This window comes from Streptomyces sp. NPDC057287, from assembly GCF_042667905.1.
Lineage (GTDB): Bacteria > Actinomycetota > Actinomycetes > Streptomycetales > Streptomycetaceae > Streptomyces.
Genome location: NZ_JBHUYV010000001.1, coordinates 467,453 through 523,797, shown reverse-complemented (window position 1 = coordinate 523,797; position 56,345 = coordinate 467,453). Strand labels below are relative to the sequence as shown.

Genomic DNA, 56,345 nt, shown 5'->3' with positions numbered 1-56,345 from the left:
GCGGGGGACGGAGTTGATCGCGCCGCGCACGATCTCCGACCCGTAGGCCCCGTAGTTCAGCCCGAAGGCGACGACTCCGCAGAGCAGCGGGGTCAGTTCGTACCCGGTCAGCTGCGGCATCGCGTAGTAGAGCCAGAACAGCTGGATGTAGAGGGAGGTGCCGCGGAAGAACTCCACGACGGTCCGGGAGACCCCGCGCACCAGCAGCAGTCGGCTGCCCGCCGCGAGGCCGAGGGCGAACGACAGGAACAGTGCGAGCAGGGATCCCAGGACGGTGGCCTGGATCGTCACCCACAGGCCCGATCCGACCTGGGGGAGCTCGTCGAGGAGAGTGGAGAAGAAGTCGCTCATACGGTGCGGTCCGCCTTCGTCAGCCCTTGCACAGGTCGGCCGTCCTGAGCGTGGCCGGCGGGATCTCCGTCGCGCCGAAGCCGTACGGCTTCAGGAGTTCCACATAGCGGGACCTGTCGGAGACGATCTTCTTGAGCTCGCGGTCGAACGAGTCCCTCAGGTCCTCGTTGCCCTGGCGGAACACCGCGCCGCCCGGGGAGAACTGCTGCTTCCCTTCGAGCTCCGGCACGAAGGCCTCGGTGACCTCGGTGGCCGGGTTCGTCCTGGCGAGCCAGCGCAGCGAGATGCCGGTGAGCAGGAAGGCGTCGATCCGGCCGCCCTTGACCGCGTCCGCCCCGTCCTGCGGCTTCTGCAGCGTCTTGATCTTGTCCTCGGCGATGCCCGCGCCCTTGGCGTACGAGCCCTCCACGGCACCGGACATCACGCCGACGGTGACCCCGGCGGCCTTCGCGGACGCCAGGTCGGTGAGCTTCTCCGGGTTGCCCTTCTTCACCATCAGGGCGGTGGGGGAGATGAACTCCGGCTCGGAGAAGAGGGCGTTGGCGCAGCGCTCGGGGGTGATCGCCATGCCCGCGCTGACCACGTCGTACTTGCCCGCCTGGAGGCCGGGGATGAGGCCGTCCCACTCCGAGAGGGTGGGCTTCAGCTCGTCGACCCCGAGTGCCTTGAATATCTCCCGGTGAAGGGTGGGGGCCTCGCCCTTGAGCTCCTTGCCCTCCATGTAGCCGTACGGGGCCTCGTTGGCGTAGGCGACCCGGACGAAGCCCTGCTTGCGGAGCTTGTCCAGCGCACCCTCACCGTCCGCGGCGCCGGCGTCGGTCTTGCTGCACGCGGAGAGCAGGCCGGGGACGACGAGCAGACCTCCCACGGCCGCGGTTCGATTGAGGAAGCCCCGACGGGACAGGTGAGGGAAGTCAGCCATGGTTCGCAATCTCCTGGAGAAATCGGGGTGTCGAACAGTCCGGACAGGGTGAGCACCTGCCCGATCCCGGACACCTATGCAGGAAGCGCTGTCATGTAACCGAACGGTGGCCGGAGGGTGACCTTCCCGTGTCTCGTCGTGGGCGCAGGGCGACGACCGGTGTGCGGGGCGTGTTCCCGGCGCGGGGACCGTTCATGACTCGCCGTCATTCAGTCCTGTCGGGCGGGGATGTCCGGAGAAGGAATGTAACCGTGCTGTATGTCCACGGTGTTGGGGAGCGGCTCACCCGCCGCCCAGAGTTCGTACATCGACACGAACTGCTCACCCAGCCGGTCCCGCCAGCCGGCGGTGTCCCCGCTCATGTGCGGGGAGACCAGCAGCCCCGGAACGTCCCACAGCGGGCTGGACGGTCCCAGCGGTTCCTCCTGGAACACGTCGAGCGCGGCGCCCGCGATCCAGTGCCTGCGCAGCGCTTCGGCCAGGTCCTCCTCGACGGTCAGCGGGCCGCGCCCCACATTGACGAAGTGGGCGGAGGGCTGGAGCAGTCCGAAGAAGCGGGCGTCGAACATCCCGCGCGTCTCGTCCGTCAGCGGCGCCGCGCAGATCACCCAGTCCGCGCTCGCCGCCAGCCGGTCCAGGTCCTCGACGCCGTGGATCGTGCGGCGCGCCGTACGTCCGACGAGCGCCACCCGGACGCCCAGGCCGTGCAGCAGCCGCATGATCTCCCGGCCGATGGGGCCCGCACCGACGACCACGGCCCGGGTGCCGGCGAGCCCCCGGGTCTCCCGGTGGCGCCACGTGTGCTGCCGCTGGAGTTCCAGCGTGCGGGGGAGGTCCTTCGCGAAGGCGAGCACGAGCCCCGCGACGTACTCGGCGATCGGCAGCTCGAAGACACCGCGGGCGTTGGTGACGACCGTGGGGGAGGCGGCCAGCTCGGGGCAGAGCAGCCGGTCCACCCCAGCGCTCGCCGTGTGCACCCAGCGGGGTCGCGGCCCGTCGCCCGGCCAGGCTGCCCGGACGGCGCCGGAGGTGAAGTCCCAGACCAGCAGGACATCCGCGCCGGGCAGCTGCGCGGCCAGCGTCCGCTCGTCGGCGTACCGGACGGTGGCCCGGCCGGTGAGCCGGCCCAGGCGCGGTGACGGGTCGGTGTCCAGGACGAGGATCACGGGAGTGGTCATCAGGGACGACGCTCGCACCGGGGGGCACGCCCGTCAACCGGGCGTCGGCCCCACGGAAGAAACCGCTGGTCACGCCCGTTGCGGGCGACGATACGGGGCCATAAGGGGAATACTTGTCACAGGCAGGGGCACCGGTGACAGGAGTGCCGGCAGGGCATCCGGACCCACGGGAAGGATGGACATGACGACCGTAGGACTTCTTTACCCGGGCCACGCCGCGGAGGACGACTTCCCGCGGATCGAGGTCAAGCTCGACAGCGACATCAGACTGCCGCTCTTCCACACCGACATCGACGAGGACGCCCGGAGGGCGGAGAACCTCCGCGCGGCGGGCACGCCCGAGCGGCTGGCCGCCGGGGTCGAGGAACTGCGGATGGCCGGCGCCGAATCGCTGGTCTGGGCCTGTTCCGGCGGCAGTTTCGCCTATGGCTGGGACGGGGCGCACGAGCAGGCGGCGGAGCTGGCCAGGGCCGCCGGGCTTCCCGCGTCCAGCACGTCCATCGCCTTCGTCCACGCGGTGCGCGAGCTGGGTGCCTCGCGGGTCGCGGTCGCCGCGAGCTACTCCGAGGACATCGCCGCGCTGTTCGCCGGCTTCCTGGAGGCCGGGGGTGTCGAGGTGGCCGCCACCCGCGGCGGCGGCATCATCTCGGCGTCCGACGCGGCCGCGGCCGACGTGGAGCTCGTGAAGGAGCTGGCCGTGGCCGGGGACCATCCCGACGCCGAGGTCGTACTGCTCCCCGACAACGCCCTCCACACCGCCGCGTACGTCCCCGAGCTGGAGGAACTCCTCGGGAAGCCGGTCCTCACGGCCAACCAGGTAGCTGTCTGGGAAGGGCTCCGCCTCGCCGAACGCCGGATCTGGGCACCCACGCTCGGAACGCTGTTCGCGACCCGCGAGCCCCCGCTCGGCGCAACCGAGCCCAAGGGCATCGAAGTGCGGGAGTAGGCGTCCGGGGCGGCTCCGCGCGGGCCGCCGGGGCAGCCGTACGGGAATAAGCGGAGCCATCCTCCTGTTTGCACCCTCCGGTACACAGACGCAGCACCGGAGAGGCCGAACACGTGGACGAGAACCGAGGCGACGAGATTCGCGGCACGGCGAGCGGGACGGCTTCCGTCCCCTTGTCCGTGCTCGACCTGGTGACCGTGGGCCAGGGGCGCACCGCGACCCAGGCCCTGCGCACCAGCGTGGACATCGCCAAGCTCGCCGAGAGCCGCGGTTTCCACCGCTTCTGGGTCGCCGAGCACCACTCCATGCCCGGCGTGGCCTCCTCGTCCCCCGCCGTGATCCTGGCGCACCTGGCCGCACACACCGAGCGCATCAGGCTCGGCTCGGGTGGCGTGATGCTGCCCAACCACGCCCCGCTGGTGATCGCCGAGCAGTTCGGCACCCTGGAGGCCATGGCCCCCGGCCGGGTCGACCTCGGCCTCGGCCGGGCCCCCGGCACGGACGGCGCCACCGCGGCCGCCCTACGGCGTACCGACCGGCTGAACGAGGGCGCGGACGACTTCCCGCAGCAGCTGGCCGAGCTGACCCGCTTCCTGGACGACGACTTCCCGGACGGGCACCCCTACGCCCGTATCCACGCCGTCCCCGGACCCGTGCAGGCCACCTCGCCCGGCGGCGTCCAGTCGCCCGGACGGCCGCCCGTCTGGCTGCTGGGCTCCTCCGGCTTCAGCGCCCGGCTCGCCGGCGTCCTCGGACTGCCCTTCGCGTTCGCCCACCACTTCTCGTCGCGCAACACCGTCCCGGCCCTGGACCTGTACCGGGAGTCCTTCAAGCCCTCCGCGGTGCTCGACGCCCCCTACGCCCTGATCGGGGTCGCGGCGCTGGCGGCCGACGACGAGCGCGAGGCGCGGCGCCAGGTGCTCACCGGCGCCCTGTCCATGGTCCGGCTGCGCACCGGACGCCCGGGCCTCGTGCCGACCCCCGAGGAGGCGGAGGCGCACGACTTCAGCCCCATGGAGCGCGAATTCGTCGACGGCTGGCTGAAGGACATCGTCCACGGCACGGCGGACGAGGTCCGCAGCGGACTGGACGACCTGGCCAAGCGGACCGGTGCCGACGAGCTGATGATCACGGCGAACGCGCACGGCGGCGAGGCCAGGCTGCGCTCGTACGAACTGATCGCGGACGCGTACGGGCTGCCCCGGGCGGTCTGACCACCCACGTCCGGACCGCCGGAGGGCAGTTCGGCCCTCCGACGGCCCGGGCCTGGCCAGCCTCCGGCTCGATCAGCCCTCCGGCGGCCTCGTGCCGATCAGTTCGGCGATCCGCTCCGGGGCGACCGCCCGCGAGTACAGCCACCCCTGCCCCGTGTCACAGCCGATCCGGCGCAGCCGCTCCGCCTGGCCCGAGGTCTCCACGCACTCCGCGGTGACCGTCAGGCCCAGGCGGTGCGCCAGCTGCACCATGGCCTCGACGATCGTCTCGTCGGCCGGGCTGGGGTGCGCGCCGTCCTCGTAGCGGAAGCCGCGCACGAAGGAGCCGTCCAGCTTCAGCACGGAGACGGGGAGCCGGCTCAGGTAGGCGAGGTTGGAGTAGCCCGTGCCGAAGTCGTCGATCGCGATACGGACGCCCATGTCGCTGAGCGCCTGAAGGACCCGCAGCGGCCGGCCCGACGATCCCATCACCGCCGATTCGGTCAGCTCCAGTTGCAGCAGGCCGGGTTCGAGCCCGGTCTCGGCGAGGATCTCCGCCACGTCGGCGACCAGGTCGGCGTCCCGGACCTGCCGCACGGCGACGTTGACGCTGATGAACAGCGGTGGCTCGTCCGGGTGTTCCAGCTGCCAGCGCCGGGCCTGGCGGCAGGCCGTGCGCAGCACCCACCGGCCGAGCTGGACGATCGTGCCGTCCTCCTCGGCGATCGGGACGAACCGGCTCGGCGCCAGCAGCCCGAACCGCGGGTGATTCCACCGCACCAGGGCTTCCACGCCCCGTACGACCTCGTCCGCCATGCCGACCAGCGGCTGGTACTCCAGCGTGAACTCCCCGCGCTCGACGGCCGGGCGGAGCGTGGAGGAGAGCGCCTGCCTGGTCATCCGGTGCGCGTTGCGCTCGGGATCGAAGAGGGTCCACCGGGCACGGCCGTCGGCCTTGGCCCAGTACAGCGTGGTGTCCGCCGCCTGCATGAGGGCGGTGGCCGAGGTGCCGGCCGACGAGCGCTCCACCACCCCGATCGACGCGGAGACCGACAGCCGGTGCCCGGCCACCTCGAACGGCTGCTGGAGGGCGGTGAGAATCGAGCGGGCGAGCTCGGTGAGCTGGTGCGTACCGGCGGAGTCGTCCACCAGGATCGCGAACTCGTCCCCTCCGAGGCGTGCCACGAGATGGCCGCCGGTGCGGTGGTCGTCCGCCTCGGCGCAGTCGGTGAGCCGTCCGGCGACGGCGGCGAGCAGCCGGTCGCCGGTGCGGTGCCCCAAGGTGTCGTTGACCGCCTTGAAGCCGTCGATGTCCAGGTAGCAGAGACCGATCCGGCCCTGGCGGGGAGACGAACCGTCCTGGAGGGACGAACCGTCCCGAGGCTGCGAACCGTCCCTGAGCGGCGAACCGTCCCGGGGCGGCGTGCTCTCCAGGGCGGCGGCGAGCCGCTCGAAGAACAGCGTGCGGTTGGGCAGCCGGGTCACGGGATCGTGCATCCGCAGGTGGCGCAGCCGCTCCAGCAGCTCGCGCCGGTCGCTGACGTCGGCGACGGTCAGCAGCACACGGCCCGCACCGGCCGCCTGGTCGCCCATCGGCGCGACCGTGACCTCCGCCCACAGCGGCCGTCCGTCGCTGTGCTTGAGCCGCCGGGTGCAGCGGAGCCGGGGGCGGGTGCCGCGCAGGACCTCGGTGTACGCCTGCCAGGTGGGACTGTCCGAGGTGAGACCGACGAGCTCCGCCGCGAGCCCGCCGGTCAGGGACGCGGGGTCGGCGCCGAGCAGCCCGCCCAGTGCGTCGTTCGGCCTGACGATCCGGCCGAGGTGGTCGACGACGGCCATGGGGAGTGCGGCGGCGGCGAACGCCGCCCGGTATTCGCGCAGCTCGGAGAGGTCCGACCCCGGATGATCACGTTGCGTGACGTCCGGTGGCCCGGCGCCGGGGGACGCGCCCGTCCGGGACGTCGGCCCTTCGGAGGTTCCGCTCACCGCTCGCTCCCGCTGTGCAGATCGTCAAGAACAGGTGTGGCCGGGCAGGGGCGTGGAGTGGAGCGCCGCGCCGGAGGCGGGAACCACGCAGGAAAACGAGGTGAAGCATAGAGGGTGGCGCACCGGCCGTACCAACGCGCCCGCCGTTTCGGACACGCGGCACGCGCATGGCCCACGTCTTTTCCGACGCCTGTCCGGCAGAGAGCTCCCTCATGCATTTTGACCATAGATGATTAGTTTTGAGCTGATCTGGTGCTTTCGGGATTTCGGGTGAGCGAATGTGACTTTCCGTGAGGCTGATCATCGCGCCTCGGATGATCGGTCCTGACCCGGCTGACCCGTGTGGGGCAGCACAACAGGGCGTGCGCAGCCGAACCGGCACAGGGTGAGGGGGAAGTCCCGCATTCGCCACCCGGAGGTAGATGTGCCGCGTCAGCACAGATCCGGGGGAGTGGGGAGGCCGAGTCTGCGCAGTGCGGCGGCCGCTCTCACCTCCCTCCTGGCGCTCGCCGCGACCGGGCTCGTGGCCGGCCCCGCCGTGGCGGCCTCGCGTGACGCGGGACCGTGCGCCCTGCCCAGGACGGGGGCGCACCACTCGCTCGGCCTCGACACCTGGAACGACGCCTACCCGCGCCCCGGCCGGGGCCTCGACGCGGTCATGGTCTTCCTCTCGTTCACCGACTCCGAGCCCGTCGTGTCCCCCGCGGTGCTGGCCGCCGACTACTTCCCCTCGACCACCCGCTTCTTCCAGCGTGCCTCGTACGGGAAGTTCACCCTGCGCGCCCACCCGCAGCGGCAGTGGACCCACATGCCGCACCCGTCCACCTGGTACGGCATACAGCGCGACTGGGGCTCGGAGCGCCGCAGCGCCTACCTGCGCGACGCGATCGAGGCCGCCGACGAGCAGACCGACTTCTCCGCGTACGACATCGTCTACCTCGTCGCCGACCCCGACGCGCCCGGAGTCGACTCCGACGCCACCAAGGTCGTCAACTTCGACCGGCCGGTGCGCGCCGACGGGACGGACATCAGGCGCGTCGTCACCGTCTTCGAGGAGCACCCGCCGGACCGGAACGTCCTCGCGCACGAGACCGGACACGTCTTCGACCTGGCGGACCTCTACCACCGGCCGGAGGACGGCAAGGGCGACTGGGACACCTACGTCGGCGACTGGGACGTGATGGGAAGCCAGTTCGGTCTGTCCCCGGACCTGTTCGGCTGGCACAAGTGGAAGCTCGGCTGGCTGGAGGGCGAGGAGGTCGTCTGCGTGCAGGGGGCAGCGGACCTCACCCTGGAGCCCATGGCGGAGGTGCCCGTGCCGGGCGCGTCCATCGGGACCCGGCTCGCGGTCGTCAGGACCGGTGCGGACAGCGCGCTGGCCATCGAGGCCCGCAGCGCCACGGGCAACGACCGGACGACCTGCACCGAGGGCGTGCTCGTCTACCGCATCCGCAACGCGACCCCGTCCGGCGGCGGCCCGGTCGAGGTCCTGGACACCCACCCCGAGTCCGACGCCTGCTGGGACCGGTCGGTCTACCCGCCCCTCGCGGACGCCCCGCTCCGGGAGGGGGAGCGCTTCACCGTGCCGGGCGAACGCATCCGTATCGACGTCGTCGACCGGACGCGGTCGGGAGCCTGGACCGTCCGGGTCACCACAGGCGCCTGACGTCCCGGGCGGGAACACGAAGAAGCCCCTCGCTTCCGCGAGGGGCTTCTTCCGTCTGTGCGCCGTCAGGGACTCGAACCCCGGACCCGCTGATTAAGAGTCAGCTGCTCTAACCAACTGAGCTAACGGCGCCTGGTGACGTCGTAGACATTAGCACCCGGATCGGCGGGAGGAAAAATCGAATTCCCGGTGGTCGACGGGGCCGCCGACCTGCCCACTCTCACGCAGGCCCACAGCAGTACGTCCGGGCCCGGCAGCCAGGGGTTCCGGGTGTCCGGGGCGACCACCCAGCGGGGCCCGCCGGCGCCCGCCCCGCCGGTCAGTGGCGGGACGGTGACCGCGTCACCCGTGCCGTGGCAGAGCACCGGCGGCAGGGCGCCCTGGTGCCCGCGCGCACCGTCGGCGGAGCCCGTGCCCCACTCCTCCCAGGCCAGCAGGGACGGCAGGCGCTGGGCTGTGCCCGGGGAGGCGAACAGCAGCATCCTGCCCCGGTGCGTGGCGACCGGGCCGGACCCGGGGCCCTCCGCCCAGAGCCGCTCCAGCATGCGCCTGCCGAACAGGGCGGGCACGTTCACGACGTCGAACGAGGAGCCGCAGGGCAGCACCCCCGGGGAGGTGGGCCGCGTCTCCCACTGCGAGAGCGTGCTGCGCGGGTAGGGCGAGGCGCCCGCCAGCCAGGCCGCTCCGGACGCGGTTACCTGGGCGGCCCCGTCGTCGGCCCGGTGGTCGGCGCGGTCCCGCAGCAGGGCGAAGATGTCGACGCCGTGGTGCGGGGCGGCATCGGCCCGCAGAGTCGTTTCGTCGTTCAGCCATGCGCTCATGACGTCATGTCTACCGGCAGTTACGCTGCTGTCCCTCAGAGTTGCCGAAAGTCGGACAAGGCGTGGGCCGGCGGGGTATCTTGCCCGACGGCATATGCCACAGGTGTACCCGCAGTGACGGACGCGGGAGCGGCGGCGGAGGCCTCCGTCCCGCCTGAGGTCAGGGCGCGGGGTCGTTCAGCAGGGACCGGCCGAACTCGATCATCTTCTTGGCGTAGTCCTCGGTCCACTCCGCCCGCGCGGCTATGTCCGCGGCCGTGAGCCGGTCGAACCGGCGTGGGTCCGCGAGCTGGGCGGCGGCCACGGCCTGGAACTCCACGGCCCGGTCGGTCGCCGCCCGGAAGGCGAGCGTCAGCTCCGTCGCGCGGGCCAGCAGCTCCTTCGGGTCCTCCATCGACTCCAGGTCGAAGAAGTGCTCCGGATCCGCTGCCGCCTCCGACGGCTCGAAGAGCAGCGGTGCCGGACGCAGCCTCTGCCGCTCGTTCCGCTCGGGCTGTGCCATGTGGTGTTCCTCCCTCGTACGGCCGGACGGCCACCTTCCATTGTCCAGCCCGGCGCAAGAGCGCTTCCCAGGATCAGGGCGTCCAATGCACGCGGTGCTCGGCGAGGTGGGCCAGCACCGCGTGGTTCGCCTCCCACCCGTCGGGGAACTTCACCGTCACACCCAGCTGGACCGGCTCCGTCGACGGGTGCTCGTCCAGCAGGTCGGCGACGCCCGCGCGGCACACCACGACGCACGCGTGCCGGTGCCGTGAGGCCAGCACGCACAGCCGTCCCGTCTCCAGGTGGAACGCCGTGGCGTCCGGCCGGCCCGACAACGGGTGCAGCACCACGGTCACGTCGAACTCGCGGCCCTGGAGGCGGTTCGCCGTGTCCACCGCCACGCCCGTCACACCCAGCTCCGCGAGAGCCGCCCGCACCGCGGCGGCCTGGTCGCGGTGGGCCGTGCCGACCGCGACCCGCTCCGCCGTCACCGGGACAGGGCCGGAAGCCCGCTCGCTCGTCGCCGCGCCGCCCCGGTCCAGCAGCCTCCGGACCACCTGGGCCACGGCCCGGACCGCCTCCGGGTCCGTGCGCGGGGTGTGCCGGGCCGGCAGCTCCAGCAGTCCCCAGCCGGACTCCGCGGCCTCGTCCAGCACCCGGTCAGGGCCCGAACCGTCCGAGGGCACACCGAACGACAGGTGCCGGTCGCCGTGGTCCGTACCGCTGCGGAACGGGGTGTACGGGTAGAAGGCGTCCGAGACCAGCGGCGCCGCCGACGCGGGCAGCCGCCACGACACCGGCAGCCGGTGCTGCGGCAGCTCCGGATTGTGCGCGAGCAGGGTCGAGACGGCGCTCGCCGAAGGGTCGTACGAGAGGCCCGCCCACTGGTCGGCGCCCACGATCGAGAAGGGGTCCAGCTGACCCGGGTCCCCGACGAACAGCGCCCGCTCGAACAGCCCGGCCACGGCCAGCAGGGCGTCCGACCGCATCTGGTACGCCTCGTCGACGATCGCGTGCCCCCACGGCTCCACGTTCTTCACGTGGCCCCACTTCGCGGCCGTGGAGATGACGATGTCCAGCCCTGCCAGATCCGCCGCCTTCGCCGACTTCCGTACGTTGTCCAGGCCGTCCAGGACCTTGTCGTACGGGTCGGAGTCGCTGCTGTGCAGACGGCCCACCGGCAGCTCGGGAGCCTTCTCGGCCAGCCGCACCACCAGGTCGTCGACCTGGGCGTTGGTCTGCGCCACCACCATCAGCGGGCGGCCCGCCGCGGCCAGCTCCAGGGCGGCCCGCACCACCAGCGTCGACTTCCCCGCGCCCGGCGGCGAGTCCACCACGATGCCGCGCGCCGAACCGCGCAGGGTGTCGGCGAGGATCGCGTCGGTGGCCCGGGCCGCCGCGGCACCCGGGTCGAGAACGGATGTCACAGGAGGTCCTCCGCGGTCACGGGGTCGGGCCGTTCGGCAGGTCCGCCGCCGGCGCCCGCGCCCGGCGGGCCGCCGTGGGTCCACGGGGTGTCCTCCGGGTCGGGCAGCTTCGGACCGCCGCGCTGGTCGTGCTCGAAGAGGGTCCAGGCGATGCGGTCGCCGGGCTCGGGCACCGAACCGGGGGCGGGCTCCTTGCTCCGGCCCATCCGGTCCGTGATCCGCAGGACCAGGTGCACCGGGCCGACCTCCTCGGCGTCCGTGGAGGCCTCGGAGTCCGCCACCGCGTACCGGACGAACTCCGCCGTCTGGGGCTTGCCGTCCAGCGAGCGGTAGACCTTGGTCCGCTCGCCCAGGTGCGGGCGCTCGTCGGTCCGCACCGTAACCAGGGGGCGCGGGGAGGGCCGCTTCGACTCGCTGTACGCCATCTCCACCTCCGTCACCTCCGCGACGAACGCCTCGCCCGCCAGCCGGCGCCCAGCCAGCACCAGCGGATCGTCGAGCGCCTCCTGGGCGTCCAGCTGTGCCTGGGCCGTCTCCCGCGAGGCCAGCTTCTGCGCCGCCGTCACCGCGTCGTCCCGGCGCGGCTGCGGGGGCTCGCCCGCCCGCACCCGGTCCCGGTGCGCCGTGAACGACCACCGGTCCCTCGTCCAGCGGTCCTCGGAGCGCGAACCCCCGGGCAGCTCCCCCAGCAGGTCGAGCCCCCGCCACACCGCGTCCCAGGTGGGCAGCAGCACCCCCGCGAGCAGCGATCTGATCTCCCGCTCGGCACTCGTCAGCTCGCCGAGCCGGGTGTCGGCGTCGAGGCCGTCCTCCGCGGCGGCGTGCGCGGTGCGTGCCCGGTCGTACCGCTCGATCGCGGGCGCCAGCAGCCTGTTGTCGAAGGCCGGATCCGTCGCCGGTCCGGCGGGCGGGCAGACCAGCTGACCCGCGCGGTCCCGCTCCAGCTCCGCCCGGAGCGCCGCCTCCGCACCCGACCCGCCGTCCGGCGGGTCGACCCAGGCGAGCAGCGCCCCGAGGTGCTGGTCCTCCAGGCTGCTCTGCCCCGTCGCCCAGTGGCGGTTCAGCAGATCGGTCGCGGCCAGCAGCAGCGAGGAACCGGGCACCCTGGCCCGCTCCCCGTAGTGCGTCAGCCAGCGGCCGAGCAGCGGCACGCGGGCGGGAGCCGGGTAGGGGGTGTCAGGGTCGTCCTCGGCCGTACGCCGGAAGCGCATGGACCGCCCGAGCAGCCGTACGAAGTCGATGCCGGCCCTGCTGGGCACGATCAGCTGGGCCGCGTCCGCGCACAGCTCGACCTCGACCTTGACCTTCTTGCCGGTCGCGGGATCGATCTCGCTGCGCTCGGCGGGCTCGACGACGTCGGCGTACTCCTCGATGTGCGGCAGCACCGCCTCGGCCAGCTCGGCGAGGAACGCGAACCGCAGGTCGCGGTCGCGCGGCTGGGCAACCGCCAGCAGCCGGGGCGCCGCGCGGTCCGTGCCCACGAGCGCGCCGAGCGGGGCGCCCGCCTCGCCGGCGGTCGTCAGCGGCACCAGCACGAGCGGGCGTGAGGTCAGGTGGCGGTGGCGCACGGTGGCCAGCGGCTGGGCCCGCCCGCTGTCGACCGCCTCGAGCCGGGCGAGGGTGCTGATCAGTGACATGGAACGCCGCCGTCCACGCCGGCCAGGGCCTCGGCCCGCAGGGCGGCGGCCCTGCGCAGGGCCGCCACCGTCGGGTCCGCCGGGTCGCCCTCCTTGCCGGCCGCGGCGGCGAGGACCCCGGCGACCGTCGTCAGGCCCCCGAGCTCGCCCCGCACGCTCCGGCCCAGCGACTCCACCGCACCCTCCGCGCGGGCCTTCGCCCGGCAGTGGAAGGCCAGCTCGCACGCGGCCAGGCACTCGGGGGCGTACGCGGCGGGCACCGCTTCGACGGCGCTGCCGAGCTCCTCGGGAGAGCGGCCCGGGTCGAAGGTGGCGCCCTCGGGCAGGGCCGCAGCGATGTCCTCGACGCGGGTCAGCCTGGTCAGCTGGCGGCTGGTGACGGCGCGCTGCTTGCGGACGTCCACGACCGAGGCGGTCGGCAGGTTGGAGAAGTCCTTCGGGCAGACCAGCAGGACCCGGTGCCCGACCTCGGCCCCCTCGGTCACCGAGGCGATCCGCTCCAGCGCCAGGACGTAGACGGCGGACTGCCGGGCCGCCGCACCGACCTTCGCGGCGTCCGCGGAGCTGTCGATCATGGGGAAGGACTTGATCTCGACGACCGTCCAGGTGCCGTCGGGGTGCACCACCACGGCGTCCGGCTCCAGGTAGGCGGGCGATCCCGCGACCTCCAGGGCCAGCATCGGATGGTCGAGCAGCGCCCAGCCGCCCGCCGCCGTGGCCTCGCGCAGCGCCAGCGCCGTACGCGCGGCGCGGCCCTCGGGGCCGGCGGCCGTCAGATCGGGGACCGTGGCCTCGGCCGGTGCTTCGGCACCGCCGCCGAGCTGTTCGAACAGGAGGCGCAGCAGCTCCGTACCGCCGTCGGCCTTGACCTTCGCCTCGAAGGCGTTGCCCCGCACGAACGCGAACTGGGACTGGCCGAACGCCGCGGGGGAGCCCAGAGCGGTGGCCAGCACGGCCTTGTCGACGCCCGCGCCGTCGAGCAGGGCGCGCCGCTTGCATCCCGGGTTCGCGGCGAGCGCGGCCAGCGCGCGTGCGTCGAGCGGATGCGGTGCGACGGACGGGCCGCGCAGCTCAGCGAGCCGCTGCCGGAGCGTCGTCGTCGGCTTCGGCCGCGGACCGGGGGCGCGCGTCGCTGGAATCTGCGGAGGCGGTCCGCCGGCCGGGTATTCGCTCACCCGCGGAAGTCTTGCATCCGTCACTGACAATCGTGGAGTCCGCGGGGGTGAGCGATGCGGGCGCCTGTGCGAACATCGCCCGGACCCGGTCCTTGACCCGGTCCGCGATCCGCATGATCGGCCTGGTCAGCAGGGCGCCGACGGCCATCACGGCGGCACCGGCCACGGCGTCGAGGAAATAGTGATTCGCCGTGCCCATGACCACGAGCACGGTCACCAGCGGATAGGCGACGCCCGCGGCCCGGACGAGCGGGTGGCGACCGTGGCGCCACAGCAGGACGCCGCACCACACGGCCCAGCCCACGTGCAGACTCGGCATCGCCGCGTACTGGTTGGTCATCCCGCTGAGTCCGCGCGGGGCGCTCGCGCCGGCGCCCCACCAGCCGTACGAGCTGTACTGCGCCATCGTGTCGACGAAACCGTGGTGGGCGTCGAGGAGCCGGGGCGGACAGGTCGGCATCAGCGTGAAGCCGATCAGCCCGAGGAAGGTGGAGGTCATCAGCCAGGTACGGGCCGCCCGGTAGGCGGCGGTACGGCGCCGGAGGATCCAGACCAGGATCGCCGGGGTGACCAGGTAGTGCAGCGACGCGTACGCGAAGTCGGCCGGTATCCCGAGCGAGGGGTGGTCGGTCAGCAGCCGGTTGAGCGGGTGCTCGGCGTTGAGGTGCAGCGCCTTCTCCAGGCGGAGTATCGCGAGGCCGTGCTCCACGGCCGCGGGTATGTCCTCCCGGACCAGCAGCCGGCCCATCGAGTAGAGCCCGTACACCACCGCGATCAGCGGCAGCTCCGTCCACCAGCGGGGCCTGTGACCCGGGGGCGGTGTCACGGCGATGGTGTGCGGCATCCGGTAGCTCTCCCCATGTTCATGCGGTCGACGGCGGGCGTTCAACCGTACGGCGGTCGTATGCCCTGATTTCCCTCGGGTCCACGTCCCTGGCGGACCGGCCCCGGTCATGCGCTGGAAGGGACGCGGGCGTCGCCCCGCGGGTTGCCCGTGGACCCTGTGCGGGATGATGGGACCGGGGTCTCCGCCCGCACCGGTCCCCAGCCGGCCGCCCGCGTCCGCCACCCCGTCGCCGTCCCGGACACCGCTGTCCCGGACCCACCAGATCCTAGGGTCCCCGGATCTTCGGATCTCAGTATTTTCAGGGAGAGCCGTCATGGCACCGCGAATCCTGCTCGCCCGGCACGGCCAGACACAGTGGTCGGTCCAGGGCAATCACACCGGCAGGACCGACATCCCCCTCCTCGACACCGGCCGCGAGGGCGCCAAGCTCCTCGGCGAGCGGCTGCACAGGCAGCCCTGGGGCGGCCTGCCCGGCGTGGAGGTGCGGACCAGCCCGCTCGTCCGGGCCGCCGAGACCTGCGCGATCGCCGGCTTCGGCGACCGGGCCCAGCCGTGGGACGCGCTGATGGAGTGGGACTACGGGGACTACGAGGGCCTGACCCCCGCGCAGATCAAGGCGGACCGGCCCGACTGGCTCATCTGGCGGGACGGGGTCCCCGGGGGCGAGACCCTGGCGGAGCTGACGGCCCGGGCGGACGAGGTCGTCGCGTGGGCGCGGTCGGCCGAGCGTGACGTGCTGGTCTTCGCCCACGGGCACATCCTGCGGGCGATCGGCGCGCGGTGGCTGGGCGAGGACGTCTCCTTCGCGGCGCGGATCCGCCTGGAGCCGACCTCGCTGTCGGTGCTGGGCTGGGCGTACGGCATGCCGGCGCTGGAACGGTGGAACGACACGGGCCACCTGGACCGCTGAGGGCCGTCCGCCATGGATCCGGACCGCTGAGGCTGTCCCGCCAGGGATGACGGGACAGCCGCGGAGCCCCGGTCCGGAGCGGCCGGGGCTGATCCTGCGGGCACGGTCCGGGGCCGCCTCCGCGGGCACGGGCGGGAGCGGAGGAGCCGGCCGGGCCCGTCAGGTGACGGGCGGGAGTTCCTCGTAGCGGGCCAGCAGCGCGGCCACCTCCGGACCGCCCTGCGGCCGGAGCACCCGGACGGCGCTCGACAACATGCCCCGGATCCGCGAGGACTGCACCCGGTCCAGCAGGTCCAGCACCTCGTGGCCCGCCGCGGACGCCTCGTCGGCCGTGCCCGCCCGCGCCAGGTCGCCGGCGAGCTGCGCGCGGTACAGCGCCAGATTGCGGGTGAAGTGCGGATCCTGGAGCCGGGTCGCCCGCCGGCCGTGCCGCGCCGCCCGCGGCCAGTCACCCAGCGCAGACCAGCACTGCGCCTCCAGCAGCTCCAGCTCCGCCTCCCGGAAGAAGCTCATCCACTCCGGGTCCGCCTCGCTCGGTCCGCGTCCGAAGGCCGTGTGCGCCCGCACGATCGCCTGCTCGCACCCCGTACGGTCGCCTAGCCACGCCCTGGCCCCCGCCTCCCGGAGCGCCAGCAGGGCCAGCAGCCGCGGTGAGCCGAGCGGGCGGGCCGCCCGCTGGCCGGCCTCGGCGGCACGGACCGCCTCGCGGGCCCGTCCCGTGTCGCGCGCGAGGAAGGACGCGTTGCAGAACGCGTGTGCCTCCAGCGCGGCGTCCCCGGCCAGCCGCGCCGTCGCCAGCGCCTCCGCGTAGTGGGAGCGCGCGTCGTCGAAGCGCCCCGAGTCGTGGGCCAGCCAGCCGACCGAGATCGCCAGCTCACCGGCGCCGGCGTGCAGCCGGTCGGCCGTGCTGCGCCGGGTCGTGGTCCCGGCGTCGAGCAGGGCGTACGCCGCCCGGAGAGGCTGGGAGGCCCGCCGGTAGAGGCCGTCCGCGCCGTGCCGGTCGTCGAGCAGCCGGATCTGGCGCACCGCCTTCTCCACGGCGCTCACCTCGGCCTCGCCGACGCGGCGTTGCGGGGGGACGCCGAGGGGGCCCGCGGCGGCCGGCCGGCCGGCCAGGCCCAGGGACGCGGCTGCCACCGTGGTGGTGCCGCTGGTCATGAACACGCGACGCAGCACGTCGCTCTCCTCGTGGATGTCGCTGTCGAGCGCGGGGGGTGTGTGGGGAGGGGGGCCGGGTGCGGTGCGGGCCCCCCGGCCGCGCACGCTCTCGCGGGCCGAGAAGCCCAGGTCCTCGAGGCTCGCCCCGGGGAACATGTGCAGGAACACCCGTTCGTACGCGTAGTTGGGACAACGGATCTCGCCGGACTCCACGCGCCCGACGTACCGGGCGTCGCACGCGACCTGTTCACCGATCTCGCGGGCGGCCCTGCGGACCGCGGCCGCGAACTCTCCGGCGGAGCGCTGTCCGCGCAGCCGCCGGAAGGCGAGGTTGGGAACTGCCCGTGTCGACACCATGGCGGGGCCCTCTCTGGTGCAGCCGGGCTCCTGCTTCCGGTGTCCCGGCGGAGCAAGAACGTACCTGCTGTGACAGGACGCACACGCAGCGTTTACCTATAAACCAGACATCTCGCCCGTGATCCGCCATGAACTGCCACCCTTTGCGGCGGCGTGCCGCCGTAGCCCTTGACGCCGTCGGCGCGTTGGTCCATGCGAAGACGGGCGTGGTCCTGTCTCGTCGAGACGAGAGGAGGGGTTCCCTTGCCTCACATGGGTCCGGAAACCACACCGTGCGATCTGGTGACCGTCCCGGCGCGTCAGGGCCTGGAGGCCGTGGACATCCTGCGCAGGGGATCGGACAACGACCCCGTCGGCCCGGTCCTGCACGACGGGGCCTGCGCCGTCCTCGGCTTCCTGGTGCCGCCCGGCACGGCGGAGGCGTGGGACGTGCCCGGCAGCGCCTGTACGCGGACGGACGGCCGTGGGCTCCGCCTCCCCGCCGAGCCGCCCGCCATCGGAGGAGGCTGGCTCCTGCCGCCCGCCGCGGAGAACCCGGTCACCGACCCGGCCGTCCTCCGGGCGGCCCTCGACCAGGCGGCCCGGCTCATCGAGGCGGCCGACAACTGCCGCTGAGTCCATAATGGCCGGGTGGGCGGAGTTGCCGCCGTCGCCGGTTCTCGCAGGTGGCCGGCCCGAACCGGTGAGTGAGGACCAGCGCGTGGCACGTCGAGGAGCGACCCGGGGCGCGAGCGACAAGAAGCGGTCCGAGCGCCGGCAGGAGCCCCTCTCGGAGACGGTCGACGGCGGGGTCGCGGAGCTGGTGCCCGACCGTGAACGCCCGCGCGCCTGGACCCTGCTGCTGGACGGCGCACCGCAGTCCCACGTCGACCTCGACGATCCCTCGTACCTCTCGTTCGAGTACCAGCGCAGGCTCGGCCACGTCATCGATCTCGCCGCTCCTCCGGGCAGGCCCCTCCAGGCGGTCCACCTCGGCGGCGGGGCCTTCACACTGGCCCGGTACATCGCGGCGAGCCGCCCCCGCTCCACCCAGCAGATCGTGGAGATCGACGCGCCGCTCGTCCAACTCGTCCGCAGGGAACTGCCCCTGGATCCGCAGGCCCGGATACGGGTGCGCTCGGCGGACGCCCGTGCAGGGCTCGGCAAGGTCCAGGACGGCTGGGCGGACCTCGTCATCGCCGACGTCTTCAGCGGTGCCCGCACCCCCGCGCACCTCACCTCCGCCGAATTCCTCGCCGAGGTGCGCCGGGTGCTGAGGCCCGGTGGCCAGTACGCCGCCAACCTCGCCGACGGTCCGCCGCTCGCGCACCTGCGCGGACAGATCGCCACGGCCGCCTCGCTCTTCCCCGAGCTGGCCCTGGCCGCCGATCCGACCGTCTGGCGCGGCCGCCGCTTCGGCAACGCGATCCTGGTCGCCTCCGACCTGCCGGTCGCGGTCGCCGAACTGACCCGGCGGGTCGCGAGCGACCCGCACCCCGGCCGCGTCGAACACGGCCGTGCGCTCGCCGACTTCACCGGTGGCGCCGCCGTCGTCACCGACGCGGACGCCGGCCCGTCCCCGGCCCCGCCGCCCGGCGCCTTCTCGTAGCCGCTCCACCGGCCGGGGTCCACCGGTCGCGGTCTACTGGTCGACGGTCTCCACGACCGGCGGATGGCCGTTCCAGGTGCAGAACACCGAGACCGTCGCACCGGCCCCGTCGCTGAAGTCCACCCGGATCCACTCCGGCTCCGTCCACACCTGCATCGACCAGTTCGGCTCCGGTGTCGCCGAGACCAGCTTCGCCGCGTGGTCCGCCAGCTCCAGGACGACCCTGCCGCCGCGCGTCGGGTAGCTCTTCACCTCCCCCGCGGGCTTCGTGGGCTCCGCGGGGCGAGGGCTCGTGGCCGGCGGGCGGGAGGACGGCGTCCGGGAGGGCCGGGGGGAGGCCGGGGGCGTGGCACGGGAGGCGGTGGCGCTCGGCGAGGGTGAGGGCAGCGCGCGGTGCGTGGAGGACGACACCGGCTCGTCCGTCGCCTGCGCGCCCCGCGCCCCCACCGAGATCGGGACGGCACGCGGAGGGTCGTACGCCGTCCCCGACATGACGGTGTGCACGCCCCACCACGACAGGGTGACCGCGGCACCCGTGGCGAGCGACCACGCGATCGCGTGTACGAGTCCTCGTTGCATCGGGCACATCCTGCACCACCCGCACCGGCCCTGTCCTGGAGGGGACCCCGTTACTCCGGATGGGCTACGGTGCGGCGCATGCCTAGTGTGCTCGTGGTCGAGGACGACCAGTTCGTACGTTCCGCCCTCATCCGGCACCTGACCGAGGCCTCGCACACGGTGCGGAGCGTCGGCACCGCGCTCGAAGCGCTGCGCGAGGTCGCGCACTTCCGCTTCGACGTCGTCGTCCTCGACCTCGGGCTGCCCGACCTCGACGGCGCCGAGGCGCTGAAGATGCTGCGCTCCATCACCGACGTACCCGTGATCATCGCGACCGCGCGGGACGACGAGGCCGAGATCGTCAGGCTGCTCAACGACGGTGCCGACGACTACCTGACCAAACCGTTCTCGGTGGAGCACCTCTCCGCCCGCATCGCGGCCGTGCTGCGGCGCACCCGCGGAGCCGGTGCCCAGGCGCCGCCCCCGCGCGTCCTCCAGGTCGGCGGCCTCTCCATCGACCCGCTGCGACGCCAGGCGGAACTGGACGGCACGGCCCTCGACCTGACCCGCCGCGAATTCGACCTGCTGGCCTTCCTCGCCGGCCGCCCCGGCGTCGTCGTCCCGCGTCGTGAGCTGCTGGCCGAGGTCTGGCAGCAGTCCTACGGGGACGACCAGACCATCGACGTCCACCTCTCATGGCTGCGGCGCAAACTGGGCGAGACGGCCGCCCGGCCGCGCTACCTGCACACCTTGCGCGGAGTCGGCGTCAAGCTCGAACCGCCGGCGGCGGCACCGGGCCGGCCCGCATGAGATGGGCCCTGGTCAAGGTCTGCCTGGCCGTCACCGCGATGGTCGTGATCGCGTTCGCCGTACCGCTCGGACTCGTCATCAAGGAGATGGCACGCGACCGCGCGTTCTCCGACGCCGAGCGGCAGGCCGCCACCATCGGCCCCACGCTCACCATCACCACCGACCCCGCCGAGCTCACCAAGGCCGCCCTGTCCACCGAGCCCGGCGGCCGGGGACGCCTCGCGGTGCACGTCCCCGCCACCGAACCGGGCGGCTCCCGCCTGGAGATCGGCACCCGGCGCGCCACCCGCGAGGACGTCGAGACCGTACGGAAGTCCGGACGCGCCTCCATCGCCGAGGTGCCCGGCGGTTCCACCCTCCTCCAGCCCACCGCGCTCGGATCGGGGGGCATCGCCGTCATCGAGGTGTTCGTGCCCGAGGGCGAGGTCTCCAACGGGGTCGGCACGGCCTGGCTGGTCCTCGCCGGAGTCGGCATCGCCCTGATCGTCGGCTCCGTGGCCGTGGCCGACCGGCTCGGCGTGCGGATGGTGGAGCCGGCCCAGCGGCTCGCGGGCGCCGCCCAGGACCTGGGGGAGGGCCGGCTGGGGACCAGGGTGCCGGAGGAGGGCCCCACCGAACTCCGCTCCGCGGCCGTCGCGTTCAACTCCATGGCCGACCAGGTCGTCCAGCTCCTGGCCAACGAACGGGAACTCGCCGCCGACCTCTCGCACCGGCTCCGCACCCCGCTGACCGTGCTCCGTCTCAACGCCGCCTCCCTGGGCGAGGGCCCCGCCGCCGAGCAGACCAGGGCCGCCGTCGAACAACTGGAGCGCGAGGTCGACACGATCATCCGTACGGCGCGGGAACAGCGCCCGCAGACCCAGGGCGGGCCGCCCGGCGCCGGCGCCGGGTGCGACGTCTCCGAGGTCGTCAGGGAACGCATGGTGTTCTGGTCGGCGCTGGCCGAGGACGAGGGGCGCACGGTGCGCCTGGCCGGTGTGGACCGCACCGTACGCATCCCGGTCGCCCGGCCCGAACTGGCGGCCGCCCTGGACGCGTTGCTCGGCAACGTCTTCCGGCACACCCCGGAGGGCACCGCCTTCGCCGTCGACGTGCACCACAGCGGCGACGCCGTACTCGTGCTGGTCTCGGACGCCGGACCGGGGATACCCGATCCGGAATCCGCCCTGGCCCGGGGCGCCAGCGGACGGCGGGGCGTGACGGGTGCGGTGGGGTCGACCGGCCTCGGACTCGACATCGTCCGCAGGGTCGCCGAATCCACCGGTGGTGACCTGCGGATCGGGCGTTCGGTGCTCGGCGGCACGGAGGTGCGCATCTGGATAGGGCTCGACGGCGGCCCGGCCGAGCGTGCGCGCCGGGGGCACCGGGTGGGCCGGCGGAGCGGAAGGCGGGGAGCGCGGGGGCCGAAGGCGCGGAGCGCGGAGTTCCGCGGGACCCCGGGAAACGGGCCGCACCTTTAACCGGTGCCGATGCCCCCCTTAAGCAAACCCTAAGAACATCAACTCATGTCCCGATAATGCCTTTTGCCCGGATCGCGGCGGCTAGCGTGCAGACCGCAATCACCACCCCCCGGCAGGACAGAGGCAGGAACGCGATGGGCACCAGCACGCACCGCCGTACGACGAGCACCCGCACGAAGGCGGTCGGCGCCCTCGTCGCCGCGGCGGTCGTCGGCGGCACGGTCCTCATGCTCACCGGCACGGCGCAGGCGGCGGCCGTCGGCGCCACGTACACCAGGGCCAGCGGCTGGGCCGGGGGATACACCGGGCAGTACGTCGTCTCGAACGACACCGGGACGGTCCAGTCCGGGTGGACACTCGAATTCGACCTGCCCGCCGGCACGAGGATCGACTCGCTCTGGAACGGCGAGCACACCGTCAGCGGCAACCACGTCACCGTGAAGCCCGCGAGCTGGAACAAGGACATCGCTCCGGGCGCGTCCGTGACGGTCGGCTTCGTCACCACCTCCACGGGAACGGCCGCCGATCCCGAGGACTGCCTCATCAACGACGCCGCGTGCTCGGCGGACGGCGGCGCCACACCGGAACCCAGCGGGCGCCCCACCGGAACCCCGACGCCCACGGCCACGCCCACAGCCGTGCCCACGTCGGCACCGACGCCCGCCGAGAGCGCCACGGCCGAGCCGACACCGACGGCCGAGCCGTCCGGGACCCCCGGCGGGACGGCCGGTGGAGCAGGCTTCGCCCCCTACGTCGACACGTCGCTCTACCCGTCCTACGACCTCCTGGACACCGCCTCCAGGACGGGCGTCAAGGAGTTCAACCTGGCGTTCATCACGTCGGGCGGCAGCTGCGCCCCGCTGTGGGGCGGCGTCACCGGTCTCGCCGACGACAAGGTGGCCGCCCAGATCGACGCACTGCGGGCCGAGGGCGGCGACGTACGGGTCTCCTTCGGCGGAGCGGCCGGTGCCGAACTCGCGCTGCACTGCTCCTCGGCGGCCGAGCTCGCCACGGCGTACGGCAAGGTCATCGACGCCTACGGGCTGACCAAGGTGGACTTCGACATCGAGGGCGGGGCGCTGCCCGACACCGCCGCCAACTCCCGCCGCTCGCAGGCCATCGCCCAGCTCCAGAAGGCGCACCCGGGCCTGGACGTCTCCTTCACCCTGCCCGTGATGCCGGAGGGCCTGACCCAGCCGGGTGTGGACCTGATCGCGGACGCGAAGAAGAACGGCGTCACGATCGACGCGGTCAACGTCATGGCCATGGACTACGGCGCCTCCTACAGCGGGGACATGGGCGACTACGCGGCCCAGGCGGCTACCGCCACACAGGCCCAGATCAAGGGCGTGCTGGGGCTCTCGGACGCGGCGGCCTGGAAGGCGGTCGCGGTCACCCCGATGATCGGCGTGAACGACGTCGCCACCGAGATCTTCACCGTCGAGGACGCCGGCCAGCTGGTGAAGTTCGCTCAGGAGAAGGGCATCGGCCGGCTGGCGATGTGGTCGGGCACGCGGGACGCGCAGTGCGCGGGCGGCGCGAAGCCGACCGCGGACGCGGTCTGCAGCTCGATCCTCCAGGAGCCGCTGGCCTTCACCAAGGCGTTCGGCGCCTTCGGGTAGTCCGGCGCCCCTTTCGACCATCTCCTCGACGCGCGCGCCCCGGCCGGCCCCACATCCCCCCACATCCGGCCGGGGCGCGCGCCCCCATGTGCGCACCCCGGAGGCCCTCTCCGCCGTACAAGCGGAACCCCCGGGCGTCGCGGTGGAGTTCGGGGAAAGAACACGGAAGTGCGCCGTGGCCCCCCTCCACGCCCCCACGGGGCCTCGCCCCGTTCATTTTTCGGCGGGCGTCTTCCGGCCCGCCCCACCCGTCCCCACCGTCCCGAACACGGCACGGGAATCGGCCCCGGATGCCGGTCGTCCCGGGGCCCGGCGGGTCAGAATCTCCGTCCAACACCCCCTCACCTGCGGTGATTCGAACTGCCGCAGATGACGCATGCAGGGCGCGCTCGTTAACGCAAGACCTCTGCCGGACACGGTCGCGTGACTTGCAGGACACACTCGGGCAACGGAAGCGTCTTCAACTCTTGACACCCACCCCCTAGAGGCAGCAATCTTCCGGCATCAGCGCATGGGAGCGCTCCCATATCGAACGAGGTTTTTCGCTCGTACGGGGACGGCACCGCCCATGTCCTCTCCGTAGCACTGGCACCCGCACCCACCAGTGCGTATGCCGAGCAGATCGAACGCCAGTCCCACCCTGGAACAAGGAGTAGTGGAATGCGCATCACCCGCACCGTCGCAGGTCGAAGCCGCAGAACCGCCGTCATGGTCACCACGGGCCTCTCGGCCACCGCCCTGCTGCTGACCGGCTGCAGCGACTCGGGCTCGGACGAGGCCGACGCGAACGGGAACATCACCCTGACCGTGGCCGACTTCGGCCAGTTCGGCTACAAGGAGGCGGGGCTCTTCGCGAAGTACCACGAGCTCCACCCGAACATCACGGTCAAGGAAAACGTCACGGCCGACGAGAAGGTCTACTACCCCAAGCTGCTCCAGCAGCTCAACACGGGCAGCGGCCTGGCGGATGTGCAGGGCATCGAGGTCGGCCGTACCAAGGAGCTCGTCGACACCAAGGCGGACGCCTTCGTCGACCTGGCCAAGGTCATCGACACCGACCAGTGGGTGAACTGGAAGGCGCTGCAGGCGAGCACCGACGAGGGCAAGGTCATCGGCGCCGGCACCGACATCGGCCCGATGTCGATCTGCTACCGCCGCGACCTGTTCGAGCAGGCGGGTCTGCCGGCCGACCGTGAGGCAGTCGCGGCGAAGTTCGCCGGCGGCTGGGAGGACTACCTCAAGCTCGGTGAGGCGTACAAGGCGAAGGCGCCCAAGGGCACCTTCTTCATGGACTCCGCCAGCGCCATGTACAACGGCGTGGTCAGCTCCGACTCGGAGCAGTACTACTCCAAGGACGGCGAGCCGATCTACAAGGAGAGCGCCGGCGTCAAGGCGGGCTGGAAGCTCGCCACCGAGGCCGTCGACAAGAAGCTGACCCAGGGCCTTGCCCAGTTCAGCCCGCCGTGGCAGGCGGCCCTGCGCAAGGGCAGCATCGCCACCGTCGCCTGCCCCGCCTGGATGGCCGCCCAGATCTCCACCTACTCCGGTGACGAGTTCAAGGGCAAGTGGGACATCGCCCGCACTCCCGGTGAGACCGCTGCCAACTGGGGCGGTTCCTTCCTCTCCGTGCCCGCCAAGGGCAAGCACGTCAAGGAGGCCGGTGAGCTCGTCAAGTGGCTGACCGCCCCCGAGCAGCAGGCCGCGGTCTTCAAGGCCGTCGGTGTCTTCCCGTCGAACAAGGGCGCCTACGAGCTCCCCGACGTGAAGAACGCCAAGCTCCCCTACTTCAACAACGCCCCGATCGGTGAGATCTACGCCGAAGAGGCGCAGGTCATCCCGGCGGCCGTGCTCGGCCCGAAGGACGGCGTCATCAAGGACACCATCTCCACCCAGATCAACAACATGGAGCAGCGGGGCACCGACCCGGACAAGGCCTGGGACGACGCCACCGAGGCCATCGACAAGGTGATCGGCTGATCCTCGCCGGTGCGGGTGGCCGGGACGCCTTCGCGTCCCGGCCGGCCCGCACCGGTGCCGGTTCCCCCATCGGCACCGCGCACCTTCTCCGACACCTCCGCCGGACCTGACCAGAGGTCCGGCCTGCCCCTGCGGTGTCGGCACACCCCAGGGAAGGACTCCCACCTGTGGCAACCACCACCCCCACCCGGGGCGCACACGGCTCCCGGACCAGCCGTCGCGCTCCGAAGCCCATGACTCCCAGACGTCAGGCCTGGCGCCGCCGGCTGTGGCGATTCGACGACAAGGCGTCGCCGTACGCCTACATCGCGCCCTTCTTCCTCGTCTTCGGCGCCTTCGGGCTCTACCCGCTGATCTACACCGGCTGGATCGCCCTCCACCGGGTGGAGATGACCGGCCTCGACCAGATGGAATGGGTCGGCTGGGAGAACTTCAGCAACATCCTCCAGGACGACGAGTTCTGGACCGCGGTCACCAACACCTTCGTCATCGGCGTCATCTCGACCGTGCCGCAGCTGATGATGGCGCTCGGCCTGGCCCACCTGCTGAACTACAAGCTGAGGGCCAGCACCTTCTGGCGCACCGTGATCCTCACTCCCTACGCCACCTCGGTCGCCTCGGCGGCCCTCGTCTTCGCCCTGGTGTTCCGGGCCGACGGCGGCCTGCTGAACTGGGTGCTCGGCTTCTTCGGCGTCGGTGAGACGAACTGGGCGAACGGCCACTGGACCTCGAACATCGCCATCGCCGTGATCGTGATCTGGCGCTGGACGGGCTACAACACGCTGATCTACCTGGCCGCGATGCAAGCGGTCCCGTCCGACCTCTACGAGGCGGCCTCGCTCGACGGAGCCTCGCGCTGGCAGCAGTTCCGCAACGTGACGATCCCCGCGCTCCGGCCCACGATCCTCTTCACGATCGTCATCTCGACCATCGGATCCATGCAGCTGTTCGGTGAGCCGCTGCTGCTCGAAGGCGGCCAGATCGGAGCGCAGGGCGGCACCGAGAACCAGTACGAGACGCTCAGCATCTACCTCTACAACTACGGCTGGAACCTCGGACACCTCGGTCCGGCCGCCGCGGTCGCCTGGGCCATGCTCGTCCTGCTGCTGCTCATTGCCGCGATCAACTGGCTCGTCGGGCGCCTCGCGCGCAAGACCGCGGCCTGACGGGGAGCGATATCCATGACCACCACAAGCACCGTCACCGCTCCGGACCACCGCCGCGTCACCAAGGCGGCCGTCCGCGACGAACCGCCGCGCCGCCGCCTCTTCAAGCCCGGCGCAGGACGCCAGCACCACGCCGGCCCCTTCGCCTACTTCGCCCTCGCCGTCGTCGGCCTCGGCTCGCTGTTCCCGCTCTACTGGACGCTCGTCGCCGCGTCCCGCACCCAGGACGAGGTGCTGGACACCACGCCGCCGCTCCTGCCGGGCGGCAACCTGTTCAACAACCTCCAGGCGGCCTGGGAGCAGGCCAGCCTCGGCAAGGCCATCGTCAACACGGTGATCGTGTCCGCCAGCATCACCGTGGCGACGCTGTTCTTCTGCACCCTGGCCGGCTACGCCTTCGCGAAGATGCGCTTCAAGGGCCGCGGTGCGCTGATGACCATGGTCATCGCGACGCTGACGATCCCCCCGCAGCTCAGCGTCGTACCGCTGTTCATGATGATGTCGGACATCGGCTGGGGCGGTCAGCTGGAGTCGGTGATCTTCCCGACCCTGGTCAGCGCGTTCGGTGTGTTCTTCATGCGCCAGTACCTCCTGGAGGCACTGCCGTACGAGCTCATCGAGGCGGGCAGGATGGACGGTGCGAACAACCTCCGCATCGTGTGGAGCATCGTGCTGCCGGTCGCCCGTCCGGCGATGATGGTGCTCGGCATGCTCACCTTCGTCCAGGCCTGGAACGACTTCTTCTGGCCCTACCTCGCACTGAACCAGCAGGACCCCACGCTCCAGGTGGCCCTCGGCCAGCTGAGTGCGTCCTACGTGCCCGACCAGAGCATCGTCATGGCGGGCGCGCTGATCAGCACCCTGCCGCTGCTCGTCGTCTTCGTGATCTTCGGCAAGCAGATCGTCGGGGGCATCATGTCCGGCGCCGTCAAGGGCTGACCCCGGCCCGCCGCACCACCCGGTCCGAACCCGGGCCCGCGGTTCTCCCCGGTCCTACCCCGGCCCGCTGCTCCGTCCCCGGTCCGGCTCCGGCCGTTCCGTACGGTCTGTGCCCGACCACAGACCGTACGGGGCCGGGGCCCCCGCACTTCCTGTCCTTGTCCCTCCACCCATGGGAGCGCTCCCGCATGACTGCCGTACGACCCGACATCACCCCGAAGCATGCGCCCGGGACACAGTTCCCCACGGGCTTCATCTGGGGCGCGGCGACCGCCTCCTACCAGGTCGAGGGCGCTGCCGCCGAGGACGGCCGCACGCCGTCCATCTGGGACACCTTCAGCCGTACTCCCGGCAAGGTCCGCAACGGCGACACCGGCGACATCGCCGCCGACCACTACCACCGCTACCGCGACGACGTCGCCCTCATGAAGCAGCTCGGACTGAAGGCGTACCGCTTCTCCGTCTCCTGGTCACGGGTCCAGCCCACCGGTCGCGGCCCGGCCGTCGAGCGCGGCCTGGACTTCTACCGCAAGCTCGTCGACGAACTGCTGGACGCCGGCATCATGCCCGTCGCCACCCTCTACCACTGGGACCTTCCCCAGGAGCTCGAGGACGCCGGCGGCTGGCCCGAGCGCGTGACCGCCGACCGGTTCGCCGACTACGCCGCGATCGTCTCCGGCGCCCTGGGTGACCGCGTCGGCATGTGGACCACCCTCAACGAGCCGTGGTGCTCGGCCTACCTCGGTTACGGATCCGGCGTGCACGCCCCCGGCCGCACCGAGCCCGCAGCCGCGCTGCAGGCGGCCCATCACCTCAACCTCGCCCATGGCCGGGCGATCGAGGTTCTGCGCGCCCAACTCCCCGCTGCTGCGCAGACCTCGGTCACCCTCAATCTCCACCAGGTCCGCCCGCTGACCGACAGCGAGGCCGACGCGGACGCCGCACGGCGCATCGACGCGGTCGGCAACCGTGTCTTCACCGGTCCGATGCTGCGCGGTGAGTACCCCGAGGACCTCATCACCGACACCTCGCACCTGGTGGACTGGTCGAAGCTCGTCAAGGACGGCGACCTCGCCACCATCTCCCGCCCGGTCGACGCCCTCGGCATCAACTACTACACGCCGACCCTGGTCTCCACCCCCGTGGAGGGGGCCAGCTACGCGCGCAGCGACGCCCACGGCGCGAGCGCCCACTCGCCGTGGCCCGGCTCCGAGCACGTCGCCTTCCACCTCGCCGAGGGGAAGGAGCGCACCGCGATGGACTGGTCGATCGACCCCAACGGGCTCTACAGCCTGCTCATGGACGTCTCCAGGGACCACCCCGGCCTCCCGCTGATGGTCACCGAGAACGGCGCCGCCTTCGACGACTACGTCTCGCCCGAGGGCAAGGTGGAGGACCCCGAGCGGGTCGCCTACCTCCACGGCCACCTCGACGCCGTGCAGCGGGCCGTCGCCGACGGCGCCGATGTCCGCGGCTACTTCCTCTGGTCGCTGATGGACAACTTCGAGTGGGCGTACGGCTATTCGAAGCGCTTCGGTGCGGTGTACGTCGACTACGCCTCGCAGCGCCGCATCCCCAAGGCGAGCGCCCACTGGTACTCCGACGTGATCCGCCGCCACGCACTGCCCCCGGTCGGCTCCGTCTGACCCCGACCAGGACGAACAGCGGGACCCGGCACACCGCCGGGTCCCGCTTTTCTCTGCCCGCCCTACGTGTCCGTCACCCGCACCCCTTACGCTTGGGAGCGCTCCCAAGAGTTGTGGCGCTGCTGAGGACCGCTGGGTCCGGACAAGTGTCAAGGGATCGGACGGCGGGACTTGGTTTGGCCAACCCGCTGTGAGAAATTGACCGCGAACGGGAGGCAGCCATGGCGGCAGCGCGAGTACGGAGTGGCGGGCGGCCCACGCTCGAAGAGGTAGCGGCCCGGGCCGGAGTGGGGCGCGGCACGGCCTCGCGCGTCATCAACGGCTCACCCCGGGTCAGCGCACAGACCCGGGAGGCCGTCGAGGCGGCCGTCGCCGAGCTGGGCTATGTGCCCAACCGTGCGGCCAGGGCGCTCGCGGGCAACCGCACCGACGCCATCGCGCTCGTCGTGCCCGAGTCCGAGACCCGGTTCTTCGCCGAGCCGTACTTCTCCGACATCGTGCGCGGTGTCGGGGCGGCCCTCGCCGACACCGAGATGCAGCTGCTGCTGACCCTCGCGGGCAACGACCGTGAGCGCCGACGGCTCGCCCAGTACCTGACCGCACACCGTGTGGACGGGGTGCTCCTGGTCTCCGTCCACGCGGACGACCCGCTGCCCGACCTCCTCGAACAGCTCGGCATGCCCTCCGTGATCAGCGGCCGCAGGCACGCGGCGGAGACGCTGCCCTCCGTCGACTCCGACAACTTCGAGGGTGCCCGCGCGGCCGTCGACCACTTCATATCGCGAGGCCGTCGCTCCATCGCCACGATCACCGGCCGTCTCGACGTCTACGGCGCCCAGCGCCGCCTCGACGGCTACCGCAAGGCCATCGCCGAGGCGGGTCTCGGCCCCGACGAGCGGCTGATCGCGCCCGCCGACTTCAGCGAGGAGGGCGGCGCCCGCGCGATGCGGGAGCTGCTGGAGCGCTGCCCGGACGTGGACGCGGTCTTCGCCGCATCCGACGTGATGGCGGCGGGAGCCCGCCAGGTCCTGCGCGAGTCCGGCCGGCGCGTTCCCGACGACGTCGCCCTGATCGGCTTCGACGACTCCGCGGTGGCCCGTCACATGGACCCGCCCCTGACGAGCGTGCGCCAGCCGATCGAGGAGATGGGCCGCACGATGACCCGCGTCCTGCTCCAGGAGATCGCGAACCGCTCGTCGGACGAGGGCACCGAGGAGCGCCCGAGGATCGTGCTTCCCACGGAGCTGGTGGTCCGCGAGTCGTCCTGATCCGCGTGAGCGGACCGGACCGTTCGCGCGGATGCCCTTCTTTCACAACTCCTCCATGAACTGCGGATCCGGCCGATAGGATCCGCGGGTACGGCGAACGTGTGACGCACCACACAACGTCACACACTACTGCCGTGCGTGCGCTCTGGCCTGGCAGTGCCTTGGGGGACGCATGCAGAAGATGATCAAGGGCGCCAACGTCGGGCTGGCCACGCTGAGCGAGGACGTCGCGTCCGTGGTGATGCGCCTCGGCTGGAGCAGCGTGACCGAGGAGGGGAGCGCCGATGTCTCCGTGCTCCTGCTCGACGGGAACGGCAAGGTGCGCAGCGACGCCGACTTCTGTTTCCACGGCAACCCGATCGCCGGCGACGGCAGTGTCCAGCTGCTCGGGAGGACCTCCACGGCCGACGGCGACGAGAACCGGATCGGCTTCGATCTGGATGCCGTACCGCCGGAGGTCGAGCGGATCGTGGTGGCGGCGAGCCGGTCCGACGGGTCCCGGTTCGGGGACTTCGACGACCTCCTCCTGACCGTCACCGACGGTTCCGGTAAGGACCTCGTCCACTTCTCCGTCGAGGACGCCGGGGCCGTGGGCGCCTTCATCTTCGGAGAGCTCTACCGGCGCGCCGGCGAGTGGAAGTTCCGCGCCGTGGGCCAGGGATACGCATCCGGTCAGGCCGGACTGGCGACGGACTTCGGTGTCGACCTGGACGGCGCGGTCCGGGGCGCGGGCGAGGGCGCCGTGACCGGAGCCGGCCCGCAGGCCGAGTCCCCGGCGGCTGCGGTGCCCCCGCCCCGGGCACCGGAGCCCGCGGACGCGGCGGGTGGCGGGCAGGCGCAGAGCCGGGAGGGGGCTGCGGGGCAACCCGGCTTCACGCCGGACCGTCCGGAAGACCTCGCCCCGTCCGAGGGCCCGGCGGACACCGCCGACTCCGGAGACGGCCAGGACGCCGACCGGGAGACCGTCGAGCGTGAGCGGGCCGAACTGAAAGAGTTCATCAAGGGGTTGAGCTCGGACGACATCAAGTCGGGCGGCTGGTTCACCAAGCTGAGCGCCCAGGCGCTCAGCTCCTACACCGACAGGGTCGACTCGGCGTACTTCCAGGAGCGGTACGAAGGCGTCCCCGCGGACGCCGTCGTCGACCAGCGGATCAAGATGGCGTCCCGGTACGCCGCGCTCGAAGGCGGGCTCTCCGCCGGGGCCTACACAGCGACCGTCGTCGCCACCCTCGGGAGTCTCGGCGGCGCCTCGGCGGCGACCGTCCCGGCCGCGGTGGCGACCATGATGGTCGACGTCGCGTTCGTCACCCGGCTCCAGCTCCGCCTGGCCCACGACGTCGCCGTCCTCTACCGGGTCCCGCTCGACCTGTCCGACCCCGATGACTTGTGGAAGCTGATCAGAGTGGCCTTCACGATCAAGAGCGGGGAGGCAGTCCGCGAAGGTGTGGTCAAGGCGGTCCCGGCCCTGGTGCGGCCGTTGATCAAGCGCTTCTACTCCGGAGGTGCGCTGAGCGCCGCGAGGGGCCTCCCGGTCGTCGGGAAGTACCTCCTGCAGCGCAACGTCATCAAGATCGGTATCCCCCTGGTCGGCGTTCCCCTCGCAGTGGTGCTGAACCGCTACACGACGCTGCTCGCGGGGCGGCACGCGCGAGCCGTCTTCCGGAACGAGGCGCGGGTGATCGAAATCGCCGAGGGTCTGAGCGGGCGGACTCGGCACCCGCAGTTGATGCTGTGGGTCGCGTGGCTCGTCATCAGGGCGAACCGCAAGATCACGGACGACGAGACGCTGTTGATGCGGCACCTGGTCAGGCTGGTCCGGGAACGGCATCAGGTGGTCGACGAACAGCTCGCTCAGCTCGTCGACATCGACCCCGCCGAGGTGTGGCGGCGCCTGGACGCCGAGCCGGGGGATCTGGCCGACCTTCTCGACGTGGCTGAGCGGGTGGCCGCCGTCGACGGGGACGCCGACGCGCTCGAGGAAGCCGTCATCGCCGAGCTCCGGGATCGCTGCCGCCTCGCCTGACGCCGTCGTCCGCCGTCGCCCCGATGGATCACGGAAGGAGGGCCGGCAGTCCTCTGCCGGCCCTCCAGGGGTCCGTGGTCACCGGGGTCGGGTCAGATCCGGCCGCCGGTGAGGCGGGTGATCGGCCCGGCGTGGGAGGTGGCCGTCTGGCGTCCGAGGGCGAACGCGCCGCCCACGAGGCCACCGATACCCGCCGCGGCGCCTACGGCCACGGCCTTGCGCTGCTTGACGGCGGTCCAGGCGACGGCCGCGGTCGAGCCCATTTTCCCCGCGGTCTCCCGGACGCTCCGGCGGCCCTTGTCCGCGGTCTCCAGGACCGTCTGCCGGCCCGTGCCCCAGCCGGCGGCAGCGGCTCGCTTCGTCGCCAGGCCCGCCGACCGCACGCCGGTCTCCGCCGACTCGGCGGCATTCCTGGCCGCCGACCCGGCGTCCCGCGCCGACGACTTGGCCTCCGAGGCGGCGAGCGCCGGGCCGGACTCGACGGGGTTCACATGGTTGGGTCCTTCGCTCTGTGCAGTCATGGTGCTCGTGTTGCCTCTCGGCCCGGCACGAAACACGGCGCACGAAACACGGGCACGAAACACGGCGCACGAAACACGGCGCACGCGAAAGGGCCCTGCCGCGTCGGGGGAGGCGCGGCAGGACCCTTGGAGCCTGATGCCCGGTAAGGGGCTCTCCATGCGGCACGCGGCGCCTTGTGGCGGGTGTCACCGGCCCCGCAGAGGCCCGCGGGCGGGCGAGGGGCCGCTGGGGAGTCCCTCGCCGTAGAAGTCCGACGTGGGCGCCCGGAGCCGTGGGAGCGTCGGAGGACGCGCGTCCGCCGCAGCGGAAAAGACTCAGCCCCTGACCTGTTCTTCCAGGTCAGGGGCTGATCATTCAGGGTGAGTAACGGGACTTGAACCCGCGACATCCTGGACCACAACCAGGTGCTCTGCCAGCTGAGCTATACCCACCATGTCGTCCGGTCGCTTTCCTGACCGGCCGAGAAAAAGTGTACAGGGTCCGAGCGGGTGCTCGCGCCCGAGTTCCTCAGGACCGGGTCACGGGCCCCGGAGGGCCCGTGACCAGCGGTTGTACGCCTACTGGCCGGCGGCCGGCGTGTGGCGCGCGGCGATCTCCTTGGCGCGCGCCGAGTCCGGGCCGGGCTGCGGCACGAAGACCGCGTCCCGGTAGTAACGCAGCTCCGTGATGGAGTCGCGGATGTCGGCCAGCGCCCGGTGGTTGCCGTTCTTGTCGGGACTGTTGAAGTACGCCCTCGGATACCAGCGGCGCGCCAGCTCCTTGACCGAGGAGACATCGACGATCCGGTAGTGGAGGTAGCCCTCCAGGGACGGCATGTCCCGAGAGAGGAAGCCGCGGTCCGTGCCGACCGAGTTCCCGCACAGAGGGGCCTTGCCCGGCTCCTTCACGTGCTCGCGGATGTAGGCCATGACCCGCTCCTCGGCGTCGGCCAGGGTCGTGCCCCCGGCCAGCTCGTCGAGGAGGCCCGAGGCGGTGTGCATCTGCCGCACCACCTCGGGCATGGTCTCCAGGGCCGCGTCCGGCGGGCGGATCACGATGTCCACCCCGTCGCCGAGCACGTTCAGTTCCGAGTCGGTGACCAGCGCGGCCACCTCGATGAGTGCGTCGTCCGTCAGCGAGAGCCCGGTCATCTCGCAGTCGATCCACACCATGCGGTCGTTCATGCGCCCCACCCTACGGGGCGCTGCGCTGCCCCGGCAGGGCCGGGCGCCCCGGGGCGTACACCTCCGGTCCCGCTCCGAGGCGCTCCACCGGGCCGCCGGAGGCGGTCGTGGCGGTGACCGGCGACGGGCCGGACGAGGCCGCCGCGGCGGCTCGCCGGCTCGACGCCGTGCCCTGGACGGGTACGGACGTGTCGAGCACCGTGGTGACGCTCTCCAGTGCCCCTCCCTGTGGACGGCGGGCCCGGTAGGCGGCCCGGTACGCGGCGGGGGAGGAGCCCAGCTGGCGGCGGAAGTGCCCGCGCAGCGCGACGGGGGAGCGGAAGCCGCAGCGGCCCGCCACCTCGTCGACCGAGTAGTCGGAGGTCTCCAGCAGCCGCTGCGCCTGCAGCACGCGCTGGGTGATGAGCCACTGGAGCGGTGCGCTGCCCGTGAGCGAACGGAACCTGCGGTCGAAGGTCCGTCGGCTCATGTAGGCGCGCGCGGCCAGCGTCTCCACGTCGAACTGCTCGTGGAGATGCTCCAGCGCCCAGGCCACGACCTCGGCGAGCGGGTCGGAGCCGATCTCTTCAGGTAAAGACCTGTCGAGGTAGCGCTCCTGACCGCCACTGCGCCGCGGCGGTACGACGAGCCGGCGCGCCAGCGCCCCGGCGGCCTCGGTGCCGTGGTCGGTACGGACTATGTGGAGGCAGAGATCGATTCCGGCCGCTGTTCCGGCCGAGGTGAGCACGTCGCCGTCGTCGACGAACAGCTCACGCGGATCGACGTGCACCGACGGATAGCGCTTGGCCAGCGTCGGTGCGTACATCCAGTGCGTGGTGGCCGGGCGCCCGTCGAGCAGGCCGGCTGCCGCGAGGACGAAGGCCCCCGTGCAGAGTCCGACGATGCGGGCCCCCTCCTCATGGGCGCGGCGCAGCGCGTCCAGGGCCTCTGCGGGCGGCGGTGAGGTGATGGACCGCCAGGCGGGCACCACGACGGTGCCGGCCCTGCTGATCGCCTCCAGGCCGTACGGGGCGCTGAGTTCGAGCCCGCCGGTGGTGCGCAGCGGTCCTTCCTCACCCCCGCAGACCAGCAGGCGGTAGCGGGGAACTCCCGCGTCCTGCCGGTCGATTCCGAAAACTGAGAGCGGAATGGAGCTCTCGAAGATAGGGCCCCCACTGAACAGCAGTACGGCTACGACTTCCCGGCGTCGCCGCCCGGTCAGTTTCCGTGCGGCCTCCGTTGCGGTGGCGGAGTCCTGGCTCATGACGCTAAGCCCCCCTCGGTGTTCGCGTCTTCCTGGTCCCTACGGGCCTGTCGCTCCTGCACGTTTCCCCTCGGTCTCGCACGCGTCCCCAGTCCTCGACACTCATGATCGAATCTACTGCGTCCCGTGGTCCCGACGTGACACGTTCCCCCACCGGCACTATGTCGACAAGGCAACTTGGCCCGAAGCGTTCGATCACGAAGCGTTTCACTCGTGAGCCCCACAGGGAAGTGCGCATCGCGATCATGGCCCGTCCCCGTAGGGTCAAAGCGTACCGCGCGGTCTATTCCTGCCTGGTGGCACGTGGGTTGGGCAGCCCTGACACCAAGAGAAGGGGGTGGAGGTGAAGTTGGCTGAAAACCGATGGTTGCGTGCGCGCATTCCAGTCATGCGACCGGCGCACGCCCCCTGCCCCCGGAAGCCTCCATGCGCCTCAGGAGCCCCTGAAGGGCACCCGGACCCCGGCTGTCGACGATGCGCGATTGCGTGATGGCGGGGTGTGACGGCTTCCGCCGGGAGGGCGGGTGGCGCATTCGGCCGCCTCGCGCGGGTCGCCGCGGCGGCCGGCCGGAGAGTGCGGCCCGAGGCTCTCGGAGCGTCCACGAGCTGTGTGTACGACGCAACCGGCATTGCCATACGGGGCAGTCTCCGGCATGCTCCCTCCATTGCCGCATGCGCCGTGCGAGGGCTGGGCAGTGAAGGAGTGGCGCCGTACCCTTGGGGGTAGGGGGTTGGGAAGATGTTTCCCGGACACAGCTTCACCGCTCGCAGGCACACCTCCACACCGCTCCCTCCTCACGAGGACTCTCTTCGCCGAGACACCGATGGCCGGTCACGAAATCCCTGAACCCGCAGACCGCAAGCAGGTAGCCGACCCCGGGTCGGAACCGCAGACGGTCGCAGAGTCGCGCCCTTCCTGCGATCCGGCCTTCCGGCACGGCGTCGTGGTCGGATTCGACGGCTCCATGTCCAGCGAACGGGCCCTCGCGTACGCCATCGGCATGGCGCACCGGCACGGCTCGGGGCTGATCATCGTCCATGTGGCCAACCGGTTGCCCACCACGGTCTGGGCGGGCTGCGAGCCGCCCGTCTTCGTCGACGTCCCCGATCACCGCACCGAGGTCCTCGGGCTGGAGCTCGCGTGCGCGGACTACCTCGCCGAGGTGCCATGGGTGCTCGTGGAGCGCGGCGGGGACATCTGTCACGAGCTGGAGGAGGTCGGCCGGGAGTATTCGGCCGACGCCATCGTCGTCGGCTCGACGCACGGCATCGTGGGCCGGATCTTCGGATCCGTGGCCGGCCGTCTCGCGCGCCGCGCCCAGCGCCCGGTCATCGTCATCCCCTGAGCACGGAAAGACCCCTGACGAGGCGTCAGGGGCCTTTCCGTGCTGCCCTGCGGTGAGGGCGGGGCCTGCTACTCGACCGTGACCGACTTCGCCAGGTTGCGGGGCTTGTCGATGTCACGGCCCATGGCCAGCGCCGTGTGGTAGGCGAGCAGCTGCAGCGGGATGCCCATGAGGATCGGGTCCAGCTCGTTCTCGTTCTTCGGGACCACGATCGTGTGGTCGGCCTTCTCCTGCTCACGGTGGGCGACGGCGAGGATACGGCCGCTGCGCGCCTTGATCTCCTCCAGCGCGGCGCGGTTCTTCTCCAGCAGGTCGTCGTCCGGGACGATCGCGACCGTGGGGAGCGCCGGCTCGATGAGCGCGAGGGGCCCGTGCTTGAGCTCCGAGGCGGGGTAGGCCTCGGCGTGGATGTACGAGATCTCCTTGAGCTTCAGGGAGGCCTCCAGCGCCACGGGGTAGCCCCGGACGCGGCCGATGAACATCATCGACTGCGCGCCCGCGTACTCCTCGGCCAGCTTCTTGATCTCGTCCTCGGACTCGAGGATCTGACCGATCTGCTCGGGCAGCCTGCGCAGGCCCTCGATGATCCGCTTGCCGTCGGACACCGACAGGTCGCGGATGCGGCCCAGGTGCAGGGCGAGCAGCGCGAAGGCGACCACGGTGTTGGTGAAGCACTTGGTGGACACGACGCAGACCTCGGGGCCCGCATGGACGTACATGCCGCCGTCCGCCTCGCGGGCGATCGCCGAGCCGACGACGTTGACGACGCCCAGGACGCGGGCGCCCTTGCGCTTGAGCTCCTGCACGGCGGCCAGTACGTCGTAGGTCTCGCCGGACTGCGAGACGGCGACGTAGAGGGTGTCGGGGTCCACGACCGGGTTGCGGTAGCGGAACTCGGACGCGGGCTCGGCGTCCGCGGGGATGCGGGCCAGCTCCTCGATGAGGCCGGCGCCGATCATGCCCGCGTGGTACGAGGTGCCGCAGCCCAGGATCTTGATCCGGCGGACCCCGCGGGCCTCGCGGGCGTCCAGGTTCAGGCCGCCCAGGTGCACGGTGGAGAAGCGGTCGTCGATGCGGCCGCGCAGCACGCGGTCCACGGCGTCGGCCTGCTCGGAGATCTCCTTGTGCATGTACGTGTCGTGGCCGCCCATGTCGTACGACTCGGCCTCCCACTCCACGGTGGTCGGCGTGGCCGTCGTGGTCGAGCCCTCCGTGGTGTACGTACGGAAGTCGTCGGCCTTGAGGGTGGCCATCTCGCCGTCGTCCAGGGTGACGATCTGGCGGGTGTGCGCGACCAGGGCGGCCACGTCGGAGGCGACGAACATCTCCTTCTCGCCGATGCCGAGCACCACGGGGGAGCCGTTGCGGGCGACGACGATGCGGTCGTTGAAGTCGGCGTGCAGGACGGCGACGCCGTACGTGCCCTCGACGACCTTCAGCGCCTCGCGGACCTTCTCCTCCAGCGTGAGGGCCTGCGAGCGGGCGATCAGGTGGACCAGCACCTCGGTGTCGGTCTCGGAGAGGAACTCGATGCCGTCGGCGACGAGCTTCGCGCGGAGCTCGGAGGCGTTGTCGATGATCCCGTTGTGGACGACGGCGACCTTGCTCCCGGCGTCCAGGTGGGGGTGCGCGTTCTCGTCGCTCGGGGCGCCGTGGGTGGCCCAGCGGGTGTGGGCGATGCCGGTGGTGCCGGCGAACCGCTTGGGCACCCGGGCCTCCAGCTCGCGGACCCGGCCCTTGGCCTTGACCATCTTCAGGGCGCCGGGCCTGCCCGCCGGGGCCTTGCCCGTGATGACGATGCCCGCGGAGTCGTAACCCCGGTACTCCAGCCGCTGCAGGCCTTCCAGCAGCAGCGGAGCCACGTCACGCTTCCCGATGTAACCGACGATCCCGCACATAGAGTCTCTGCCCCTCCATCGACGTACAAAAGTCCTGTGCCCGTACCGCCCGTCCGGCTCAGCCGTAGACGACGCGGCGCAGCTGGCGGAGCGAGAGCTCCTGCGGCGCCACCGCGCGGTGCGGCAGCTCGGCCGCGATCCGCTCGAAGATCTCCGTGTTGACCAGGCCGCCCGCCTGCAGTTCGCGGTGGCGGCGCCGGACGAAGTCCTCCGTCGTCTCGTCGAAGTACGCCAGCACGTCGAGGATCACCCTGGCGGCCTCGCCGCGCTGGAGCGCGGTGGACCGTACGAGGTGGTCGATGAGGTCGTCATGCGGAGGGCGGCGTTCGAGCACTCGTCGATATTGCGCGGATCGGGACCGCTACGCAAGAAATCTGCCCGATATCGGGCAGGAATCTCACACAGTGGGGCCCATTTGTCGGAAATGGTCCTTACGTTCTCATCCGGCCCCGCCCGTGAGGAGCGGGGCCGGATGTCCTGGCTCAGTACGCCGCGATCGGGTTCCGGAGCCTGCCGGTCAGCTGGAGCGCGCCCGCCGGGTCCTCCAGGTCGACCATCTGCCGGTTGTTGCGCAGCTGCAGCCGGTTCAGGCAGGAGAGCGCGAAGTCCTCCGTGAACATGTCGTACTGCTCGAACTTGTCCGCGAGGTACGGCACCGAGTCCTGGTAGCCCCTGACGCACTCGGCGACCGTCCGCCAGAAGGTCTCCTCGTCGAGGGAGCCCTCCGTGGCCAGGTCGGCCCCCAGGAAGCGGAGGAAGCAGTCGAAGACGTCGGTGAGGACCGACAGCAGTTTCATGTCCTCGGGCACGTCGGCGCGGATCCGCTCGACCTGGGGCGGCAGCACCGCGTCCGGGTCCATGACCGCGATCTCCTCGGCGATGTCCTTGAAGACCGTCCGGCGCACGACGCCGTCCTCGATGACCAGGATCACGTTCTCGCCGTGGGGCATGAAGACCAGGTCGTAGGCGTAGAAGCTGTGCAGCACCGGCACCAGGTACGCGTCCAGGTAGCGGCGCAGCCAGTCGGCCGGCTCCAGTCCCGACTCGGCGATCAGGGCGCCCGCCACCGAGCGGCCCCCGTCGTCGGTGTGGATCAGGGAGGCCATGGTGGCGAGGCGCTCGTTCCCGGTCAGGGAGGGGACCGGGCTCTCCCGCCACAGGGCGGCGAGCATCTTCAGGTACGGGGAGCCCTTGGCGGTCGCCGCCTCGTAGGCCTGGTGGCGGTAGCCGATGGCGGCCCGCTCCCGGATGATCGAGAACCCGATCCCGCTCAGCAGCCCGTCCCGCTCGATCAGGCCGGCCAGCCAGTCGTTGATGGCGGGGGTCGCCTCCATGTACGCGGCGGAGAGCCCCCGCATGAAGCCCATGTTCAGCACGGAGAGGGCCGTCTTGACGTAGTGCTTTTCGGGGTGGTCGGCGTTGAAGAAGGTCCGGATCGACTGCTGGGCCAGATACGCGTCGTCGCCCTCGCCCAGGCAGACCAGGTGCTGCTGGGCAACCTCGCCGGCGAAGGTGACGGCGAGCTTGTTCCACCACTGCCAGGGGTGGACCGGGATCAGCAGGTAGTCGTCGAGGTCGAGGCCGAGGTCCGCCATCCGGGCGGCGAACCTGCCGAGGGTCTTCTCACCGAGCTCGCCGGCGACCAGGGTGGAGTAGTCCAGCCCGGCACCGGCCGTGAAGGTGGCGCGATCGCGCCGGGCGGCCAGCCAGACCAGCTTGATTCCGGTCGCCGCCTCGGGGGCGTAGGCCCGGTATTCGCCGACGCCGAAGCCGAGCCGCCCGTTGTTGGCGACAAAGCAGGGGTGACCCTCGGTCATCCCGGTCTCGACGGCCTGGAAACCGGCCACGGCGAGCTGTGCGGAGGTGGTCGGTTCCTTGGTCAGCTTGTACGCGGTTCCGGCCAGCGTGGAGGAGATCTCCTCCAGGTACACCGGCAGGACCTCCGCCGACAGGCCCAGCGTGGAGCGCAGCTCCACGAAGAACTCCAGCGCGTCCAGCGGGAGGTCCGCGCCGCGCCGGTGCCGTGTGATCGAGGCGGCGTCGACCTGCCAGTGGTCCAGCGCGAAGCGACGCGCGGCGAAGCGGTACTCGACCGCCGCGTCGTCGCTGTGCACGCTGTAGCGGCCGTCGCCGAGCGGGGCGGGGGTCAACAGCCGTTCGTGGGAGAACTCGGCCAGCGCCTTGCGGATCAGGGAGCGGTTGGCGACGGCCCAGCGCCCGGGTGTCAGGTGGCCGACGGCGTCGGTGGTGGGGTGGGTGGTCATCGGTCGTCTCCCGTGGTCGCGGCCTCGAACTGCTCGCGGGTGCAGGTGCTGAGCAGGGCCTGCTTCTCCGGCTTGGTGATCTCGCGGACCTGCTCGAAGCCGACCGCCTTGTTCAGCGCGTGCACCGCGCTGTTGGTGACGTCCGGTTCGACGACGATCCTGCGCACGAGGGGGTCCGCGAACAGGGTCTCCATGACGGTGGTGATCACGGCGAGGGTGAAGCCGTGCACCGGCTTCTCGGGCGGGGCGACCAGGAAGTGCATCCCGACATCGCCGGGCTCCGCCTCGTACAGCCCCTTGAGCTCGACCTCGGTGGGGTCGTAGCGCTCCATCAGGAAGGCGGGCTCACCCCCGTGCAGCCCGATGAAGGCGTCGTGGTGCGGGTGGGCGGCTATCGCCATGTACTCCCGCTCGACGTCCTCCAGCCGGGCGTCGCCCATCATCCAGTAGGCCGACCTGGGGTGGGTGACCCACGCGTGGACCAGCTCCGCGTCGGACCTCCGGCCGGCCCGCCGGGGGGAGGGGTCCATGGGGCGGACGGTGAACGTCCCGAGCGGTTCGGTGCTGGTCATACTGCGAACTCCTGGAAGGCGACGGACTTCTCGACCGGGTAGTACTCACGGCCGAGCAGTTCGCCGATGATGTACGCGTTGCGGTAGGCACCCATGCCCAGGTCGGGCGAGGTGATCGAGTGGGTGTGGACCCCGGCGTTCTGCAGGAAGATGCCGCTGCCGGTGGTGTCGATGCTGTAGTTGCGGGCCACGTCGAAACGGCCCCGGCCGTCGTACCGGATCCGGTCGGTGACGGGCTCCAGGAAGGCCGGTGCGGCGTAGCGGTAGCCGGTGGCGAGGATCAGGCCCTCGCTGGCGAGCTCGTAGTCCCTGCCCTGCTCCTCCTGGCGGAGGCCCAGTGTGTACGTCCCGGTGGACTCCTCGTAACGCGCGCTGTTCAGCGAGGAGTTGGTGAGCAGGCGGGTGGGGACGGGGCCCGGCAGGTTCTTCTGGTAGAGCAGGTCGAAGATCGCGTCGATCAGTTCGCCGTCGATGCCCTTGAAGAGCCCCTTCTGGCCGGACTCAAGCCCGTAGCGGGTGTCCTCGGGCAGGGCGTGGAAGTAGTCCACGTACTCCGGCGAGGTCATCTCCAGCGTGAGCTTGGTGTACTCCAGCGGGAAGAAGCGGGGGGAGCGCGTCACCCAGTTCAGCCGGTAGCCGTGCACATCGATCTCGGAGAGCAGGTCGTAGTAGATCTCGGCCGCGCTCTGCCCGCTGCCCACCAGGGTGATGGACCTCTTGGCCTGCAGCGCCGCCTTCTCCTGGAGGTAGCGGGAGTTGTGCAGGAGGTCGCCGCCCAGGCCCTGGCAGGCCTCCGGGATGTGCGGCGGGGTGCCGGTGCCCAGGACGAGGCGGCGGGCGCGGTAGGTGCTGTCGGCGGTGTGGACGGTGTACAGGCCGTCGGCCTCGTCGTGCGTAACCGACTGTACGGTTTGGTTGAAACGGATACTGCTCAATTTGGCCGCTGCCCACCGGCAGTAGTCGTTGTACTCGGTCCGCAGCGGGTAGAAGTTCTCCCGGATGTAGAACGAGTAGAGCCTGCCCCGCTCCTTCAGGTAGTTCAGGAATGAGTACGGCGAGGTCGGGTCGGCCATCGTCACCAGGTCCGACATGAACGGGGTCTGGAGATGGGCCCCTTCGAGGAACATCCCCGAGTGCCACTCGAAGTCCGGCTCGGACTCAAGGAACACCCCGTTCAGCTCGTCGACCGGCTCGGTCAGGCAGGCGAGTCCGAGGTTGAACGGACCGAGCCCGATCCCGATGAAGTCGTACGGGGCGGCGAGGGGCTCAGGAAGCGCGGTCAAGGGACTCTCCCAGGTACTGCTCGGCGTGGCCGGCGATCAGATCGAGGACGGCGGTGATGTCGGCCGCGGTCGTCTCGGGGTTGAGCAGGGTGAACTTGAGGTACTGGCGGCTGCCGACCTCGGTGCCCGCGACCACGGCCTCGCCGGAGGCGAAGAGCGCCTTGCGGGCGTGGAGGTTGGCCCGGTCGATGTCGGTGGGCGACGTGACGTGGGCCGGGACGTAACGGAACACCAGGGTGGACAGCTGCGGCTCGACGACGACGTCGTACCGCGGGTCGGCCGCCAGCAGCCGCCACCCCTCGCCGGCGAGGTCGCAGACCTCGTCGAACAGCGCGCCGACGCCGTCCGCGCCCATGGTGCGCAGCGTCATCCACAGCTTGAGCGCGTCGAACCTGCGGGTGGTCTGGAGGGACTTGTCCACCTGGTTGGGGATGCGCTCCTGGACCGTCCGCTCCGGGTTGAGGTACTCCGCGTGATACGTGGCATGACGGAGCGTGGCCCGGTCGCGGACCAGGACGGCGGACGAACTCACGGGCTGGAAGAAGGACTTGTGGTAGTCCACGGTGACCGAGTCCGCGTGCTCGATGCCCTCCAGGAGCCCGCGCCGGGTGGGTGAGGCGAGCAGTCCGCAGCCGTAGGCGGCGTCGACGTGCATCCAGGTGGCGTACTGCTCGCAGAGCGCGGCGATCCCGGGCAGGGGGTCGATGGAGCCGAAGTCCGTGGTGCCCGCGGTGGCGACGACCGCCATCGGCACGCCCCCCTCGGCCAGGCAGTGTTCGAGGGCCGCGGCGAGCGCGACGGTCCGCATGCGCTTCTCGCGGTCGACGGGGACGGACACGACGGAGTCGGGACCGAGGCCGAGGAGCTTCGCCGACTTCTGGACGCTGAAGTGGCTGCACTCGGAGGCGAAGATCCGGAGCCGGGTGAACTCCTCGGGGCGGAGCTTGGCCTCTTCGCGGGCCAGGAGCAGGGCCTGGAGATTGGACTGGGTGCCCCCGCTGGTGAAGACACCGTCCGCGGCGGGGCCGAGGCCGATGCGCTCGGCCGTCCAGTCGATCAGCCGGCGCTCGATCAGCGTGCCGCCCGCACTCTGGTCCCAGGTGTCCAGCGAGGAGTTGACGGCGGAGAGCACCGCTTCGCCGACCACCGCGGGGATGACCACGGGGCAGTTGAGATGAGCGAGGTAGCGGGGGTGGTGGAAGTACACGGCGTCGCGGAGGTAGACCTCGCCGAGTTCGTCCAGGGCGGCAGCCGTGTCGCCGAGCGGCCGGTCGAGGTCGATGGCGTCGACGACGGGGGTGAGTCCTTCGACGCCGATTCCACTGAACGGCTGCTCGGTGGAGGCGAGTCTGGCTGCTACCTGTTCGACTCCCGCGGTGACGGAGCGACGGTAGTCCTCCGCCGTCGTGCGGTTGAGCAGGTGGGAACGCATGTGGGGGGCCTCCCGGGTGGGGATGTCGTCGCGACCCTCCGGGCAGAGAAAAGGGGGACGAGGGCGCGACGATTAAGTTAGGTAAGCCTAACCTAATAAAATCGCGTCCCTCGTCCCCCTGGGGGAACCGTCACAGGAACCCCACAAGGCGCGCAGGTGCGTTACGCGGACGTCCGCGCCGCTTCCGCCCTGAGCTCCTCCTCGCTCATCCCGCGCCGCCAGTAGCCGACGAAGGTGACGCGCCTGCGGTCGAACTTCCGCTCCTGGACGAGGTGGCGGCGCAGCCCCCGTACGCCTGAAGACTCACCGGCGATCCACGCGTACGGAGTGCCCCCGGGCAGTCCGGCGGCGCGTACGGCGTCCACGGCCGAGGGAGCCCCCTGGCCGCGTACGAGCCAGTGGACCGTCACGTCCGCCCCGGTGCGGAGCTCCAGACGGTCCCGGGCGTGCGGGACCTCCAGCCAGACATGGGCCTTCGTGCCGGCCGGAAGCCACTCCAGTGCGGCCGAGGCCGCGGGCAGGGCCGTCTCGTCCGCCCAGATCAGCACCCAGTCGGTGTCCTGCGGCGGGCGGAAGCGGACCGAGGCGTTGTCCTCGGCGGCCGGGCCCAGAGCCTTGAGCGGCAGGCCGGGGCGAGCGGCCTCCGCCCAGCGGCAGGCGGGCCCGCCGTCCTCGTGCAGGGCGAAGTCGATGTCGATCTCGGTCGTGCCGTCGTCGGCGCGGCGCTGGGTGCGCACCGTGTACGCGCGCATGACGGCCCGTACGTCCTCGGGGGCGGCGCGCCAGGCGTCGAACCAGGTGCCGTCCTCGGCCACGGGGACGAAGGGCTCGGACTGGCCGGGGTGCGGCAGGAACAGCGAGAGGCTCTGGTCCCGGCCCCCCGAGGCGAAGCCGTCGAGCCCCGGACCGCCGAAGGTGATCCGTCGCAGGGAAGGGCTCAGCCGTTCGGTCCGCAGGACCGTCAGGCCGAAGAACCGGAAGGGGGTGATGGCGGGTGCGGTGGCGGTCGTCATGCGAGGGGTCTCCTCCCCGGGACGGGAAAAGCGGAAGGCCCGGCCCCCGGAGACGAGCTCCAGGGGCCGGGCCCGGGGGATCAGCCGACCTTCTTGGCCTTCTCGATGGCCTCGGCGAGGGCGTCGAGGATCGGTGCGCACTTGTCGTACGAGTAGATGGGCTCCGTCGTACGCGGTATGACCTGGCCCGCCTTGACGGCCGGCAGCTTCGCCCAGGTCGGCTTGGAGGTCAGGGCGTCGGGCTGCAGGGCCGAGGAGCGGTTGTCCATCATGATGATGTCCGCGTCGTACTTGTCGACGTTCTCCCAGCTCAGCTCCTCGAAGAAGCCGGCCTCGTTGACCTTCGGCTCGACGAACTGCACACCGAGCTCCTGGAAGTACAGGGTGTCGGCGGACATCTTGGCGAGCGAGACGTAGAACAGGTCCTGACTGGCCGAGCCCACCAGGACCTTGATGTTCGGCTGCGACTTCGCGGCGGCGCGCAGCCGGGCCGCCGCCTTCTCGAAGGCGGCCTTGGCGTCGGTGACCTTCTTGGCCTTGACGTCGGCGCCGAGGGAGGCGGCCAGGTCCTCGTGGCGCTGGATCGCCTTCGGGACCGTGGTCTGCGCGGCCCACAGGGCGACGCTCGGGGCCAGCTTGAGGATCTTGTCCTTGGACTGGTCCGGCACGTACCAGAGGGCGTCCTTCTCCCACATGGCGGTGACGAGGAGCTCCGGCGCCAGGCCGGCGTACTTCTCGACGTTGAACTCGCCCCAGACGTTGCCGAGCACCTCGACCTTGCTGATGTCGAGGTCACCGGCCTGCACGTCGGCCTTGCCGTCGGAGGTCTTCGTCGGGCCGAAGACGCCCTTCACCTCGACGCCGTAGTCGTGGAGCGCGGCGGCGACACCCACGAAGGCGACGATGTTCTTCGGCACGGAGTCGGCCTTCGCCGTCTCTCCGCGGTCGTCCTTGAAGGACCAGGGGCCGGATTTCTCCGTGCCCGTACCGGAGTCGGAGCCCTTCTCGTCGCTGCCGCCGCAGGCGGCCAGGGCGGCACCGAGACCGACGGCACCACCGGCGGCCAGCAGGCCGCGGCGGGAGAGTGGGCTGGTCCGGAGGTTGGGCATGAGTGTGTCTGCTTTCGTACGCGCCGAGGGCGCCCGCTGACGATTCAAAGGAAGGCTAGCCTAACCTCACATATCGCAGGCCGGGAGGGCAAGGGGGAGCGGCCGTTCCGTTACCTGAGCTGCGAAAAGCCGCCCTCCCGTGAACAGGGAAGGCGGCTGTCGCGAACGTCCGGGCTCAGCCGGTGACCGGCTGCAGACGCAGCATGTCGGTGTCCGGGCACACCTTCGCGGTCGCGCTGAGGTCGTCGTCCACGAGGGTCTTCGCCGCGGTGAGCCATCTGGGGGTGACGGGTATATACGCCTGGCGGGTGTATATCACCTCGGCCCCGTGTCTCAGGCGTCCATCCCCAGCTCGCGGGCGATCAGCATGCGCTGGACCTCGCTCGTGCCCTCGCCGATCTCCAGGATCTTGGAGTCGCGCCACATCCGGGCCACCGGGTACTCGTTCATGAAGCCGTAGCCGCCGTGGATCTGCGTCGCCTCACGGGCGTTGTCCACCGCCACCGTCGAGGAGTACAGCTTCGCGATCGCCGCCTCCTTCTTGAAGGGCTCGCCCGCCACCAGTCGGGAGGCCGCGTCGCGCCAGCCGATCCGGGCCATGTGCGCCCGCATCTCCATATCGGCGATCTTGAACTGGATGGCCTGGTTGGCGCCGATCGGCTTCCCGAAGGCGTGGCGCTCCCTCGCGTACTTCAGCGACTCGTCCACACAGCCCTGCGCCAGCCCCGTCGACAGCGCGGAGATGGCGATCCGCCCCTCGTCCAGGATCCGCAGGAACTGCGCGTACCCGCGGCCCTCCTCGCCCAGGAGGTTCTCCTTCGGGACGCGGACGTCGGAGAAGGAGAGCTCGCGGGTGTCCGAGGCGTTCCAGCCGACCTTGGAGTACGGGGCGGCCACCGTGAAGCCGGGGGTGCCGGACGGGACGATGATCGCGGAGATGCGCGGGGCTCCGTTGTCCTTCCGGCCGGTGACCGCCGTCACCGTCACCAGCTCCGTGATGTCCGTACCGGAGTTGGTGATGAAGCACTTGGAGCCGTTGATCACCCACTCGCCGGCGGCCTCGTCCAGCACCGCCGTCGTCCGGGTGCCGCCCGCGTCCGAGCCGCCGTCCGGCTCCGTCAGGCCGAACGCGCCGAGCGCCTCGCCCGCGCAGAGCTTCGGCAGCCACCGCTGCTTCTGCTCCTCGGTCCCGAAGCGGAAGACCGGCATGGCACCGAGCGAGACCCCGGCCTCCAGGGTGATCGCCACGGACGAGTCGACGCGGGCCAGCTCCTCCAGGGCGATCCCGAGGGCGAGGTAGTCGCCGCCCATGCCGCCGTACTCCTCCGGGAAGGGCAGGCCGAACAGGCCCATCCGTCCCATCTCCCGCACGATCTCGTACGGGAACTCGTGGCGTTCGTAGAAGTCGCCGATCTTCGGGGCGATCACATCGTGTGCGAACTCCTCGACGGTGCGGCGCAGTTCCTCGTGCTCGGCGGTCAGCCGGTGGTCAAGGGACATGGGTGCTTCACTCCTTGTGGGACAGCGCGCGGACGGTTCGGGACGGGCTCGGGCGGCCCAGCTGTTCGGCCATCCACACGCTTGTGGCGGTGAGTGCGCCGAGGTCGACCCCGGTTTCGACGCCGAGGCCGTCGAGCATCCACACGAGATCCTCGGTGGCGAGATTTCCGGTGGCGCTCTTCGCGTAGGGGCAGCCGCCCAGGCCGCCCGCCGAGGCGTCCACCGTCGTCACCCCGTGCTGGAGCGCGGCCAGGGTGTTGGAGAGCGCCTGGCCGTACGTGTCGTGGAAGTGCACCCCGATGCTGTCGGTGTGCACGCCCTCCTCGTTGAGCGCGGAGAGCAGCTCCTGCACATGGCCGGGGGTGGCGACGCCGATGGTGTCGCCGAGGGAGAGCTCGTCGCAGCCGAGGTCCATCAGCGCCTTGGCGACCCGGACCACCTGGTGGACGGGGACGGGCCCCTCCCACGGGTCGCCGAAGCACATCGACAGGTAGCCGCGGACGTGTACCTCGTCCGCCTTGGCGCGGGCGACGACCGGCTCGAACATGGCGAGTGACTCGTCCACCGTGCGGTTGAGGTTGCGGGCGGCGAAGGTCTCGGTCGCCGAACCGAACACGGCGATCCGGCGGGCACCGAGCGCCAGCGCCCGGTCCAGGCCGCGTTCGTTCGGCACGAGGACGGGAAGGGCCACGTCGCCCACGTCCGCGATGTCCCCGAGCATCGGGAACAGGGCTTCCGCGTCCGCCAGCTGGGGAACCCACTTCGGGTGCACGAAGCTGGTCGCCTCGATGGTGGCGAGCCCCGCCTCCGCGAGCCGGCGGACGAACTCCGCCTTCACTCCGGTCGGTACGACGGTCTTCTCGTTCTGCAGCCCGTCGCGCGCGCCGACCTCATGGATGCGGACCCGGGCGGGCAGCCCCGCCGCGGGCACCGTCATGGGCAGTCCGGTGTCGGTCACGATTCCTCCCTCGGGGCCACCACGGCCAGGATCTGGTCCATGGCGACCGTGGCACCGGCGGTGACGTCCAGCTCGGTGACGGTTCCGGCGTGCGGGGCGGAGATGACGTGCTCCATCTTCATCGCCTCGACGACCAGCAGGCTCTGCCCGGCCACGACCTCGTCGCCGACCGCGACCTTCACCACCGTGACGGTGCCGGGCATCGGCGCCGCGAGCGTGTCCGCGCCCGAACGGGAGGCGCCGCTGAGGGACGCCTCCACCGGGTCGTGGTCCTGGACGTGCCAGGCGTCACCGTCCCGGCCGAGCCACACCCCGTCCGGGGACGGGACCAGGCTGAACGTGTGCGTCAGGCCGTCGAGCTCGACGACGGCCCGCCGTCCGGACGCCTCGACGAGCCGGGACCTCTCCGAACCCGGCAGCGGCGGCACCGGACCGCAGGCGTCCGCCGGCTCCTCCCGGTCCCCGGCGTGACCGAACGTCAGTGCGGCCGTGCCTGCCGCCCCCGTACGCAGACCCACGCGCACCGGGTCATGGCCCGGGACACGGAAGTGGTGGAAGGTTTCGGCGGGTGTGCCGCCGAGCCGCCAGCCGCTGGGCACCGAGAACGGATCGACCCAGCCGGCGGCGGGCGCGACAGGCGGCTGCCGCAGCAGCGCCGCCGCCGCGTACACCTCCTCCGGCACCCCGCCCGGCACCAGGCCGTCCGCCTCCCGCTCCACGAGACCGGTGTCCAGGTCGCCCGCGGCCACGTCCGGATGGGCCAGCAGCCGCCGCAGGAACCCCGCGTTCGTCGGCACGCCCAGCACCACCGTGTCCGCCAGGGCCGCCCGCAGCCGGCGCAGCGCCGTGGGCCGGTCCGGACCGTAGGCGATGACCTTCGACAGCATCGGGTCGTACGTGCTGCCGACCGGCACGCCCTCGCTGAGCCCCGAGTCCGTCCGCACCCCGCCGCCCTGCGGCTCGTGCAGCGCGAGCACCGTGCCGCCGGACGGCAGGAAGCCGCGTGCCGGGTCCTCGGCGCAGACCCTGGCCTCGACGGCGTGCCCGGTCAGCGTGATGTCCGCCTGGGCGTACGGCAGAGGCTCACCGGAGGCCACCCGCAGCTGCCACTCCACCAGGTCGAGCCCGGTGACCAGCTCGGTGACGGGGTGCTCGACCTGGAGGCGGGTGTTCATCTCCATGAACCAGTACGAGGACGGGTCGCTGCCCGGGACGATGAACTCGACCGTGCCCGCGCCGACGTAGCCGCAGGACCGCGCCGCCTGCACGGCCGCCTCGCCCATCGCCTCCCGGGTCCGCTCGTCGAGCAGGACCGAGGGCGCCTCCTCGATGATCTTCTGATGGCGGCGCTGGAGCGAGCACTCGCGCTCGCCGAGGTGCACGACGTTGCCGTGGCCGTCGGCCATGACCTGGATCTCGATGTGCCGGGGCCGGTCGATCCACCGCTCCACCAGCAGGGTGTCGTCGCCGAAGGAGGCGCGCGCCTCGCGCCTGGCCGCCGCGATCTCGTCGGCGAGGAGCGCCTCCTCGCGCACCAGCCGCATGCCCTTGCCGCCGCCGCCCGCCGAGGGCTTCAGCAGGACGGGCATGCCGATCTCCCGTGCGGCGGTGGCCAGTTGCGCGTCGGTGAGCCCGCTCCCGGAGGAGCCTGGCACCACGGGGACCCCCGCCGCGGCGACGGTCTCCTTGGCGCGGATCTTGTCGCCCATCAACGAGATGGCCTCGGCGGGCGGGCCGATGAAGACCAGACCCGCCTCCGCGCAGGCCCGGGCGAAGCCCGCGTTCTCGGCGAGGAAGCCGTAACCGGGGTGGACGGCTTCGGCGCCCGTCCGGCGGGCGGCGTCCAGCAGCCGCTCCACGGACAGATAGCTCTCCGCGGCCGGTGCGGGCCCGATCCGTACCGCCGTATCGGCCTCCCGTACGTGCCGGGCGTCCGCGTCGGCGTCGCTGAAGACGGCGACCGACCGCACGCCGAGCTCGCGCAGGGTACGGATGACCCGGACCGCGATCTCGCCACGGTTGGCGACCAGAACAGTGCTGAACATGGAGGTCCTCACATCACATCCGGAAGACGCCGAAACTGGGCTCGCCCAGCGGCGCGTTGGCACACGCGGTCAGGGCGAGCCCCAGCACCTGCCGGGTCTCCATCGGGTCGATCACTCCGTCGTCCCAGAGCCGGGCGGTGGCGTAGTAGGCGTTGCCCTGCTGCTCGTACTGCGCGCGGACCGGGTCCTTGAAGGCCTCCTCGTCCGCGGCGGGCCACTCCTCGCCGCGTCCCTCGATCTGGTCCCGCTTGACGGTGGCCAGGACGGAGGCGGCCTGCTCGCCGCCCATCACGGAGATCTTGGCGTTCGGCCACATCCACAGGAAGCGCGGCGAATAGGCCCGGCCGCACATGGAGTAGTTCCCCGCGCCGTACGACCCGCCGACCACGACCGTCAGCTTCGGCACCCGCGTGCACGCCACGGCCGTCACCATCTTGGCGCCGTGCTTGGCGATGCCCCCGGCCTCGTAGTCCCGGCCGACCATGAAGCCGGAGATGTTCTGGAGGAACACCAGCGGGATGCCGCGCTGGTCGCACAGCTCGATGAAGTGGGCGCCCTTCTGGGCGGACTCCGAGAACAGGATCCCGTTGTTGGCGACGATGCCGACGGGATGGCCGTGGATCCGGGCGAAGCCGGTGATCAGCGTCTGGCCGTACTCCGCCTTGAACTCCTGGAACCGGGAGCCGTCCACCACCCGGGCGATGACCTCCCGCACGTCGTAGGGCGTACGCGAATCGACCGGCACCGCGCCGTACAGGCCCGCGGGGTCCGCCTTCGGCTCCTCGGCGGGCTCCACGGACCAGGGCAGCGGGCCGCGGTCCGGGAGGGTCGCCACGATGTTCCGCACGATCCGCAGCGCGTGCGCGTCGTCCTCGGCGAGGTGGTCGGTGACCCCGGACGTGCGGGAGTGCACCTCGCCGCCGCCCAGCTCCTCCGCCGTCACGACCTCACCCGTGGCGGCCTTCACCAGCGGCGGGCCGCCCAGGAAGATCGTGCCCTGGTTCCGGACGATGACGGCCTCGTCGCTCATCGCGGGGACGTACGCGCCGCCCGCCGTGCAGGAGCCGAGCACCGCCGCGATCTGCGGGATGCCGGCGCCCGACATCCGGGCCTGGTTGTAGAAGATCCGCCCGAAGTGGTCCCGGTCGGGGAACACCTCGTCCTGCATGGGGAGGAACGCGCCCCCCGAGTCGACCAGGTACAGGCAGGGCAGCCGGTTCTCCAGGGCCACCTCCTGGGCGCGGAGGTGCTTCTTCACCGTCATCGGGTAGTACGTGCCGCCCTTGACGGTGGCGTCATTGGCGACGATCACGCACTCCCGGCCGCTGACCCGCCCGATTCCGGCGATCACCCCGGCCGCCGGCGCGGCGCCCCCGTACAGCCCCTCGGCCGCGAGCGGCGCCAGCTCCAGGAAGGGCGAGCCGGGATCGAGCAGGGTGTCCACCCGCTCCCGGGGGAGCAGCTTGCCGCGCGCCACATGCCGGGCCCGCGCCTTCTCACCCCCGCCCAGACGTGCCGTGGCGAGCCGCGTGCGCAGCTCCTCGGCGAGCGCGTGATGCGCCGCCTCGTTGGCCTGCCAGGCCTCCGAGGCGGGATCGGCCGCGCTCGCCAGGACCGGTGCCTGCTGCATCCTGTCGAGCCCCCTTGCCCGTACCGCAGTAGTCGGATGTGGTTAATGAGCGTTAACGCATGGCGCTCAGGTTAACGAGCGCTAACCCCCCTGTCTAGAATGAATCCCCATGAGCACCCATGCCGCCGCCCGTGTCGCGGCTCCCACCCGCCGCGAGCAGATCCTCAGGGAAGCGGCCCGCCTCTTCGCCGAGCGCGGCTTCCACGGTGTCGGGGTCGACGAGATAGGGGCGGCGGTCGGTATCAGCGGCCCCGGTCTCTACCGTCACTTCCCCGGCAAGGACGCCATGCTCGCCGAGCTGCTGGTCGGCATCAGCGAGCGCCTGCTGGCCGGCGGCAGGCTGCGCGTCACCGAGGACGTCGCCTCCCGTGACGGCTCCCCGGGCGCCCTCCTGGACGCCCTCATCGAGGGCCACATCGACTTCGCCCTGGACGACCGCCCTCTGATCACCCTCCACGACCGCGAGCTGGACCGTCTGCGCGACACCGACCGCAAGCGTGTTCGCCAGCTCCAGCGGCAGTACGTGGAGGTCTGGGTCGAGGTCGTGCGCGCCCTCTATCCGGGCCTCGCGGAGAGCGAGGCGCGGGTCACCGTCCACGCGGTGTTCGGCCTGCTGAACTCCACTCCCCACCTGACCCGCCCCGAAGCCCTCCCGGACCGCACGGCGACGGCCGCCCTGCTGCACCGGCTGGCGCGGGGCGCCTTCGAGGCGGCGGGCCGCGCGGCCTGACGCCCGCGGCCCCGGCCGCACGGATCAGGCGTGGGCGGCCCCGCCGTCCCTGATCTCCTCCAGAGACCCCCGCACGGCCTGCCACGGCCCGGCCCGCCCGGCACCCGGTCCCGCCGCAGGCCGGGGGAGTCCCCCGGGGCGACCACTGATCCCGCCGGTCGGGACACCGGGCAACTGATCCCGCCGGTCGAGACACCGGGCACACACCGCGTACCCGACGGCACAATGGGTGCATGCCGATACCCAGCCGCGCCGCCCTCGTCGAGCACCTCGTCCGCACCCGTATCGCGGGCGACGTCGCCACCCCCCGCGACAACAACCTCTCCCACTACCGCCAGCTCGCCAACGGCAACCGCCATTTCTGGCTGGGGCTGGAGCTCGGTGACCGGTGGACCGACGAGCAGGACGTGCTGGCCGTGATGGCCGAGAGGTGCGGGGTCGACGACGACCCCGAGCACCGCCAGGGGCAGGACACCATCGACCCGGAGCTGACGGTCGACGCCCTGGACCGGATGGCGGCACGACTGCGCAAGGCCGCCGCCGACGGCGAGCGCGTGCTCCTCGCGACCGGGCATCCGGGCGGTCTGCTCGACGTCCACCGGCAGACCGCGAACGCCCTGCGGGCCGCCGGCTGCGAGATCGTACGGATCCCCGGCGGCCTCATGGCGGACGAGGGCATGGTCTTCCAGTTCGCCGACGTCGCGGTGCTGGAGCGCGGGGCGACCTTGTGGCACACGCACTCCCCGGTCCCGATGGCCGCCATCCTGGACGGTCTGGAGCGCGAAGGCCGGCCGATGCCCGATCTGGTGGTGGCCGACCACGGCTGGGCCGGGTGCGCCGGGCAGCGCGGGATCGACTCGATCGGCTACGCGGACTGCAACGACCCCGCGCTCTTCCTCGGCGAAGCGGAGGGCACCCTCCAGGTCACCGTGCCGCTGGACGACCACGTGGCCGACCCGCGCTTCTACGACCCGATGACCGACTACCTGCTGGACGCGGCCGGGCTGCTGCCCGCCTGACCGCCCTCGGTGGACCGGGCGTACCGCTCGGCCAGCTCCCGCAGGAAGGCGACCAGCTCGGGCGGCTCCGTCACCGTGAAGTCGGAGCCGAGCAGGCCCAGGTGGACGGCGAGAGAGTCCAGGGAATCGGCTCCGGTCTCCAGGACGCAGGTCTCCGCGTCGACGGGCTCGACCGTGCCCACCGCGGGGTTGACGTGCTCCAGCACCGCTGCGGCGGGAGCGTGGACCGTCACCCGGGCGCGGTGGCGCCAGGCCGCCGCCGACACGCCGCCCGCGACGTACGCCGCCGCTCCGCCCTCCGGGTCCTCGCGCGGGGCGAACCGCGGGCCGGCCGGCAGCCGGGGCGTGAGCCGGTCCACGCGGAAGGTGCGCCAGGCGACGCGGTCCACGTCCCAGGCCACGAGGTACCAGCGGCGGCCCCAGTTGACCACGCGCTGGGGCTCGACGAGCCGGCGGGCCGACGCCCCTGCGTGGTCGCGGTAGTCCAGGCGGAGGCGCTCGTGATCACGGCAGGCCGCCGTCAGCGTCATCAGCAGCTCCGTGTCCGTGCCCGGCGCCGGGCGGTCCGCCGGTACGGGCACGGCGTACTCCTGCAGGGCGCGTACGCGCCGGCGCAGACGCGAGGGCAGCACCTGCTCCAGCTTGGCGAGAGCGCGGCCCGAGGTGTCCTCCATCCCGGCCAGGGCGCTCCGTGCCACATTGCGCAGGGCGATCGTCACCGCGACGGCCTCGTCGTCCTCCAGGAGCAGTGGGGGCATCGCACTGCCCGCCGCGAGCCGGTAGCCACCCGTCGACCCCCGGGTGGCGTCCACCGGGTAACCGAGCGTGCGGAGTCTCTCGATGTCGTTGCGCACCGTCCGGCCGCTCACCCCGAGCCGGTCGGCGAGCTCGGAGCCCGGCCACTCGCGGGGTGACTGGAGCAGGGACAGCAGGCGCAGCAGGCGCGCGGAGGTTTCCAGCATCGTTCGCGGTCCGCCGTTCCAATAGGAATGAAGCGTGCCTATACCGCTCCTAGGATTTCATTCATGGAGAACAGCAGCAAGACCGCGGCCGCAGACACCTCCGTCCGTCCCTTCCGGGTCGACATCCCGCAGGCGGACCTGGACGACCTGCGCGACCGGCTCGCCCGGACCCGCTGGAACACCGGGGTGCGGGGCGTCGACGACTGGTCGCGGGGCGTCCCCGCCGGATACCTGAAGGAGCTCGCCGCGTACTGGGCGGACGGCTTCGACTGGCGCAGGGCCGAGGAGCGGCTCAACGAGTTCCCGCAGTACGTCACGGAGATCGACGGCCAGGACATCCACTTCGCGCACGTGCGCTGCGACAGGGCCGACGCCACCGCCCTGCTGCTCATCCACGACTGGCCCGGATCGTTCGTCCAGTTCGTCGACGTCATCGAGCCGCTGTCGCGCGACTTCCACGTCGTCGTCACGTCGACGCCCGGTGTCGGCTTCTCCGGTCCCCTGTCGTCGACGGGCTGGAACACCGGCCGGATCGCCGGAGCCTTCACCGCGCTCATGTCCCGCCTCGGCTACGACCGTTACGGGGTGCAGGGCAACGGGGGCGGTGCCTGGATCGCCGGCGAGATGGGCCGGATCGCCCCCGAGCGGGTGAAGGGCGTCCACGTCAACGGGCTGGTCACCTTCCCCTCCGAGGATCCGGCGGACTTCGCCGGGCTCACCGAGGGCGAGCAGACCCGGCTGGAGCGGCTCCAGCAGTTCCGCGACGACAGGATGGGCTTCAACGTCATCCAGTCGACCCGGCCCGAGACGGTGGCCTACGGGCTGAACGACTCACCGGCCGGCCAGCTCGCCTGGATCGTCGAGAAGTTCAAGGAGTGGACGGACACGGCGAACGAGCTGCCCGAGGACGCCGTGGACCGCGACACCCTGCTCACCAACGTCAGCCTCTACTGGTTCACCGGTACGGCAGGCTCCTCGGCCCACCTCTACTACGAGATGGCCCACGACCCCGCCGCCTGGGCGCCCAAGGAGCGCGGCACCGTCCCCACCGCGGTGGCCGTCGCGCTGGCGTCCGACGTGGCGATCCGCCGCTTCGCCGAGCGCGACCACCACGTCGTCCGCTGGACCGAGTTCGACCGCGGCGGCAACTTCCTCTCACTGGAGCAGCCCGGGCTCCTGGCCGAGGACGTACGGGAGTTCTTCACCGGGCTCGGCTGAGCCGGTGCCGGCCCGCGAGCCGGCCTCCCGCCTCCGGTGGAGCCCAGCCATGTCCGGCGGGGCCCGACCGCGGTCGGCGCCTCCACCGGTTCACGGCGAGGAGCGGTTCCCGTCGCGCCAGGCCCGGGGGGAGACGCCGTACGCCTGCTTGAACACCTTGCTGAAATGGGAGGCGTCCACGAAGCCCCAGCTCCGTCCCACCGCCGCCACGGTCCGGGTCCGGCCCCGGGGGCCGGCCAGCTCCCGCTTGCACTCCGCGAGGCGGTGCGAGCGGATCCAGTCCCCGAGGGAGATGCCCGACCGGGCCAGCACCGTGTAGAGGTG

48 protein-coding genes and 2 tRNA genes (2 of these 50 running past the window's edge) are annotated in these 56,345 nt (G+C 71.7%); 19 read left to right on the top strand and 31 right to left on the bottom strand.

Annotation, left to right across the window (positions count from 1 at the left end; genetic code table 11):
* The 3 genes from ehuC to ACFUNE_RS02240 all read right to left on the bottom strand — a co-directional run.
* Nucleotides 1-351 carry the 5' portion of an ectoine/hydroxyectoine ABC transporter permease subunit EhuC gene (gene ehuC / locus ACFUNE_RS02250; RefSeq protein ID WP_383561280.1) on the bottom strand. Its footprint begins 384 nt before the window's first position, so the window shows 351 of its 735 coding nt (coding positions 1-351); the start codon lies at nt 349-351; its stop codon lies beyond the left edge, outside the window.
* 19 nt (nt 352-370) lie between these two features.
* On the bottom strand, nt 371-1,273 hold the full coding sequence (gene ehuB / locus ACFUNE_RS02245) for an ectoine/hydroxyectoine ABC transporter substrate-binding protein EhuB (protein ID WP_383561278.1): 903 nt from the start codon (nt 1,271-1,273) through the stop codon (nt 371-373).
* A gap of 209 nt (nt 1,274-1,482) precedes the next feature.
* Complete coding sequence (locus tag ACFUNE_RS02240) at nt 1,483-2,451, bottom strand: D-2-hydroxyacid dehydrogenase (RefSeq protein WP_383561277.1); 969 nt, start codon at nt 2,449-2,451, stop codon at nt 1,483-1,485.
* Between the two features lie 181 nt (nt 2,452-2,632).
* On the opposite strand from ACFUNE_RS02240, the gene ACFUNE_RS02235 reads away from it, so the two are divergent.
* Nucleotides 2,633-3,397: a decarboxylase gene (locus ACFUNE_RS02235; RefSeq protein WP_383561275.1), complete on the top strand. Its 765-nt coding sequence runs from the start codon at nt 2,633-2,635 to the stop codon at nt 3,395-3,397.
* A 113-nt stretch (nt 3,398-3,510) separates the two neighbouring features.
* Nucleotides 3,511-4,611 carry an LLM class flavin-dependent oxidoreductase gene (locus ACFUNE_RS02230; RefSeq protein ID WP_383561273.1) on the top strand — a complete coding sequence of 367 codons (1,101 nt, stop codon included), beginning with the start codon at nt 3,511-3,513 and terminating at the stop codon, nt 4,609-4,611.
* A gap of 72 nt (nt 4,612-4,683) precedes the next feature.
* Here the strand turns inward: ACFUNE_RS02230 and ACFUNE_RS02225 are convergent, their stop codons facing one another.
* A complete protein-coding gene (locus ACFUNE_RS02225) occupies nt 4,684-6,576 on the bottom strand; it encodes a putative bifunctional diguanylate cyclase/phosphodiesterase (RefSeq protein WP_383561271.1) in 1,893 nt (630 codons plus the stop codon).
* A gap of 424 nt (nt 6,577-7,000) precedes the next feature.
* Between ACFUNE_RS02225 and ACFUNE_RS02220 the strand changes: the two genes are divergently transcribed.
* Nucleotides 7,001-8,242, top strand: coding sequence for a M6 family metalloprotease domain-containing protein (locus ACFUNE_RS02220; protein ID WP_383561269.1), 1,242 nt, complete (start codon nt 7,001-7,003; stop codon nt 8,240-8,242).
* Between the two features lie 58 nt (nt 8,243-8,300).
* Here ACFUNE_RS02220 and ACFUNE_RS02215 read toward each other — a convergent pair.
* From ACFUNE_RS02215 to ACFUNE_RS02185, 7 genes are all read right to left on the bottom strand, one after another.
* Nucleotides 8,301-8,374 (bottom strand) — tRNA-Lys (locus tag ACFUNE_RS02215).
* On the bottom strand, nt 8,365-9,063 hold the full coding sequence (locus tag ACFUNE_RS02210) for a hypothetical protein (RefSeq protein ID WP_383561267.1): 699 nt from the start codon (nt 9,061-9,063) through the stop codon (nt 8,365-8,367). Before ACFUNE_RS02210 ends, ACFUNE_RS02215 begins: the two co-directional genes overlap by 10 nt.
* 160 nt (nt 9,064-9,223) lie before the next feature.
* Entirely contained in the window at nt 9,224-9,565 is a 342-nt protein-coding gene (locus ACFUNE_RS02205) for a hypothetical protein (RefSeq protein WP_376367165.1), read from the bottom strand.
* Nucleotides 9,566-9,638: 73 nt separating this feature from the next.
* Entirely contained in the window at nt 9,639-10,973 is a 1,335-nt protein-coding gene (locus ACFUNE_RS02200; RefSeq protein ID WP_383561265.1) for an AAA domain-containing protein, read from the bottom strand.
* Nucleotides 10,970-12,610 carry a hypothetical protein gene (locus ACFUNE_RS02195; RefSeq protein WP_383561263.1) on the bottom strand — a complete coding sequence of 547 codons (1,641 nt, stop codon included), beginning with the start codon at nt 12,608-12,610 and terminating at the stop codon, nt 10,970-10,972. The genes ACFUNE_RS02200 and ACFUNE_RS02195 overlap by 4 nt, the downstream gene beginning before the upstream one ends.
* Nucleotides 12,601-13,785: a hypothetical protein gene (locus ACFUNE_RS02190; RefSeq protein ID WP_383561261.1), complete on the bottom strand. Its 1,185-nt coding sequence runs from the start codon at nt 13,783-13,785 to the stop codon at nt 12,601-12,603. Before ACFUNE_RS02190 ends, ACFUNE_RS02195 begins: the two co-directional genes overlap by 10 nt.
* Complete coding sequence (locus tag ACFUNE_RS02185) at nt 13,682-14,629, bottom strand: phosphatase PAP2 family protein (RefSeq protein ID WP_383561259.1); 948 nt, start codon at nt 14,627-14,629, stop codon at nt 13,682-13,684. The genes ACFUNE_RS02190 and ACFUNE_RS02185 overlap by 104 nt, the downstream gene beginning before the upstream one ends.
* A 316-nt stretch (nt 14,630-14,945) precedes the next feature.
* Between ACFUNE_RS02185 and ACFUNE_RS02180 the strand changes: the two genes are divergently transcribed.
* Nucleotides 14,946-15,542 (top strand): histidine phosphatase family protein, encoded by a 597-nt coding sequence (locus ACFUNE_RS02180; RefSeq protein ID WP_383561256.1) that lies wholly within the window; start codon nt 14,946-14,948, stop codon nt 15,540-15,542.
* A 159-nt stretch (nt 15,543-15,701) separates the two neighbouring features.
* On the opposite strand, the gene ACFUNE_RS02175 is transcribed toward ACFUNE_RS02180, so the two are convergent.
* Nucleotides 15,702-17,057: a tetratricopeptide repeat protein gene (locus ACFUNE_RS02175; protein ID WP_383561255.1), complete on the bottom strand. Its 1,356-nt coding sequence runs from the start codon at nt 17,055-17,057 to the stop codon at nt 15,702-15,704.
* A 252-nt stretch (nt 17,058-17,309) separates the two neighbouring features.
* Here ACFUNE_RS02175 and ACFUNE_RS02170 point away from each other — a divergent pair, with 252 nt between their 5' ends.
* Together ACFUNE_RS02170 and ACFUNE_RS02165 are read left to right on the top strand one after the other, a co-directional pair.
* Nucleotides 17,310-17,672 (top strand): hypothetical protein, encoded by a 363-nt coding sequence (locus ACFUNE_RS02170; RefSeq protein WP_383561253.1) that lies wholly within the window; start codon nt 17,310-17,312, stop codon nt 17,670-17,672.
* An 85-nt stretch (nt 17,673-17,757) separates the two neighbouring features.
* On the top strand, nt 17,758-18,645 hold the full coding sequence (locus tag ACFUNE_RS02165; RefSeq protein ID WP_383561251.1) for a spermidine synthase: 888 nt from the start codon (nt 17,758-17,760) through the stop codon (nt 18,643-18,645).
* Between the two features lie 33 nt (nt 18,646-18,678).
* Here ACFUNE_RS02165 and ACFUNE_RS02160 read toward each other — a convergent pair whose 3' ends face one another.
* Nucleotides 18,679-19,224 (bottom strand): hypothetical protein, encoded by a 546-nt coding sequence (locus ACFUNE_RS02160; RefSeq protein WP_383561249.1) that lies wholly within the window; start codon nt 19,222-19,224, stop codon nt 18,679-18,681.
* A gap of 78 nt (nt 19,225-19,302) precedes the next feature.
* On the opposite strand from ACFUNE_RS02160, the gene ACFUNE_RS02155 reads away from it, so the two are divergent.
* From ACFUNE_RS02155 to ACFUNE_RS02115, 9 genes are all read left to right on the top strand, one after another.
* Nucleotides 19,303-20,013 carry a response regulator transcription factor gene (locus ACFUNE_RS02155; RefSeq protein ID WP_383561247.1) on the top strand — a complete coding sequence of 237 codons (711 nt, stop codon included), beginning with the start codon at nt 19,303-19,305 and terminating at the stop codon, nt 20,011-20,013.
* Nucleotides 20,010-21,473 (top strand): sensor histidine kinase, encoded by a 1,464-nt coding sequence (locus tag ACFUNE_RS02150; protein ID WP_383561245.1) that lies wholly within the window; start codon nt 20,010-20,012, stop codon nt 21,471-21,473. Before ACFUNE_RS02155 ends, ACFUNE_RS02150 begins: the two co-directional genes overlap by 4 nt.
* Before the next feature lie 134 nt (nt 21,474-21,607).
* Nucleotides 21,608-23,095, top strand: coding sequence for a cellulose binding domain-containing protein (locus ACFUNE_RS02145; RefSeq protein WP_383561243.1), 1,488 nt, complete (start codon nt 21,608-21,610; stop codon nt 23,093-23,095).
* A gap of 660 nt (nt 23,096-23,755) precedes the next feature.
* Entirely contained in the window at nt 23,756-25,072 is a 1,317-nt protein-coding gene (locus ACFUNE_RS02140) for an extracellular solute-binding protein (protein ID WP_383561241.1), read from the top strand.
* A 167-nt stretch (nt 25,073-25,239) separates the two neighbouring features.
* Nucleotides 25,240-26,238, top strand: coding sequence for a carbohydrate ABC transporter permease (locus ACFUNE_RS02135; protein WP_383561239.1), 999 nt, complete (start codon nt 25,240-25,242; stop codon nt 26,236-26,238).
* A 15-nt stretch (nt 26,239-26,253) separates the two neighbouring features.
* Nucleotides 26,254-27,177 (top strand): carbohydrate ABC transporter permease, encoded by a 924-nt coding sequence (locus tag ACFUNE_RS02130; RefSeq protein WP_383561237.1) that lies wholly within the window; start codon nt 26,254-26,256, stop codon nt 27,175-27,177.
* A gap of 188 nt (nt 27,178-27,365) precedes the next feature.
* Complete coding sequence (locus tag ACFUNE_RS02125) at nt 27,366-28,823, top strand: GH1 family beta-glucosidase (RefSeq protein ID WP_383561235.1); 1,458 nt, start codon at nt 27,366-27,368, stop codon at nt 28,821-28,823.
* 221 nt (nt 28,824-29,044) lie between these two features.
* Nucleotides 29,045-30,091, top strand: coding sequence for a LacI family DNA-binding transcriptional regulator (locus ACFUNE_RS02120; protein WP_383561234.1), 1,047 nt, complete (start codon nt 29,045-29,047; stop codon nt 30,089-30,091).
* 172 nt (nt 30,092-30,263) lie between these two features.
* Nucleotides 30,264-32,114 (top strand): TerD family protein, encoded by a 1,851-nt coding sequence (locus ACFUNE_RS02115; RefSeq protein ID WP_383561232.1) that lies wholly within the window; start codon nt 30,264-30,266, stop codon nt 32,112-32,114.
* Between the two features lie 92 nt (nt 32,115-32,206).
* Here the strand turns inward: ACFUNE_RS02115 and ACFUNE_RS02110 are convergent, their stop codons facing one another.
* The 4 genes from ACFUNE_RS02110 to ACFUNE_RS02095 all read right to left on the bottom strand — a co-directional run bounded on the left by ACFUNE_RS02110 (nt 32,207) and on the right by ACFUNE_RS02095 (nt 35,042).
* Complete coding sequence (locus tag ACFUNE_RS02110; RefSeq protein WP_383561230.1) at nt 32,207-32,635, bottom strand: hypothetical protein; 429 nt, start codon at nt 32,633-32,635, stop codon at nt 32,207-32,209.
* Between the two features lie 359 nt (nt 32,636-32,994).
* Nucleotides 32,995-33,067: transfer RNA gene (locus tag ACFUNE_RS02105), tRNA-His, on the bottom strand.
* A gap of 126 nt (nt 33,068-33,193) precedes the next feature.
* Nucleotides 33,194-33,799, bottom strand: a complete 606-nt coding sequence (gene orn / locus ACFUNE_RS02100; protein WP_383561229.1) for an oligoribonuclease — start codon at nt 33,797-33,799, stop codon at nt 33,194-33,196.
* A gap of 10 nt (nt 33,800-33,809) precedes the next feature.
* A complete protein-coding gene (locus ACFUNE_RS02095) occupies nt 33,810-35,042 on the bottom strand; it encodes a helix-turn-helix domain-containing protein (RefSeq protein ID WP_383561227.1) in 1,233 nt (410 codons plus the stop codon).
* A gap of 824 nt (nt 35,043-35,866) precedes the next feature.
* Between ACFUNE_RS02095 and ACFUNE_RS02090 the strand changes: the two genes are divergently transcribed.
* Nucleotides 35,867-36,388 carry a universal stress protein gene (locus ACFUNE_RS02090; protein WP_383561225.1) on the top strand — a complete coding sequence of 174 codons (522 nt, stop codon included), beginning with the start codon at nt 35,867-35,869 and terminating at the stop codon, nt 36,386-36,388.
* A 68-nt stretch (nt 36,389-36,456) separates the two neighbouring features.
* Here the strand turns inward: ACFUNE_RS02090 and glmS are convergent, their stop codons facing one another.
* The 12 genes from glmS to ACFUNE_RS02030 all read right to left on the bottom strand — a co-directional run bounded on the left by glmS (nt 36,457) and on the right by ACFUNE_RS02030 (nt 52,092).
* On the bottom strand, nt 36,457-38,286 hold the full coding sequence (gene glmS / locus ACFUNE_RS02085) for a glutamine--fructose-6-phosphate transaminase (isomerizing) (protein ID WP_383561223.1): 1,830 nt from the start codon (nt 38,284-38,286) through the stop codon (nt 36,457-36,459).
* A 58-nt stretch (nt 38,287-38,344) separates the two neighbouring features.
* Nucleotides 38,345-38,620, bottom strand: a complete 276-nt coding sequence (locus ACFUNE_RS02080; RefSeq protein WP_383561221.1) for a hypothetical protein — start codon at nt 38,618-38,620, stop codon at nt 38,345-38,347.
* A 148-nt stretch (nt 38,621-38,768) separates the two neighbouring features.
* Nucleotides 38,769-40,550, bottom strand: coding sequence for an IucA/IucC family protein (locus tag ACFUNE_RS02075; protein WP_383561219.1), 1,782 nt, complete (start codon nt 40,548-40,550; stop codon nt 38,769-38,771).
* The gene (locus tag ACFUNE_RS02070) at nt 40,547-41,122 is read right to left on the bottom strand and encodes a GNAT family N-acetyltransferase (protein ID WP_383561217.1); all 576 of its coding nucleotides are present in this window, start codon (nt 41,120-41,122) and stop codon (nt 40,547-40,549) included. The genes ACFUNE_RS02075 and ACFUNE_RS02070 overlap by 4 nt, the downstream gene beginning before the upstream one ends.
* Complete coding sequence (locus tag ACFUNE_RS02065) at nt 41,119-42,405, bottom strand: lysine N(6)-hydroxylase/L-ornithine N(5)-oxygenase family protein (RefSeq protein WP_383561215.1); 1,287 nt, start codon at nt 42,403-42,405, stop codon at nt 41,119-41,121. The genes ACFUNE_RS02070 and ACFUNE_RS02065 overlap by 4 nt, the downstream gene beginning before the upstream one ends.
* Entirely contained in the window at nt 42,389-43,837 is a 1,449-nt protein-coding gene (locus tag ACFUNE_RS02060; RefSeq protein ID WP_383561213.1) for a pyridoxal phosphate-dependent decarboxylase family protein, read from the bottom strand. The genes ACFUNE_RS02065 and ACFUNE_RS02060 overlap by 17 nt, the downstream gene beginning before the upstream one ends.
* 161 nt (nt 43,838-43,998) lie before the next feature.
* Nucleotides 43,999-44,850 (bottom strand): siderophore-interacting protein, encoded by an 852-nt coding sequence (locus ACFUNE_RS02055; RefSeq protein WP_383561211.1) that lies wholly within the window; start codon nt 44,848-44,850, stop codon nt 43,999-44,001.
* Between the two features lie 80 nt (nt 44,851-44,930).
* Nucleotides 44,931-45,959 (bottom strand): ABC transporter substrate-binding protein, encoded by a 1,029-nt coding sequence (locus ACFUNE_RS02050; protein WP_383561209.1) that lies wholly within the window; start codon nt 45,957-45,959, stop codon nt 44,931-44,933.
* 333 nt (nt 45,960-46,292) lie between these two features.
* On the bottom strand, nt 46,293-47,459 hold the full coding sequence (locus ACFUNE_RS02045) for an acyl-CoA dehydrogenase family protein (protein ID WP_383561207.1): 1,167 nt from the start codon (nt 47,457-47,459) through the stop codon (nt 46,293-46,295).
* 7 nt (nt 47,460-47,466) lie between these two features.
* Nucleotides 47,467-48,396, bottom strand: a complete 930-nt coding sequence (locus ACFUNE_RS02040; RefSeq protein ID WP_383561682.1) for a hydroxymethylglutaryl-CoA lyase — start codon at nt 48,394-48,396, stop codon at nt 47,467-47,469.
* A gap of 17 nt (nt 48,397-48,413) precedes the next feature.
* A complete protein-coding gene (locus ACFUNE_RS02035; protein WP_383561205.1) occupies nt 48,414-50,462 on the bottom strand; it encodes an acetyl-CoA carboxylase biotin carboxylase subunit in 2,049 nt (682 codons plus the stop codon).
* A gap of 13 nt (nt 50,463-50,475) precedes the next feature.
* Nucleotides 50,476-52,092 carry a carboxyl transferase domain-containing protein gene (locus ACFUNE_RS02030; protein WP_383561203.1) on the bottom strand — a complete coding sequence of 539 codons (1,617 nt, stop codon included), beginning with the start codon at nt 52,090-52,092 and terminating at the stop codon, nt 50,476-50,478.
* A gap of 109 nt (nt 52,093-52,201) precedes the next feature.
* Between ACFUNE_RS02030 and ACFUNE_RS02025 the strand changes: the two genes are divergently transcribed.
* Both ACFUNE_RS02025 and ACFUNE_RS02020 read left to right on the top strand, forming a co-directional pair.
* Entirely contained in the window at nt 52,202-52,822 is a 621-nt protein-coding gene (locus ACFUNE_RS02025; protein WP_383561201.1) for a TetR/AcrR family transcriptional regulator, read from the top strand.
* 233 nt (nt 52,823-53,055) lie between these two features.
* Entirely contained in the window at nt 53,056-53,841 is a 786-nt protein-coding gene (locus ACFUNE_RS02020) for a phosphatase (RefSeq protein ID WP_383561199.1), read from the top strand.
* Here ACFUNE_RS02020 and ACFUNE_RS02015 read toward each other — a convergent pair.
* Nucleotides 53,805-54,803, bottom strand: coding sequence for a helix-turn-helix transcriptional regulator (locus ACFUNE_RS02015; protein WP_383561197.1), 999 nt, complete (start codon nt 54,801-54,803; stop codon nt 53,805-53,807). The genes ACFUNE_RS02020 and ACFUNE_RS02015 overlap by 37 nt on opposite strands.
* 63 nt (nt 54,804-54,866) lie before the next feature.
* On the opposite strand from ACFUNE_RS02015, the gene ACFUNE_RS02010 reads away from it, so the two are divergent.
* Nucleotides 54,867-56,021: an epoxide hydrolase family protein gene (locus ACFUNE_RS02010; RefSeq protein ID WP_383561195.1), complete on the top strand. Its 1,155-nt coding sequence runs from the start codon at nt 54,867-54,869 to the stop codon at nt 56,019-56,021.
* A 90-nt stretch (nt 56,022-56,111) separates the two neighbouring features.
* On the opposite strand, the gene ACFUNE_RS02005 is transcribed toward ACFUNE_RS02010, so the two are convergent.
* On the bottom strand, nt 56,112-56,345 hold the end of the coding sequence (locus ACFUNE_RS02005; protein ID WP_383561193.1) for a helix-turn-helix domain-containing protein. Its footprint extends 729 nt past the window's final position; only the last 234 of its 963 coding nucleotides appear in the window; its start codon lies beyond the right edge, outside the window; its stop codon occupies nt 56,112-56,114.

What these genes read in the sequence shown, in the direction of transcription:
- ehuB (WP_383561278.1), bottom strand. Translation starts at nt 1,273, where the DNA reads ATGGCTGACTTCCCTCACCTGTCCCGTCGGGGCTTCCTCAATCGAACC.
- ACFUNE_RS02240 (WP_383561277.1), bottom strand. Translation starts at nt 2,451, where the DNA reads ATGACCACTCCCGTGATCCTCGTCCTGGACACCGACCCGTCACCGCGC.
- ACFUNE_RS02235 (WP_383561275.1), top strand. Translation starts at nt 2,633, where the DNA reads ATGACGACCGTAGGACTTCTTTACCCGGGCCACGCCGCGGAGGACGAC.
- ACFUNE_RS02210 (WP_383561267.1), bottom strand. Translation starts at nt 9,063, where the DNA reads ATGAGCGCATGGCTGAACGACGAAACGACTCTGCGGGCCGATGCCGCC.
- ACFUNE_RS02205 (WP_376367165.1), bottom strand. Translation starts at nt 9,565, where the DNA reads ATGGCACAGCCCGAGCGGAACGAGCGGCAGAGGCTGCGTCCGGCACCG.
- ACFUNE_RS02195 (WP_383561263.1), bottom strand. Translation starts at nt 12,610, where the DNA reads ATGTCACTGATCAGCACCCTCGCCCGGCTCGAGGCGGTCGACAGCGGG.
- ACFUNE_RS02185 (WP_383561259.1), bottom strand. Translation starts at nt 14,629, where the DNA reads ATGCCGCACACCATCGCCGTGACACCGCCCCCGGGTCACAGGCCCCGC.
- ACFUNE_RS02180 (WP_383561256.1), top strand. Translation starts at nt 14,946, where the DNA reads ATGGCACCGCGAATCCTGCTCGCCCGGCACGGCCAGACACAGTGGTCG.
- ACFUNE_RS02175 (WP_383561255.1), bottom strand. Translation starts at nt 17,057, where the DNA reads ATGGTGTCGACACGGGCAGTTCCCAACCTCGCCTTCCGGCGGCTGCGC.
- ACFUNE_RS02170 (WP_383561253.1), top strand. Translation starts at nt 17,310, where the DNA reads ATGGGTCCGGAAACCACACCGTGCGATCTGGTGACCGTCCCGGCGCGT.
- ACFUNE_RS02160 (WP_383561249.1), bottom strand. Translation starts at nt 19,224, where the DNA reads ATGCAACGAGGACTCGTACACGCGATCGCGTGGTCGCTCGCCACGGGT.
- ACFUNE_RS02155 (WP_383561247.1), top strand. Translation starts at nt 19,303, where the DNA reads ATGCCTAGTGTGCTCGTGGTCGAGGACGACCAGTTCGTACGTTCCGCC.
- ACFUNE_RS02150 (WP_383561245.1), top strand. Translation starts at nt 20,010, where the DNA reads ATGAGATGGGCCCTGGTCAAGGTCTGCCTGGCCGTCACCGCGATGGTC.
- ACFUNE_RS02145 (WP_383561243.1), top strand. Translation starts at nt 21,608, where the DNA reads ATGGGCACCAGCACGCACCGCCGTACGACGAGCACCCGCACGAAGGCG.
- ACFUNE_RS02140 (WP_383561241.1), top strand. Translation starts at nt 23,756, where the DNA reads ATGCGCATCACCCGCACCGTCGCAGGTCGAAGCCGCAGAACCGCCGTC.
- ACFUNE_RS02130 (WP_383561237.1), top strand. Translation starts at nt 26,254, where the DNA reads ATGACCACCACAAGCACCGTCACCGCTCCGGACCACCGCCGCGTCACC.
- ACFUNE_RS02125 (WP_383561235.1), top strand. Translation starts at nt 27,366, where the DNA reads ATGACTGCCGTACGACCCGACATCACCCCGAAGCATGCGCCCGGGACA.
- ACFUNE_RS02120 (WP_383561234.1), top strand. Translation starts at nt 29,045, where the DNA reads ATGGCGGCAGCGCGAGTACGGAGTGGCGGGCGGCCCACGCTCGAAGAG.
- ACFUNE_RS02115 (WP_383561232.1), top strand. Translation starts at nt 30,264, where the DNA reads ATGCAGAAGATGATCAAGGGCGCCAACGTCGGGCTGGCCACGCTGAGC.
- ACFUNE_RS02110 (WP_383561230.1), bottom strand. Translation starts at nt 32,635, where the DNA reads ATGACTGCACAGAGCGAAGGACCCAACCATGTGAACCCCGTCGAGTCC.
- orn (WP_383561229.1), bottom strand. Translation starts at nt 33,799, where the DNA reads ATGAACGACCGCATGGTGTGGATCGACTGCGAGATGACCGGGCTCTCG.
- ACFUNE_RS02095 (WP_383561227.1), bottom strand. Translation starts at nt 35,042, where the DNA reads ATGAGCCAGGACTCCGCCACCGCAACGGAGGCCGCACGGAAACTGACC.
- ACFUNE_RS02090 (WP_383561225.1), top strand. Translation starts at nt 35,867, where the DNA reads ATGGCCGGTCACGAAATCCCTGAACCCGCAGACCGCAAGCAGGTAGCC.
- glmS (WP_383561223.1), bottom strand. Translation starts at nt 38,286, where the DNA reads ATGTGCGGGATCGTCGGTTACATCGGGAAGCGTGACGTGGCTCCGCTG.
- ACFUNE_RS02075 (WP_383561219.1), bottom strand. Translation starts at nt 40,550, where the DNA reads ATGACCACCCACCCCACCACCGACGCCGTCGGCCACCTGACACCCGGG.
- ACFUNE_RS02070 (WP_383561217.1), bottom strand. Translation starts at nt 41,122, where the DNA reads ATGACCAGCACCGAACCGCTCGGGACGTTCACCGTCCGCCCCATGGAC.
- ACFUNE_RS02060 (WP_383561213.1), bottom strand. Translation starts at nt 43,837, where the DNA reads ATGCGTTCCCACCTGCTCAACCGCACGACGGCGGAGGACTACCGTCGC.
- ACFUNE_RS02055 (WP_383561211.1), bottom strand. Translation starts at nt 44,850, where the DNA reads ATGACGACCGCCACCGCACCCGCCATCACCCCCTTCCGGTTCTTCGGC.
- ACFUNE_RS02050 (WP_383561209.1), bottom strand. Translation starts at nt 45,959, where the DNA reads ATGCCCAACCTCCGGACCAGCCCACTCTCCCGCCGCGGCCTGCTGGCC.
- ACFUNE_RS02045 (WP_383561207.1), bottom strand. Translation starts at nt 47,459, where the DNA reads ATGTCCCTTGACCACCGGCTGACCGCCGAGCACGAGGAACTGCGCCGC.
- ACFUNE_RS02040 (WP_383561682.1), bottom strand. Translation starts at nt 48,396, where the DNA reads ATGACGGTGCCCGCGGCGGGGCTGCCCGCCCGGGTCCGCATCCATGAG.
- ACFUNE_RS02035 (WP_383561205.1), bottom strand. Translation starts at nt 50,462, where the DNA reads ATGTTCAGCACTGTTCTGGTCGCCAACCGTGGCGAGATCGCGGTCCGG.
- ACFUNE_RS02030 (WP_383561203.1), bottom strand. Translation starts at nt 52,092, where the DNA reads ATGCAGCAGGCACCGGTCCTGGCGAGCGCGGCCGATCCCGCCTCGGAG.
- ACFUNE_RS02025 (WP_383561201.1), top strand. Translation starts at nt 52,202, where the DNA reads ATGAGCACCCATGCCGCCGCCCGTGTCGCGGCTCCCACCCGCCGCGAG.
- ACFUNE_RS02020 (WP_383561199.1), top strand. Translation starts at nt 53,056, where the DNA reads ATGCCGATACCCAGCCGCGCCGCCCTCGTCGAGCACCTCGTCCGCACC.
- ACFUNE_RS02015 (WP_383561197.1), bottom strand. Translation starts at nt 54,803, where the DNA reads ATGCTGGAAACCTCCGCGCGCCTGCTGCGCCTGCTGTCCCTGCTCCAG.
- ACFUNE_RS02010 (WP_383561195.1), top strand. Translation starts at nt 54,867, where the DNA reads ATGGAGAACAGCAGCAAGACCGCGGCCGCAGACACCTCCGTCCGTCCC.